The organism is Salinimicrobium profundisediminis, from assembly GCF_026241755.1.
Taxonomy (GTDB): domain Bacteria; phylum Bacteroidota; class Bacteroidia; order Flavobacteriales; family Flavobacteriaceae; genus Salinimicrobium; species Salinimicrobium profundisediminis.
Genome location: NZ_JAPJDA010000009.1, coordinates 1 through 57671 on the forward strand (window position 1 = coordinate 1; position 57671 = coordinate 57671).

Here is a 57671-nt window from a genome sequence, read left to right on the forward strand (position 1 = left end):
TCAAAGCGGCTGCAAATATACAACTGAATTCTAATCCCACAAGCCTCCAACAAAAATATTTTAAGGTTTTTTTGACAATTTTATAAACCCCAAAACTAAGATGCTGAAAATGACATTTTTGAAGAGAGATTTTTTCTACACTTTTTTATCCTGAAATTAAAAGTAGAGGATGTATGGTTACAAGGATGGGCATTTTTCGATGGTGCGACCCCGCCGGGGTCGTGTGGGGACGACGGCGGGGGGGGGGGGGGGTATAAACATTGGACCCCTTAGGGGTCATGGACGTTACACTACCAAGGTTACTAATATGAGACCCCGGTTGGGGTCATGGCATTCCTCCACTCCTGTTATAATTATGCAATCCCTTCGGGATTGTGTGTACATGATATGTCTTATATATATATAGTATGTAGAGCAATTACCAGCAGGAGGTGCAATTTTATGAAAGTCGGGTAGTAATGTGGCTCCTTCGGAGCCTAAAGACATACATTATAAGATAAGAGGTGCCGAAAATGGCATTTTTGAGAGGTACCGTTCTGGAAGGTGCGACCCCTTCGGGGCCGGTATCATCACGGTATCCAGGTTAAAAACATATGACCCCGTCGGGGTCGCGTGGTTAACGACATTGTGATACTAACATGAGCCCCATCGGATCGTTGGTTCTGATGTGTCTTATATATAATATGTGGTGCGAATCACAACAGCAAGAGGTACAATTTTGTGAAAGCCCTATAATTATATGGTTCCTTCGGAGCCTGAGATATACCTATGAGAAAAGAGGTGCCGAAAATGGCATTTTTGAGAAGTGACATTCCGGAAGGTGCGACCCCATCGGGGTCGAAGGTGTGACTACCTCTTAGTTACAAACATATGACCACTTCGGGGTCGTGGGGTTGAGAGCTTCAGGTGTTATAAACATGTGACCCTTCAGGGTCATGGTTTGGGACGTGTTCCTGTTATTAAAGAATGAGAACCATTGGGCTCTTCGGTTCGTGACCTGTTACGTTACAAATAGACCCGTTAGGGTCTACCCATCAGGATCCAAAGGATCCGGTATTTGTATTATTCTTCAGCAGGGGTGACCCCGAAGGGGTCAAATGTTTATAGCTGATAAACGAAATATCCATCCGAATTACATTAATAGGAATCAAAACAATCCAATCCAATCCGATTTCATATAACATGAATCGAAAACAAACATCCCAATCCATAACATTATTATTAATCGAAGACGTGTACCCGCGTTAGGGATAGCAGCGGAAATCCTTTTTGCAAGGCACGAGCAAAAAGATTGGAGCGGATAGCCCGACCCGCATGAGCGGTAGCGAAGGTGGGGAACGCCCAAATGATTAAAATTATCAGGATTTGCGGTCTCCTTTTGCAGCAGGGGAAGACCATTTATCTGTAAGTTCGAGGAAATTATAGTCGAGCGCAGAGGGTTGTCTTTCCAGCTGTCTCCCCTGAAAAGCCCTTTGTAAAATATCTTCAATATAATAGTCTTCCTGATTTTTTGCTGGATCGAATTCTTCTTTCAGCGAAATATCAAAGAAACTGGCCGTGGTGTTATACCAAAAAGCCCTCCAGCCACTCTTGAGATCTTTTACAAGATCAAAAGCCGTAATCCCGGTTTGCCTGTGAATCAATTTTACAAGGATCTGCCCCTCGGTGCGGGTCAATTTCTTTAATTCGGCCGAGAATTGATTTTCAATATAATTCTGGACTATTTTTGTGTAGCGTTTTTGATCCCTCCTGGATTTTATTTGATCAAGCCTGCTATTGAGCTCTACCAACCGTTCTGAAGCCAGTTTGGCATAAGGGTAAACTTTTATCGTCTTGCGGCGAAGAATAAGATATTTACGCCTTTCAAGATCATTATCAAACTTAAGCCGGCTCAAAATAAGTACCTCGCCCAGGTCTATATGTGAGCGTGCAATGGTATCTCCCTCAATGATGTAATATTCATATTCCACACTGTCCTGCACGGGCTCTTTAACCTGAGCAAATGCAGCGGCCGGGATCAAACACAGAAAAATGAATAAAATCTGCTTCAAAATATTCGTTTTCAACATGGGAGCTAAAATCATTCCAAAATTACATTATCTATAAATTGTCAGCTCTTCAAATCTTCCTAAATTCGTGCAAAAGAATAAAATAATGAGTCAGGAAAAAATTCTTACTGAAAAGTCGATAGATTTCTTAGAAAAATATTTGAATAACGCAGCGCCTACAGGCTACGAATGGGAAGGCCAAAAGCTGTGGATGAATTACATAGAACCTTATGTTGATGAGTTCATTACAGATACTTACGGTACCGCTGTAGGAGTGATAAACCCAAAAGCAAAATATAAGGTAGTAATAGAAGGTCACGCCGATGAGATCTCGTGGTATGTTAATTACATTACCGATGATGGTTTGATCTACGTAATTCGCAATGGCGGTAGTGATCATCAAATCGCCGCTTCCAAAAGGGTAAACATTCACACCAAAAATGGTGTTGTAAAAGGGGTTTTTGGATGGCCTGCAATTCACACCCGCGATAAGGAGAAGGAACAGGCTCCAAAACTTGACAATATTTCTATAGACGTTGGCTGCTCTTCTAAAGAGGAAGTTGAAGCCCTGGGCGTACACGTGGGCTGTGTGATCACCTATCCCGATGAGTTCTTTATTCTGAACAAAGACAAATTCGTGAGCAGGGCTTTAGATAATCGCATTGGAGGTTTTATGATTGCTGAAGTTGCGCGCCTGCTGAAGGAGAATAAGAAGAAATTACCTTTCGGACTTTACATTACAAACTCGGTACAGGAAGAAATTGGCCTAAGAGGTGCCGAAATGATCACCCAGCGCATTAAACCAAATGTTGCCATAGTGACCGATGTTACTCACGACACCACTACTCCAATGATCGAGAAAAAAACCAACGGCCTTACCAAAATTGGAGATGGCCCGGTAATCTCGTATGCACCGGCCGTTCAAAACAAACTTCGCAATCTTCTTATCCAAACTGCTGAAGACAAACAGATCCCTTTCCAACGTATGGCTTCTTCAAGAATGACAGGGACAGATACTGATGCATTTGCCTACAGCAACGGCGGTGTGGCATCGGCTTTGATCTCCCTTCCCCTACGCTACATGCACACCACGGTTGAAATGGTGCACCGCGATGATGTTGAAAACGTGATTAAATTGATCTATGAAAGTTTATTGCAACTAAAGGATGGGGATACCTTTAGCTACTTTGAATAAATAGCATCCAAAAATGCCATTTTTGAGCCTCCTTTTTTTAGGAGGCTTTATTTTTTCTGAAGTTTTCACATTTCTTTACATAGAAGAGATATCGATGAAAACTATATTTAGGAAAAAAAATTCATGGTGCTTTCTTCAGATGAAGTAAATTCACTCATCTCCAACCCCGATCTTGCTGCCGAAAAAGCCAACCTTCAGTATATTTCTGAAGAAGAGCTGTGCATAGAACGCCGAAAAAGGGGTAAAGGATATCAATACCTGCACGAGGGAGAGCCGGTGAAAGATGAAAAGGCCCTGGCAAGGATCAAAAAACTGGTAATCCCACCCGCGTGGGAAAAAGTGCGAATCTGCCCCCACTCCAACGGGCACTTACAGGTTGTGGGGCTGGATGCCAAGCAACGAAAGCAGTACATGTACCACCCCGACTGGACGAAACTCAGAAATCTTACGAAGTTTTACAAAATGATCTCCTTCGGAAAAGTTTTACCTAAAATTCGGGCGCAGGTAGACCAGGATCTGGATAAAAAGGGAATGCCGCAGGAGAAAGTGCTGGCCCTGATTATAAGGCTCATGGAGGAAACGCATATTCGCATTGGAAATGAGACTTACGCCAAACAAAATAAATCTTACGGACTTTCCACACTTAGAAGTCGGCATGTAAAGATCTCAAAAGGGGAAATGAAATTCAATTTTTTTGGGAAACGCGGAATTGAAAATACCGTTTCTATCCGCGATAAGAAGCTCATTAAGCTGGTGAACCAATGTGAGGAAATTCCCGGGTGGGAGGTCTTCAAATACATTGGGGAAGACGGAAAAAAGCACAGCATTGATAGCGGGATGGTCAACGAGTACATACAGGATTTGAGCGGCGCACTTTTTTCGGCTAAAGATTTCAGGACCTGGAGCGCAACCAAGATATTTTTTGAGAAACTTCGGGAAATAGGTTTTACTGAAGAAGAAAAGCAGAATAAAAAGAACATTCTTGAAGCTTATGATGCCGCCGCCGAAGCTTTGAACAACACGCGTAGTGTATGCCGCAGTTATTACGTACACCCACACGTGGTCAAGCTTTATGAAACCGGGGATATTGTTACTTATTTCAAAAAGGTGGAAAGAAAACGCACTTACAAACCTAATCTTTCACAGACTGAAGAAGTACTTCTTGAATTACTCAAGGATTTTGAAATAGAACTGGAAGAAAAAGAAGCTATATCTTAATTTGCCTTTCATTTTCTGCTAAAAAAAATCCTTCTGAAATTTCTTAAAAAAGGCTTCAGCATAGAATATTCCAACTATTTCTTTTGCCTAAATTAGCTGTATGAAAAACACCATAGCAGCCAGGATAGCCGATTTTCTGAAGAATTTTCCGCCGTTTGACCTGCTTCAGCAAGAACAACTTTACACCCTTGCCAGCGAAGTGAAAGTGGTTTATGTTGAAAAAGGAAGAAGCATTTTTAAAGCCGGAGAAGAACAGCATCAGTACTTTTACGTGGTCAATAAGGGAGCGGTTTCAGTATTAAAGCCCCAAAATGACATTTTTGAGACCATAGATAAATGTGATGAAGGCGACATTTTTGGGTTGCGGCCATTGTTTGCGAAAGAAAATTACCTGCTGGAAACCCTGGCCGTCGAAGAGTCTATATTGTATGGAATTCCTATTGATATCTTTAAACCCATTGCAGAAAATCATCCGAGGGTAAGAGAATTTTTATTGCAGAGTTTTGCTTCAAATACCCGAAACCCTTATGCTTCGGGAGACAAAGGAAAACTTCTCACCTCAACTCCCCCCGTAGTTGCAGCGCAAAATCTTTTTGAACTACAACCGGCACCCATTACCCGTAAAGTAATTACCATTTCTCCTGCCACCACTGTTCAAAAAGCAGCACAGAAAATGAAATCCAGAATGGTAGGTTCTCTTGTTGTTGTAGAAGACAATATTCCTGTGGGTATAGTTACTGATGAAAATTTTAGAGACCTTGTTGCTAATGGAATGGCTCTTGAAGCAGTTCCTGTTTCAGAAATCATGAGTTCTCCTGTGATTTGTTATTCAAAAGGCATTACTATTTCGCAGGCGCAACTCACTATGATGAAACACGGGATTGACCATATTTGTATTACTGAAGACGGCACTCCCAATTCAGAGGTCATCGGGATACTTTCTGCTCATAACATCATGCTGTCTGAAGGGAATAACCCTTCGATACTTATGAAGGCTATTCAGCGGTCCAACAGTACCAATGAACTGAAGAAGATCCGGAATAAAATCACTTTATTACTGAGAGGTTATCTTGAAAGTAATATTCCTCTAAACCTCATCTCAAAGATCATTTTTGAGCTTAATGATGCCTCTATAAAAAGGATCGTAGAAAGATGTATTAAAAAAATGCCTGCTCCTCCCCCAGCCGAATTTGCCTGGTTGTCTTTAGGGAGCCAGGGCCGGAAAGAGCAACTGTTGCAAACCGACCAGGACAATGCCATTATTTTTGATGATGTTGCCCCCGAACATCATGCTGCCACCAAAGCTTATTTTCTTGAACTGGCAAAAAAGGTAAATAAACGCCTGAGTATAATTGGTTATGAATATTGCCCGGTAAATACTATGGCTAAAAATGAGCAATGGTGTAAAAGTCTTTCGGAATGGAAAGAACAGGTGGCACTATGGATCACTAACGCAGGTAATGATGAATTGCTGCTAAGTTCAATTTTCTTTGATTTTGATATCTCTTACGGAAATGTAAAATTATCTAACGCACTATCTGACCACATTTTTGAATTAACCCGCAACAACAAAAGGTTCACTTCTGCCCTGGCTGCAGTTACATTGAGAAATCCGCCGCCTCTTGGATTTTTCCGGCAATTCGTAGTAGAACACGATGGGGAAAACAAAGACACTTTTGATATTAAAAAGAGAGCCATAACTCCCCTCACAGATGCAGGAAGGCTTTTGATCCTCTCCCACGAGGTTAAAAATTTGAGCAATACTTCCGAAAGATTTGATAAACTGACACAACTGGAGCCATCAAACAGGGAACTTTACCTCGCCTGTTCATTTGCATCTAAAGCTCTTCTGAAATTTCGAACAAAACAAGGTATTAAAGAACGTAATAACGGCAGGTTCATCAAACTCGAAGAACTAAGTAAGGAGGAAAAAATGAAGTTAAAACGGTGCTTTAGAAGCTTAAAAGAAGTGCAGGATCTTGTAAAGATTAGATTCGAAATTTCGGGATATCATGTTTAATTTTTTTAGAAAAGAAAGTCCAGATTACCCAGAATTCTGGAACGCTTACGAAGCGAAATTTCAGGAGGAGCTACCTGCATTTGTTTCGCAAACAACTTTTGTTGTTTTAGACACAGAGACCACAGGATTTGATTATAAAAACGACCGAATCCTGAGTATTGGCGCTGTGAAAGTAAGGTCTAATGAATTAGATGTTTCTCAAACTTTCGAACATTATTTACAGCAGGAAAGATTTAATCCCGAATCGGTGAAAATTCACGGTATACTTAAAGAGGAAAAAACTGAAAGCCTTACAGAAGAAGAAGCTATCCGCAAATTTTTAAAGTACATAGGGAATGCTGTCCTGGTTGCCCATCACGCGGTTTTTGATATTAAAATGATCAATTCAGCTTTGAAAAGAAGGGGATTGCCAAAATTGAAGAACCCGGTTTTGGATACAGGATATCTTTACAGAAAGACGCTGTTAAACTCCAACCTCATAGACAGGGAGAAAAATTACTCTTTGGATGAAATTGCCGAGGCTTTTATTATTGATGTTAAAGACCGGCACACAGCCATTGGCGATGCATTCATTACTGCAATAGCTTTCCTAAAGATCCTCGGAAAAATCGACAAGAAAAAGGAGATGAAATTAAAGGAACTATTAAAGCTTTAATCCTAAAAATTCATCTCCCTGTAAATTAATTATTTTTTCTACGCCAATTTAATCATGCTTAGCCTCGGCCAAGATTTCATCCACAATTTCGGGGTTGAGCAGCGTTGAAGTGTCTCCAAGATTATCGGTATCATTAGAGGCGATCTTCCTTAGAATCCTCCTCATAATTTTACCGCTTCTCGTTTTTGGAAGTCCGCTTACAAACTGGATTTTTTCAGGTTTTGCAATTGGGCCCAGGGTTTGAGAAACAATATCTTTGATTTCTTTTTCCAATTCTTCCGAAGGTTCCACTTTATCGTAGAGAATAACGTAAGCATAAAGTGCATTCCCTTTAACTTCGTGTGGAAAACCTACTACCGCACTCTCTACTACGTTTTCATGTTCATCAATAGCATTTTCTGTGGCAGCAGTTCCCAGGTTGTGACCAGATACAATAACTATATCATCAACCCTTCCTGTAATTCGATAGTTACCTGTGGCATCGCGATATGCCCCGTCACCTGTAAAATATTTGTTTTCAAAAGTAGAAAAATAGACTTCTTTATAACGTTGATGGTCACCGTAAATAGTACGCGCAATAGATGGCCAGGGGAACTTAATGGCCAGCCTACCTTCAACAGGTTCGGTGGTATTGGGGATCTCCTCTCCTTCATTATCCATTAGCACAGGCTGTACACCCGGCAGTGGCAGGGTGGCAAAAGTTGGCCTGGTAGGGGTGATCCCGGCAAGCGGTGAAATCATGATAGCGCCGGTTTCGGTTTGCCACCACGTATCAACCACAGGGCAATTTCCTTTCCCAACATTATCATTATACCAGTGCCAGGCTTCCTCATTAATTGGTTCTCCCACACTTCCGAGGGCTTTGAGAGAAGACAGGTCATGATTCTCTACAAAACTCAGGGGTTGTTTAGCAAGTGATCTTATTGCTGTAGGAGCAGTATAAAAATGGGTGACCTTTAATTTATCTACAATATCCCAGAACCTTCCGTAGTCGGGATAACTGGGAATTCCTTCAAACATCACGGTAGTGGCACCCGAGGCCAGCGGACCGTAAATAATATAGGAGTGACCGGTAATCCAGCCTATATCGGCAGTACACCAGTACACATCATCTTTTTCGAGCTGAAACACGTTTTGAAAGGAGTAAGTAGTACCCACAAGATAACCTCCCACTGTATGCACCATGCCCTTAGGTTTTCCTGTTGAGCCTGAAGTATAAAGTATAAACAACATATCTTCGGCATCCATAACTTCTGGAGGGCATTCTTTTTCGGCTTTTTGAAGTTCATCAAACCAGAACTTATCCCGCCCCTCTTTCATAGGTGTTGGTTCTACTGTACGGCGATAAACAATTACTGTTTCCACCCCGGGAGTTTGCTCCAGGGCCTTATCACACATCTCCTTTAAATTCACCTTTTTGGAACCTCTGTAAACTTCATTTGCCGTGATGAGCATCTTACAATCTGAATCATTAATCCGCTTTGCAATGGCAGAGCTGGAAAATCCGGCAAACACAATAGAGTGAACAGCGCCAATACGGGCGCAGGCAAGCATTGCAATGGCCAGTTCGGGGATCATGGGCATATAAAGACAAACCCTGTCCCCCTTTTTGATACCATTATTCTTAAGCACATTCGCAAAATGGGAAACTTTTACAAAAAGCTGCCTATAAGTAATGTAGCGGGATTCCTCATCAGGGTCGTTAGGTTCCCAAATTATGGCAGTTTTATTTCCCAGGGTGTCCAGGTGACGGTCAAGGCAGTTTTCTGTGATATTCAACTTTCCGCCCTGAAACCATTTTACTTCTGGTTTTTTAAAATCCCACTCCAGGGTTTTATCCCACTTTTTCTGCCAGGTAAAAGTAGATGCTACTTCATCCCAAAAAGCTTCAGGATCTTTTATGCTTTTTTTGTAAGCCTTCTTATAGTCGGCAAAGGTGCGTAATTGTAGATTTTCCATTTTTTAAAATTAGGAAAAGCTTCTTCAAAAACAAATAAATTTTCAGGGGGTACTCAAAAATGACATTTTTGAGAGGTATTTTTCCGAAGGAATAAATATTACCCACGTTCGTTATTTTTTCTGAAATATGTATCTTTAAAGAAGTACAGGATTTTTTAAACTTCAGAAAAACCTATGGAATTTATCGACTATTACAAGGTTTTAGAGCTGGATAAGAATGCTACTAAAAGTGATATAAAGAAGGCTTACCGAAAGCTGGCCCGAAAATACCACCCCGACCTCAACCCCAATGACACCGCTGCCCAAAAAAAATTTCAGCAGATCAATGAGGCTCATGAAGTGCTCATAGATCCCGAAAAGCGGAAAAAATACGACCAGTACGGCAAAGACTGGCAACATGCCGAAGAATTTGAAAAAGCAAAAGCCCAGCAACAGTATCAGCGGCAGTCTGGTAGCGGTTTTGGGGGAAGAACCGGAGGATTTGGCGGTGCAGAAAGTTTTAGCAGCGGCGGATTTGAAGGGGGGGATTTTTCTGACTTTTTTGAATCTATGTTTGGAGGAGCTGCTGGCGGAAGGCATAGAACCACCCGTTTTAGAGGGCAGGATTACAACGCCGAACTGCAACTTAACCTCACCGATGTTTACAGAACCCACAAACAAACCCTTACCGTAAACGGAAAGAATATAAGGCTCACCATTCCTGCAGGAGTGGAAAACGGGCAAACCATAAGGATTAAAGGCTATGGCGGCGAAGGAATGAACGGCGGGCCCAACGGAGATTTGCTCCTAACTTTCGCCATTAACAACAACAGCAGGTTTAAACGCGAAGGGCAGCATCTTTATAAAGACGTGGAGCTGGATATTTTTACGGCTATATTGGGCGGCGAACTCATGGTGGATACTTTTGACGGAAAGGTAAAACTTACCGTAAAGCCCGAAACTCAAAATGGCACTACCGTAAAGCTGAAAGGAAAAGGCTTTCCGGTATATAAAAAAGATGGCAAATTTGGTGATCTCTTTATAACTTATACCCTAAAGATCCCAACCCACCTGAATGCTCGTGAGAAGGAACTTTTACAGGAACTGAAAAAACTGCGGAAAAATGGATGATCAATATATCTCAATCGTAGAATTTTGTCACTGCTACAAACTGGAGTATTCGTTTATACAGTCGCTCACAGAACACGGCCTGATACAGACTGTGATCATTGAAGAAAACGAATACATAGAACAGGAGCAAATAAGGGAGCTGGAACGCTTGATGCGCCTGCATTATGACCTGGATATAAACCTGGAAGGCATAGAGGCTATAAATCATTTACTTGACCGGGTTTCCCACTTACAGAATGAAGTGAGGCAGCTGCAAAATCGGCTTAAACTATATGAAGACTAACCATTAAAACTACTTATGAAATTAGCACTTATTATTTTTACAGGAGTTACTTTACTATTATCTCTACAAACCTGCAATAACAGCCAGGCTCAGCAAGATCATCCCGCTTCGGCTGAAGCAAACGAGAAAACCATCGAGCTGGCCGGTAACATTCGGGAACAGGGAATAACCTCTTACCAATATGGTACCCATACCATTACCACTTCAGACGACAAGTTCTATGCTCTCAAAAGTGATGCAGTAGACCTGGATAATTATGTAGAGGAAAAGGTAACTTTGGTTGCTCAAAAAATTGAAGGCTACCCTCTTTCAGGAGGCCCTGATTATTTGCTGGTGCTGGAAGTGAAATGAAGTACGAAGGTAGAAGTACGAAGGTAGAAATATGTATTTCAGTTGGCAGTGCGCAGGCTTAAGTAGGCAGTGGTAAGAAAAGTAAGACTATGATTTTTTTAGATAATTGCTGGGTGTTGCCCTATCAATTTGAAAATATCTCAGTTGACATAATAGGCGCTTATCTGGAACACAGGTTGGGCTAAAGCCCTGTTTAACTGGATTTCATTAGTCCCCGACTTAAAAGTCGGGGCAATTTGTCTTTTGGGAGACATTGTTCAAATAGTGGCTTCGACTATTTTTCACACCCTACCGATGATGAAAAAAGCTCAGCCTGGCAATCTGTTACACACTAAACTTCTAACTTCGTATTTTAAAATCTAACTCTTCAATCCTAACTACTAAGAAACTCCAGCACATTTTTCTCAATCCGCTCTTCAATCCTTGAGATGTCGGCTTTTATGAATTGTTCGCCGGTAATTTGTTCGTAAAGCTCAATGTACCTATCTGACACCGAATTGATGTACTCCTCGCTCATCTCCGGAATTTGCTGACCTTCTTTTCCCTGGAAGCCATTCTGAATAAGCCATTGCCTTACAAATTCTTTGGAGAGTTGCTTTTGTGGTTCTCCCGAAGCTAACCTGTCAGGATAACCTTCAGCATAAAAATAACGGGAAGAATCTGGGGTATGAATCTCATCTATGAGTACAATCTCGCCATTTTTGGTCTTGCCAAATTCATATTTTGTATCTACCAGGATGAGCCCGTTTTTCTTAGCGAGTTCAGTTCCACGAAGAAAAAGTTGTCGGGTATAGATTTCGAGTGTATTGTAATCTGCTTCAGAAACAATTCCTTTTTTGAGGATCTCTTCGCGCGAAATATCCATATCATGCTCGCCTGAATCTGCCTTGGTGGTGGGCGTAATGATAGGTGCTGCAAAAGCTTCATTTTCCTTCATACCTTCAGGCAAATGTACCCCGCACAAACTTCGTTTTCCGCTGGCATATTCTCTGGCAGCATGGCCGGTGAGATATCCTCTTATCACCATCTCGACCTTAAAGGGCTCGCAGCTTTCCCCTACTGCCACATTAGGATCGGGCGTGGCCTGCAGCCAGTTGGGCACGATATCTTCTGTAGCTTTCATCATTTTTGTAGCCAGTTGGTTGAGGATTTGTCCTTTATAAGGAATTCCTTTTGGCATTACAACATCAAAGGCCGATAGCCTGTCGGTCACGATCATGACCAGCCGGTTATCTTCAAGGGTGTAAACATCCCGAACTTTTCCTTTATAAACTTCTTTCTGTCCGGGAAAATTAAAATTGGTAGCGGTAATAGTGTTCATCAAAACATGAGGTTATATGAAAAGATCCCACGGGTGCGGGATCTCAAAAATGACATTTTTATTCGGCGTTTTCTATTCTTTTATAAGCAGCAATAATTTTCTTGACCAGTTTATGGCGAATCACATCTTTATCATCAAGATGAATAATTCCCACCCCATCAACATCCTGCAAGACAAGAATTGCTTCTTTAAGCCCTGAAATTACCCTTTTTGGAAGGTCAATTTGGCCGGGATCACCCGTTACCATGAACTTTGCGCTCTTTCCCATCCGGGTTAAAAACATTTTCATTTGGGCATGGGTGGTATTTTGTGCTTCATCGAGAATTACAAAAGCATGGTCTAGTGTACGGCCACGCATAAAAGCAAGGGGAGCTATTTGTATCACCCCTTTTTCGATGTAGCTTTCCAGCTTTTCGTGTGGGATCATATCGCGCAGCGCATCATAGAGCGGCTGCATGTATGGATCGAGCTTTTCTTTAAGGTCACCGGGTAGGAAACCGAGGTTTTCACCTGCTTCTACGGCAGGCCGGGTAAGAATGATCCTTTTTACCTGCTTTTCCTTTAGCGCTTTCACTGCCAAAGCCACTCCCGTATATGTTTTTCCAGTACCGGCAGGACCAATGGCAAAAACCATATCATTCTTCTTCATCAACTCTACCAGGCGACGCTGATTGGCCGTTTGGGCACGAATCATCCTGCCACTCACGCCGTGAACCAGCACTTCCCCGCTTTCATTAGAAGTTTCATAATCTTCTTTACTCTCACTGGTAAGTACCCGTTCTATGGAATTTTCATCGAGACGATTGAATTTTCCGTAGTGGTCTATAAGCATATTGAACCTTCTGTCAAATTCTTCGAGCATTTCTTCGTTACCGTAAATGCGAAGTTTATTGCCTCTTGCCACAATTTTGAGCTTTGGAAAATATTTCTTCAAAAGCTCAATATGTGAATTTTGTTCCCCAAAAAAATCTCTGGGACTTATTTCAGAAAGTTCAATGATAAGTTCGTTCAAAAGCGACCGGATTAAATTTAAAAAATGACTTAATTATCTTTAGATTTGCATTACAAACTTAGCTAAATAAAGGTTTAAGTTAGGAAAAATATTATTAGAAATTGCCCATGGCCATAATTACCTTAACGACAGATTTTGGGGAAAAAGATCATTTTGCAGGGGCAGTTAAAGGAGCGATTTACACCGAGGTACCTTCGGCAAAGATTGTAGACATCTCCCACTCCATCGCCCCGTTTCACATTACTGAAGCCTCTTACATCATTAAAAACGCCTACAGAAGCTTTCCTGAAGGCAGTATTCATATTATTGGGGTAGACTCTGAACTTACGCCTGAAAATAAACATATTGCATTAAAACTTGATGGGCATTACTTTATTTGTGCCAATAATGGTATACTCTCTTTAATTGCTTCGGAATATGTTCCCGAAAAGATTGTAGAGATCAATATACACGATAAGGTACAGAGTAATTTTCCGGTTCTGGATGTATTTGTGAAAGTAGCCGGTCACCTGTCAAGAGGTGGCACCCTGGAAGTTATTGGAAAATCCATTCCCGGAATAAAGCAGCTAAAGGAAATGGAACCCCTTATCAATCCTGAAATGAACCAGATCAAAGGAAATGTAATTTACATTGACAATTACGGCAATGTGGTGACAAATATTCCGAAGAAGCTGTTTGAGAAAATTGGCAAAGGCCGAAAGTTTAGTATGCGTGCCAGGACCGCTACTTTTACCGATATCTATAACACTTACAGCGAAGCCATCAATTTTGACACCGACATGATCAACCGGGAAGATGGTAAAAAACTGGCAATCTTTAATTCGGGAGGATATATTGAACTGGCAATCTACAAGAGTAACCCCAGTACGGTTGGCAGTGCCTCTACCCTCTTCGGACTCGAGTACAGGGATACGGTAACGGTGGATTTTGTTTAGCGCAAAGGCGGTTTTCAGTTTTCGGTTCTCAATTGTCCGTTTTTGTTATTGGTTAATTAGGTATAGTGAATAGTTGATTAGAATAATCTACTCTCGTTTTACTATCCTCTTTTTATTTGATGAAAATTTTTAAATATAAGTTGAAAATAATATGTTGATCCGGATCGTAAAAATGACTTTTGAAACTTCAGAAACTGAAGATTTTCAGGAGCTATTTCAGCAGAATAAAGAAAAGATCAGAGGCTTTGAAGGCTGTGAATTTTTAGAACTCTATCGAGATAAGAACAATAAAAATATCTTTTTTACGTACAGTTACTGGCAAAATGAAGAGGCCCTGGAAAATTATCGCGGTTCTTTCCTTTTTAAAGAAGTTTGGAGCGAGACCAGGAAAATGTTTGCCGCTAAACCTGAAGCGTGGAGCGTGGATAAAATATGGACCTCAGGTTCAGTAGGCAGTGCCAGTTTTAAGTAGGCAGTAGGTTTCGCGTTCAGGGTTTAAAATAGATTGGAATTTGGAATTTGGGATTTGGATTTTTTTTACCTTAAACAATATTCAATATACATTATACATTAAAAAGTGTTAGCAGTTTTAAAGAAAGAAATTAACGCATTTTTCGCCTCTCCCACAGGCTATCTGGTCATAGGGCTATTTCTCGTGGTGAACGGACTTTTTCTTTGGGTCTTTAAAGGCGAGTATAATATCCTGGACAGCGGGTTTGCCAATCTGGAGCCCTTTTTTACGCTTGCACCCTGGGTGTTTTTATTTCTCATACCGGCAATTTCCATGAAGAGTTTTTCCGAAGAAATAAAACAGGGAACATTAGAATTACTACTTACCAAACCTTTAACAACTGTAGAACTGGTACTGGGTAAATACCTGGGGGCACTTGTTTTAATACTTCTTGCCATTTTACCAACGCTGCTGTACATTGTGGCTATCTGGTATTTAATGAGTCCGGGCGGAGACCTGGACAGCGGCGTCATTCTTGGTTCCTATTTAGGGCTCATCTTTCTTGGCGCCTGCTATGCCGCCGTCGGGATTTTTGCCTCCATACTTTCCCCAAACCAAATTGTATCTTTTATACTTGCCATTTTTCTTTGCTTTATCGCTTATTTTGCTTTTGAAGCCCTGGCAACTCTGAATATATTTGGCAGCGGAGCATTTGGAGTGGAAGAACTGGGTCTCAATGCACATTATGAGAGCATTAGCCGGGGGATTATTGACACCCGGGATGTCATCTATTTTTTAAGTTTCATCTTTCTTTTCCTGGCGCTCACCAGCTTTATTCTTAACAAAAAAAAACAATCCTGAAATGAAGTCTCAAAAATCGCATTTTTGGAAGGTATTTTTGTTGTTGCTCGCAATCATCGGGATTAACGTGCTTTCCTATAATTTCTTCGGAAGGTTTGACCTCACTGCCGATAAACGCTATACTTTATCTGAAGCTTCAGAAGAAATCATTTCCAAAGCCGAAGCGCCTGTAATTATCGATATTTTTCTGGAAGGAGAATTTCCACCCGAATTTAGGAGGTTACAGGTAGAGACCAGGCAGCTGCTCGAAGAATTTGCCGCTGTAAACCCTCAAATCAAATACCGGTTTACCAACCCCCTTGAAGAAGGTGGCAATGCTAATGATATTGCCACACAATTCTATGAAATGGGGATGACCCCCGCACGTATCAATGTGGTGGAAAACGGCCGAACAAGCGAAGCCATAGTGTTTCCCTGGGCCATGGCCAACTTCGGAAATAAATCGGTTGCCATTCCTTTACTGAAAAATCAGTTGGGAGCAACCACCGAAGATCGCGTGGCAGCATCGGTACAACAACTGGAATATGCTTTTGCTGATGCTTTCTCAAAACTACTGGAGCCAAAGCGTAAAAAAGTGGCGGTAATGCGAGGTAACGGTGAGCTTGAAGACAGGTATATAGCCGACTTTATCAGGAAAATTCAGGAATATTATTACATAGCACCCTTTACTTTAGATTCTGTAACTGTAGATCCTCAGGGAACCCTGGCACAGCTTAAGGAGTATGATTTGGTGATAGAAGCTAAACCCACTGAACCTTACACAGAAGCCGAAAAATTGGTTTTAGACCAATATCTCATGAACGGCGGAAAACAATTATGGTTGATAGAACATGCTGCGATGGAAACCGACAGCCTTTTCACGCCTGCAGCAACTGCCTTTGCCCTACCCCGCGACCTGAACTTAGGAGATTATTTCTTTAAGTACGGCTTAAGAATTAATCCGGCACTTGTCAAAGACCTTTACTCGGCTCCTATAGTTTTGGCTACTGGCTCGGGCAACAACGCCCAGTTCAATCCTTATCCCTGGTTTTATTTTCCGATTTCTTCCTCCCCTTCAACTCATCCTGTGGTGAACAACCTGGAGGCAGTAAAGTTTGAATACGCCAGCCCCATCGACACCCTCAAAAATAACATTGATAAAACGGTACTCTTAGCTACTTCTCCCCGATCTGCAGTTGTGGGTCTTCCAAGAGAAATAAGTTTGGAAGAGATCACCGCAAAGCCCGACCCATCCGAATTTACTTCAGGTGAACTGCCTTTAGCCGTTCTTTTTGAAGGAAATTTCAGTTCAGTTTATGACAACCGAATTTTGCCATTTGTACTTAATAACTTCCGAAGTAAAAGTGAAGAAACAAAAATGCTGGTGATAAGCGATGGTGATGTCATTAAAAATCAGTTACAACGAGGGGAGCCGCTTGAGTTGGGCTATGATCGTTATACGGGCACAACATATGGCAACAGGGAATTTTTACTCAATGCAGTCAATTATCTCCTGGATGACACCGGACTCATCAACATTCGGAGTAAAGAGGTGAAAATAGCATTTCTCGACCCCGAAAAAGTGGAAGAGGAAAGAACCTTTTGGCAAATGATGAATATTGCACTCCCAATTGGCCTGCTGGCACTGTTTGCAGCATTGTTTAGGGCAATAAGGAGAAATAAATACGTAAAGTAGAAGCACTTCTTCAGGAAAGCCTTTGTTTATTAACAATTTCAGAATATAAAAAACATAAGATGCTGAAAATGACATTTTTGAAAGGTATTTTAGAGGATTTACTGTTAATAAAAAATGACTCCTGCTTTCATGCCTTTTGAAGGATTAGGATATATTTGTATCAAGATTAACTTATTACGAAGCCAATGAAATTTATTGTATCGAGCACATATTTGCTAAAACAGCTACAAATACTGGGGGGTGTGATTAACAATAACAACACTCTGCCTATTCTGGATAACTTCCTTTTTGAATTAAATCAAGACGAACTTACCGTTTCTGCATCAGATTTGGAGACTACAATGTCTGCCAAACTTTCTGTAGAATCTGATTCTGAAGGAAAAATTGCAGTGCCTGCCCGCCTGTTACTGGAAACTTTAAAGACTTTTCCGGAACAGCCGCTGACTTTTGTAGTGGAAGATAACAATACCATTGAGCTAAGTTCTAACCACGGGAAGTATGCCCTGGCTTATGCCGGCGGTGAAGAATTCCCAAAGGCTGTGAGCCTTGAAGAGCCAAGCAGTACTGCTATTGTGGGAGATATTTTGGCAACGGCCATTAGCAAAACCATTTTTGCTTCGGGAAATGACGACCTGAGACCTGTAATGAGTGGGGTATTTTTCCAGTTCACCCAGGACAGCCTTACTTTTGTAGCTACAGATGCTCATAAACTGGTAAAATATTCTCGAAACGATATTGCGGCTTCTCAAACGGCAGAATTTATTATGCCGAAAAAACCCCTGAACCTGTTAAAAGGAATTCTTTCGGGTTCAGATTCTGAAGTTATTATTGAATACAACGAGTCAAACGCACGTTTTACTTTTGAAGACACCACTTTGGTTTGCCGACTTATTGACGGGAAATATCCGAATTATGAAGCGGTAATCCCTAAGGAAAATCCGAATAAACTGGTCATTGACCGCGGGCAATTCCTTAGCTCAGTAAAAAGGGTCTCTATTTTCTCTAATAAAACAACACACCAGGTTCGCCTGAAGATTGCAGGTGCTGAACTAAATATTTCTGCGGAAGATGTAGATTACAGCAACAAGGCCGAGGAACGGCTTACCTGTTCTTACCAGGGAGACGATATGCAAATTGGATTTAATTCCCGTTTTCTTACCGAAATGCTTTCGAACCTTAATGCTAATGAAGTGCAGCTTGAAATGAGCCTTCCAAACCGCGCCGGAATACTTACTCCTGTAGACGGATTAGATGATGGAGAGCAGGTAACAATGCTTGTGATGCCGGTAATGTTGAACAATTAAATCGCTGCGCTGTTAGATTTTAGATTTTAGATTTTAGATTTTAGATTTTAGATTTTAGATTTTAGATTTTAGATTGCCTCCTTCGGAGGCTGTTAGATAAAAAAATACCCTCTGAAAAATGACATTTTTCAGAGGGTATTTTACTTTATATCTTTCTCTTCTTTGGAAGAAGATTTATTTTGACCAGAATGGGAAACTCACTACGCTTGACAATACTTCAGAAAAAAACCTACAGAGTGAAAAATCACCTTGCAGGTTCGTTTTATTTAATTGTGCTTCTAATTTTATTAGTGTTACCTCAAGCGGAAACTTCTCTTTAAACGCCCAAAGCCTATTATTTTAAAATATTTATGCTCATTGGATAAGACGGAATTTCTCCATTGTTGACTTTTATTGCATTAAGTATCGGAAAAACTATAGCAATAATACCGATACCAATGAGGATAAGAATTCCCAGTCCGAACAAAAAGATGAGCGGTATAGCAATAATAGAATAGATAAAAAGGGAGATCTGGAAATTCAGGATCATTTTCCCATGGGCGTCCATCCCCAGAACCTTTTCTTTTTGCGTAAGCCAAATAACCAGCGGAACTAGAAATCCGCCAATCCCCGTTACCAGGTCCAGTAACTGACTCAGGTGGGTAAGCATTAATAACTGTCTGTCTTCTCTCATGATTGTTGCATTTGAATATTCCATTTTTGATTTGATTGATGATTATACTTCAAATATACGATTTAATATAGTACTATGTTATAAAAGATAGTGTTTTTTTATTCTAACTTGCAGCCTCCATTCTTCGCAATACCCAATATTAAGAGAATAGGAAAAATAAGTTTGGAAGTAAGTTCTCTTATTCCGTGGGGCTTTCCTCTTCATAAATGTCAAAATCAGAATTGCCTGGTTAAACGACCAGATACATTCCTTATTTACAACATTTAAGTACTTCTAACTTTTAACTTCATTTCGCTACTTTTGCATCATGAAATTAAACGACAACATCGTAGCACTTGCCACTCCTTCGGGTGCCGGAGCTATAGCAGTGATAAGAGTTTCAGGGCCCGATGCAGTGAAGCTGGTAGCTCCCATTTTTAGAGCAAAAAGCAAAAAGGACCTTTTAGATCAACCTTCGCACACGCTACACCTTGGAAATATTATTGATGGAGAAAGAATTATCGACGAGGTACTGATTTCAGTTTTTCATGGGCCAAAATCTTATACCGGAGAAAATACTATCGAGGTTTCCTGTCACGGTAGCCCCTATATACAGCAGGAGATCATTCAGTTGTTGATTAGAAGAGGCTGTCGTTCTGCCGAAGCCGGCGAATTTACCTTACGTGCCTTCCTCAATGGAAAAATGGACCTAAGCCAGGCAGAAGCTGTGGCCGATCTTATTTCTTCGGAAAATGCTGCCAGCCATCAAATGGCGATGCAGCAAATGCGCGGGGGATTTTCAAACGAAATTCAGAAACTACGACAGGAACTTCTTGATTTTGCTTCCTTAATAGAATTAGAACTCGATTTTGCTGAAGAAGATGTGGAATTTGCCAATCGCGATGAATTCAAACAACTGGTAAGCCGCATTCAAAATGTACTTAAAAAGCTTATCGATTCCTTCGCTGTAGGGAATGTTTTAAAGAATGGAATACCCGTAGCAATTGTAGGCGAACCTAACGTTGGGAAATCGACACTTCTAAATGCCCTTTTAAACGAGGAAAGAGCAATAGTTTCTGAAATTGCCGGTACCACGCGTGATACCATTGAAGATGAGATCTCCATTGGGGGAATTGGCTTCAGGTTTATTGACACTGCCGGAATTCGTGAAACCGAAGATGTAGTGGAAAGCATTGGGATCAAAAGAACCTTTGAAAAGATAAGTCAGGCGCAGGTAGTAATTTTTCTGCTTGACGCCGAAAAGTTCAAGGTACAAGGTTCAAGGTTCAGGGTGGAGATTGAAAAAATAAAGAATCAATTTCCGCAGAAGCCTTTAATCATTGTTGCCAATAAGATAGATCAATCATCTGAATCTGAAATTGCAGAACTTAATGTCACCCTGAACTCCGTAGAAGGCTCTCACTATTTGCCAATTTCCGCTAAAAGTGGAACAGGCGTGGAAGAACTCCAACAAAAACTTCTGCAGTTTGTGAACACCGGCGAGCTGCGTAACAATAATACCATTGTAACCAACAGTCGACATTACAATGCCCTGCTTTCAGCCCTGGAAGAGATTAACAAGGTTCAGGATGGGCTAAACCACAATCTTTCTGGCGACCTGCTGGCGATCGATATTCGGGAAGCCCTGCACTATTTTGGAGAGATCACCGGCGAGATCACCAATGATGACCTGCTTGGGAATATTTTTTCGAATTTTTGTATTGGCAAATAAACAGGAAATTTAATTTGGTATTATTTGATCACAAATCCCAATAAAACCTAATAAAACCCCGTAATACTGGACATTTTCGTCACTTCTATCTTTTCCCATTTTCACCCATGTTTAGAATATATTTACACCTAGTTTACACCTCGTCCATAATTGTGATAAACGAGGTGTAAAAATTTACACCTCATGGCATCCATTGTAATAATTTCGCCAATTAATCCATACTTTTCATCTCTGAGTAAAGAATTTTACTCAGAGACTAATATATACATAAACCCCTGTTATTAAATAGGTTATTGTAAATAAACTCCTATTTAACAACACAAGATTTGGAAAATTATTCGGCGAGATTATGTCCCTTATTTCCCCTTAATTACCCTTATTTATCCTTATTTCTTCTTATTTACCCTTATATACCCTTAAATCTCCTTATCTTTGTTTATGTAAGTTAAAAATTCAGATCATGAGCACTAATATTAGGGTAGAATCAACCTGTGATTTCTGTGGTAAAAATTTTATAGCTAAGACATTAAAAACAAGATATTGTTCACACACATGTAATAGCAGAGACTATAAAATGAAATTGAAGAATAAGAAGCTAAGAGGAGAAGTAAAAAGTCGGAAAGACAACAAGATCAGTAAGGACCTGGAAGCACTAAAACACAAGGAGTATTTGTCGGCCCAGGATGCAGCAATCATAGTAGGCTGCTCTACAAAAACTATATATAGACTATTGAATGATGGAACGATAAAAGGTGTGAATCTTTCAAAGCGGTTAACTAGAATTAATAAAAAATCTTTGGACAAAATTATCTCCTAACATAGGCCATGTATTGGTTTGTTAAACCGCAAAAAATTGTACTTCAGATTACAACCCTAAACTTTTTAATCAAGCCGGATCTACTGAACTCTTAAAAATAGCTATTTGCCGAGGTGGAAAGTGAGGAACTATCCACTATGCGATTTATCCGGTCGGTTATAGGTGCACTGGTGGTAATACTATTGGATATTAGGTCAACTCCTCCAATAACTTCAGATTTTTATGCCAGAATCTTACATCCTGCAAAACCATATCCAACATTACTAGAAGAGTTTTACGTAGATCTTTTACCGCCGGACTCGAGGTGTTCAACGCATGAAAAGCACCAACAATAAAACGAGTTACCAAGGCATGGTTCCCGTACATTATATTGTTAGTGTTGATTTTTTGAGTCTGCTTTAACAAAGATTCAAAGAGAGAAATTGCCTTTTCAGGGGAGTGATGACACTGATGCAATAAGTAAGAAACAAAGTTATCCGAAGGACTAAATTCAGGAGACTCCACATACTCCTTTAAAAAAGGGTAAATATTTTCTAAAGGAATACCCTCCATTTTATTAAAGAAAAATCTGCGCCTCTGGGAAAACTCATTTGGCTGAATATTTTTTAAAGCGTACAACAACACCTTGTTCGATAGTTCGCTAGGTATAAAAGGTTCTTGATAATGTTTTATTATTTGATTAAAAGACGTGTTTCTTGCATCCGGGCTATGTTTTAGAAGTTTATAGAGCAAGTCTTCCGCCCCACTTTTCTCATGTATAGTTCCCCTATATAAAATACTAAACAACAGTCGTGTATCCTCACTTCCCAATCTGTCAGAACGAACCATTTTGGATAGGATGGGTATAGTAGCCTCAAAATTATGGTTTGTTAAATAATTCAAGGCTTCTAAAGAAGATGCCAACACGAAAACATCTTCCTCCATTGTCATATATTCTATAAACAGCCTGAATGCCTTCTCTTTATTGAGACTCATCAAATAGGCATATCTGAACAACAATACCGCCTTTGTGGACGCACTATGAGAAGTAAATAAGTGGCCAATAAAATCAAAAACCTCCACCTCCATCTCTGTACTGGAACAAAAAGCGAGAGCTTGTGCAATGGAACCATGAACAGAATTAATACCTTGAGTAACCAAACCATTAATAGAGGTTTTTGCTGAAGGATCCCTTAACTGTTGGTGTTTATCTATAGGAGTCTTTTTACTCGTATCTAACAAAAAATTAAAAATTGTTCGATCTGCTTGTTCGTTTTTAATAAGAAATTCTGCTATCCTAATGCAAGCCATAAGCTGACTCTCAAAATTAACATCCGCCAGAATCTTTTTGAATAAGGCTTCCACTTTTTTAGGATCTCCTTTTGCTTCACATAAGCCACTAAGTCCAAGAATAGGGTAAGAACTATCGATTTGGTGATGCCCAATACTCTCTTTTATAATACTTATTTTTTCAGGACTTGGATCCTTCTTTACTGCCTCTTGAAACGCCCAAGAGTGCTCATGTAAACCGCCTTTCAAAAATTCCTTCTGAAACTGTGTCCGGTCTTTGTTATATTTTATGAATGAACGCAACCATTGTCGTTTTGACATTAGTTCATAAGCCGTATCTTGCAAAGGGCGCTGAACTATTCCCGCCATAGCGCGATTAGAAGAAATGTCATCAAAATCCGGAAATTTACGTTGAAGCTCAAGATATTGCTTTAGTAAATCTGCATTTCCGCAAATAATGGCCATTGGGATACAGCGTAATAATCCCAGTTTACTCAACCCCCAAGATTTTATATAATAAGATTTATTTCGCCGTTTAATAACAAACGCTTCACTAGGAACTCTAAGTTCCCTTATAATATTTAAACTCTCTTCCTTTTGAAAATCAGTAAAATAATGAAAAGCCTCACCTAACAGATTCCGGAACTCTCGGCCAGGTTTATCATAAAACCCCAAAAGACCTAGTTTGTTAAATAATTGTAATAAATGAAATACCGAATCGAAATACTGCCTTTCATTCCCTTGCAGACTAAAGACGATGAGCCTTAATACTGGAAAGTACTCTGAACAATTATATTGCTTTAAAAACTTTAAATACACTGGTGAACCAGCCTCTGCTGCCGACCTAAGTCCTTTAGCAAGTATTTGATAAACAACATCCTTTCCTCCTGGATCTTCCTCAGTTTCCAAGTCCACTCCCTCATATGGGTTAGAAGAAGAAAAATCCATTTGCTCGCTTTCCTTCTCAGGATTATCAAGATCATAAATAACCTTTTCCATTAAATCAGGAATAAGAACTTCCGGAATTTTCTTAACTAAGACCTGTAAAGTGTTGATTAAAGTGTAATCATGTGGATAAGCCTTCTGAAGGTAAGAATTAGAAAGAAAGTAGTCTTTCAGCTCTTCCCATACAAAAGCTGGTTTAAACTTCACCAGATTCGCCATTATAGTTTGATAATGGAAAGAGGTAAATTCCAAAGGAGGACAGTCCTTATAAAGCGCATAGGTCTTTGGGTGCGACCAATCTTCCCTCCTTAACAATATTTCCTTCTTGACTTCCGGCACAGTTTCATTTTCTACAAAACTCCAAGCATCAATATTATTTTTATTCACATAATAACTCAGAAAATTAATCCCAGTATTCCACAGGTATCTGGTATTACGTTCTTCCTTTCCTTCATTCTCAGGTACGGAATCTTGAGGCGGATCATTTAAAAATTTAAATTTATCTTCCTCTACTATTACCTTGAACCAGCTATCTGACCGAGCTAATTCGAAAAACAAAATTTTTAAAGCTATTGAGTGCTTTAAGCAATCTAGAAGTAAAGCTGATTCTTCTTTTGTCGGTTCTTCCTGGAAAGCCAAAAGGGATATCAACATATGCTTGATATGAAATAAAACTCTGCTATCCTTTAATAAAATTTTGTTAGTTGCGTAATACTTATGGGGATCAAACTCTCTTAAATAACTGACAATCATTTTTACGGCAGAACGAATCAGTAATGATTGCTCCTGTTCAAGTATGTAACTTAAAAGGTCCTTCTGGTCCTCGACAAATTTCTTAGCAAAAATGAAATCATAAAATGTCTGATGAAAAAGCTGAAGTTGATCCTTTTCTCGCTTAATAAGATGTTCACTTTCCAGATAAGATAACTCCCTTGAGAATTTTTCAAATCTGTTTAAGTGCACCTCTGTTCGTTGATTCTCAAAAAAATACTGGACAATTTTATATAGCAATTTCCTGATTCTTTTTGATTTTAACCCCAGATTTTCCGGTTTCAAAATTACTTGTTGCTTCCATAATTCACTATAAAGGTCATGAATGGATAGTAAGCCCGTAAAGTTGCTTTTACCCTTAGCAATACGAGAAAATATGTTTAGGTGATGAGGAACCCTTAGTAGATAAATTAGCTTGGCAGGAAGCCGTTCATGGGTTATATCCAGTTTTTTTAGTTGACTGAGAACCTGGTCTTCGCTCAAAAGGCCGACTTTAATATGTTCGATAGCCCGATAAGACTTTAGAGTTGGATCATAAAATAGATCTTTTAACCGAATGGACAGAACAAGACGAATTTTAGGACGATGTGTGAAGTAATCGATAAGTGACTTAAATACCATTAGGTAATTTCGCTCACTCGACATAGATTGAGATAAAGCATCTAATTGATCCAGAATTAAAACAGTTTTCGTAAACTTCTCCTCACATTTATTTAGGAAGTCAATTATGGGAATACTCAACCCCACCATATGTTGGAATTCATTGATTGAGGAGACATATATCTTATCTGTCTTTAAACCAAGTACCGGAATAGAATCTTGGGATAAAGCCTCATAAAGATCCTTTAATATCACTGTTTTACCCATTCCAGCATCACCAGCTAAAATACAGATGTTTAATGGTTTATTTTCGCTATTGACTTCTAAGGGTTCATGAATCCATTTTAAAAGCCTTTGGGTTTCTTCTCGGGGAATATGTGAGTTCGGTATTTCATCAAACTCGTTCTTTTCCAGCTTTAAGCTATTAGATCCTAATGATAATTGGTGCCTTATCTGTTCCTCATTAAGCTGGCTCCCTACCATTTCTTCTAATTGCACAGCCAAATTTTTTACTTCTTCGTTATCAACCACACTTCTTACCTGAAAAAATAACGGAATGAGTTCTTTGCATTCTCTTTGACTTAAATAGCGATCAAGGTCCTGAGGGTTAATCTTTTTAACATTTATATTCTCAAGTACCAAAATGACATAAGAAAGAGCATTATCAATTTTAATCTCTGAAAATAATTCATTTTTCAGATGCTTTTGAATCCATTGAATTACAGCCTGGTCATTCCTGATCTCAACTTTAATCTTATCTATAAAGTCACTACAGGAATCAGCGAAACCACTGGAAGCTGCTATGTAGTACGTAAACCGATTTATATCAAACTTCACCTCCTCATAAACCAAAGTATATAGCAAGAACTTTATCAGCTCTTCACCAAATCGGTTTTTACCAAGAGGAGATGCATATTTTTTACACTGAATAAGCCCTGTAAAACTGGATCTCGTGTATAATGTGCAGTCTCTTCCCTTATCTCTAACTCCGCTCATCAAACTTATCTCATCAAAAGCTAGAAAATCTTTACTTCTTATTTTTTCCTGAAAAATAGAATAAACCAGCTCTTCATATCTTCTATGATCTGCTAGTTCATTATAAGGAAAGCCTTTATTTTCAAGAGCTACCGGAGCCGAATGTTTTCCGGTAATTTTAGGTTTAATAAACAGGATTTCAGACACATTCAAAACTTTAGGTCTAAAGATAGGTTTACGAATTTGGTTTTAAAAATTTGTTTAATCTGTTTTGCAGAAATGACATTTAATCCACCTGCTTACGAACAAAAAATCTCCACGCTTGTTATGACTACCCGAGCAAGGATCCATAAATAAAACAATAATTGATGACTTTTTACCCATAAGAATATTTCAACAAGCGAATCCGCAAGATGTTTAAATTATAATATCATTTAAAACCAAATGATATTCTTTTAACTATTCTGATTTTCAGCAAGTTTACTTATCTTTCCTTTCTCTTTTTATACCATAAATTTCTTGTTTCTGTAAAAAATAATAAAGCCATGAAAATTACACTGAGAAAAAAGAAGCTTACGACCGGAAAGTACAGTCTGTACATCGAATATTACAAGGGTTCAAGTCAAAACGACCAGGGAAAAACAGAACATGCACGTCAATTTGAATACCTGAAAGAATACCTCATAATGGATCCTCAGACACCTCAGGATAGAAAAGCTAATGAGGAAGTGCAGACTAAAGCAGAACAAATACTGGCCATCCGTCGCGCTGAATATGCTCAAGGTAAATATGGTATTAAAGACAGGTCCAAAAATAAACTGCAATTTCTTACCTACTATGATAAATTGAAGGAAGAACGATATGAGACTAAAGGAAACTATGATAACTGGGATGCCGCTCAAAAGCATATAGAAAACTACTGCAAAAAAAGAAAAATCACTTTTGAAGATATTGATGAAGAATTTGTGCTAGGGTTTAAAAAGTATCTTGCAGTTAATGCTAGAACCAAATCAAGCACTCCCTTATCCCAAAACACCAGATTCACCTACTATAATAAATTTAAGGCATGCTTGAGAAAGGCCTTTGAAGAGGGATATACCAGTAAAAATTATGCAACTACGGTTAAAGGTTTTGCCCAGGGAGAGACTTCAAGAGAATATTTAACCCACGAGGAACTCCAGGCAATGGCAAAAGCTGAATGTAAACATCCTATACTCAAATCTGCTTTTTTATTTAGTTGCCTTACAGGACTAAGATGGAGCGACATCAACAAACTTACCTGGTCCGAAGTTCGAGAAGCTGGTGATGAGACACAACTGGTATTTAAGCAAAAGAAAACTGCAGGACAAGAGTACCAATTTATTTCTCCTCAGGCACGGAACTTAATGGGAAAAAGAAAGCAGGAAAAGGACCGTGTATTTCAAGGACTTAAATATGGAGCTCACTTTAATGCCGAAATTCTAAGATGGTGTATGAGGGCGGGTATCACGAAGCACATAACTTTTCACAGCGCCAGACATACGCACGCGGTTCTTTTGTTAGAAAATGGTGCTGATATATATACAGTGTCTAAAGTTTTAGGACACAGAGAAATTAGAACTACGCAGGTTTATGCCAAAATAGTAGATAAGAAAAAGAAGGAAGCTGCCTATTTGATCCCGGAGCTTGGAATAAATCATGAATTTTGACCTGTTTATATACCTCGCTAGTATAGCCCTTATTTATGTGTATGGGCGATTTGTGATTCACATGGCCACACCAATCTTTCACTATTTTCTAGTTGAACCCTTTGACTGGCAAAAGCAGGTAGAAAAACCCAGAATATTTCTGCACCTGACGGGACTAGGCTTTATGCATCTTATGGTCTACTCCAATTCATCACTAGAAACTAAAGGAATTCTAATTCAGGTAATAATATGGCTTACATTTATTCTTGGATTCCTTTTTTGTCAATTTACCTGGACTGAGAAATTTAAAAATACTTTTGTACCAAAGGTTACGAGGTCTACTGCCGAATCTTCTCAAAATTTTAATATTTCTATATCTGATCTTCAGCTGATTCAACTTTATAATGAACTGGTAAGATTTGATCTATTAAACCAGGATTTGACTGCCTTAGAGGATTTCAGAAATGTTTTGCTAAAGGATTGGAAGGAACACAATTCTAAACTTCACTTAAAAATGGACGGACCAAGTTGCCGGGAATTTTTTGAACAACTGGCTCAGACCTTCCCCAATAATTCTCTTTCTCTTATAGACTTTTTTGACCGCTCGAAATTAATTGTAAGGCCAGACGGCAAGAGATATAAATATAATACTATAAAAAATGCTCCTACCAGAAGTAGCCAATCCAAAAAACATTTCGAATTGAAACAAATTTTTAGTAAAATCAATTAGGGTCAATGAGAAATCTTTTTTATCCCATTGAGTTTTCATCTTACAATTCGCGATTCGCGAATCGCGAATTGAGAATTGTGAATTAAATTTAAATTATGCCCTTTCTATTCCCTGAGGCTGGTTTTGTTAATTTGTACACCAAAAAATCTGTTCTAAAAATTTAAAATCCGTTTTAAAGGCTGGTGCCATTAAGAGTTGTTGACCATTGCTCAGGCCAATTTGTTTTGCAACAGCTTTCCATTGCCCAACAACGGACAAAACTTCTTTTATTATACCATCAAGCAGTTCTAATTAGGGGAAGCTTACAAAATTTTCCTTCTGCCATTTCCTAAAGTAGATTTAGATCTTGAAGCTTGCGCCCCAGTTGATCATCTTCAGCAATATGATAAAAGTCCTTTTCCAAATTTAAAACCTTAAGTACATTGAAATAAATTCCCATAGCAACAGCAACGTCTCCCTTTTCGACCCGGTGCAAAGTGGCGCGATGGATACCGGCACGTTCTGCAACCTGGGCGGCAGTGAGTTTCCTGCGCTTTCGGGCGAGCTTAATATTTTCTCCTATTTTATCAAATATTTTTTGGTACTTGGGTAGGATTATCGCCTTTTTGGATTTCATAATGTCGCTTATTTACATCAAATATACCCTTATTGACATTAATAAACGACACTTTTATAGAAGTGCTTTCTCTAAGCCCATGGGATATGGTCCACTTCTACTAAGAGAAACTTGAAAAATGGCTCCTTCTAATTCTCCTAAATCAAAAAATTCCAGACTTAACCACTTGACTATGCCTCACGAAATTTCAAATTGAGCAGCCCGTAATGACATGTATATTCAGTATTACCAACCTCTAATTTTAATTGATTTTGGTGTAACGCTCCTCTAAAAGGTGTAAATATTTTTTTTGATATTCTTCAGAAAGAAAGGATTTACGGATCCAGTCTAAAGCAACTTTCTTGTTACGGTTAAACCTTTTAAAAACTCCACTTATCTGTTTCGTGTTCAAATTTAAACTGAGACCTAAGCTTTCAAAATGCTCTCTGCTAAGTTTTCTCTTCTTACCCTCCAGGGTCAGTGCAAGTTCTTCCTCATCATCCGGATTAACAATAGAAACGTTCAGCAAATCATAGGCAGGTGACAATCCCCACATATTTCCTCTTTTGATAAGCGAGAAATTCTTGAGATGCATATCATTATTTCCTGTTAGGAAACTGAAAACAGCTAACTCAAAAAAGTAGAGCTTATCCAATAATGTGTTGTTGGAATATTGCCCAATAGCCTTTCCTACCTTTTCCATTGAACCTTTATACTTGTCTGTAGCTTCAAGGATCTGGAACATATCGAGCATATGAATTTTCTCATCTTCATCAGTGCGATCTACTCTTCTTGTGATGTAAGACAACTCGCCACTCTGAAGCCGAATTAGGTTTGAGAGCACAGTTTTAATTCCAAATGCTTCTGCAATCCTCATGGTCAAATGTTCGTTCTCCGGCATCTGAGGAAAAGCTTCGGAAGGTGGTTTTAAAATGTATTTTCCTCCCAGGGCTCCAACCACTGTCAGCCTCTGCCCTTCTTCATTTAAAGAACCTTCCACAAGAGAAAGTGATAACTTCGGTTGGACTCCCGGCACTGCAATACGTCTTTCAACTACATTCCTGGCAAGATTGACCATCTGGTTTAACGAATATTCCAGTTCTGGAGGTTCTTCTGTACCAAAAAAAGTTTTTACACAATTCCTGTGGAAATCCTCAAAATCACTTTTTTGTAGCTCCTGGTAACAGTAAAGACATCTATTCTTCATTTCCCTCAGCTATTGGATGAACACTAACTGCACCTATACAGTTTTTACAACAGGCTAAAAGCAGTCCCATACGGTCACTCCTGTTTATTTTCCAGTTTTTGGAGGCAATATCAAGTAACCAGCCTTCAGGAATAAGACCTTCGAAAAAAGGAAAAAGATGCTTTTCTACATAGGGTTCTTCTCTTACCGGCATTGTGAATGTTAAAAACTGGTTAGGGCTTTCTTTCATATAAGTTTTATCATATACAAATTTGTATTCTCCCTCGTCGGTTTCTGTTAAGATCCCGGCTAAAGTATTGCCATAAAAAATTTCTGCCTGTCTCATAATTTAGAAAATTTCTTTTTGCTCCACCGGTGCCAATACGTGGCCAAACATTTTTAGGACATGATTTACTTTTTCCAAATTCAGATTCTCTTTCCCTTGCTCAATCTTCCGTATAACGGTTAAGGCCACTCCTGCTCTCTCAGCGAACTCTTCCTGGGTAAGATTATTCTCTTTTCTCTTTTCTTTTAAAAACTGCGAAAGACTCTTCATTATATGTGATCTGATATAAATTTAATCAAATATACACTATTATATGTTATCACATATAAAAAATAAGAACAAACAGGTATTATATGCTAAAACATATACTTTACTTGCTTCAGAACATTTTTCCAGTATATGCCATTAATCTTACTACTCGACACTCATGATTATTTTCCTAAAACACATACATGATCGACAATTTTCCATACCGGGCATTCAATGTATCCATTTTCAACTGTTTCCCTTTTTAGCTTAGCTCCAGAATTCTACCAACAAAAGCGCTTTTGTTCATTTATCAACCTTAAAACCTATAAAAATGAACGAACTAAAAATTATGGAACAACTTGACCGGATCGAAAATCTTCTACGGGCAAGTAAAACTGTGATGTCTCTGGAAGAGGCAAGTGAATACTCGAGCATCTCCCGCAGCTATCTCTACAAGCTGACAGCCAAGGGTGAAATTCCCTTTTCCAAACCAAGAGGAAAAATGATCTACTTCTCCAAAGAGAAACTGGATGAATGGTTGCTTTCTAATTCTCGGAAATCAGGAAGAGAAATAAAGACTGAAGCTATTGACTACGCCTTCAGGAATAAGAAAAAATTTTTGTAAAACCTCCTAAAGTTTTGTGCTATGGATGGCAAACATGAAAAGCTTTATGGGGTGAAGGAACAGAAGAAAAAAACCGTTTATGACTTCATCTTTGAATACACCAGTGAAAAGTATGATATCAGATATGATGAACTGGGACATGACTTTCAAATCTCTTTAAAAGATCAGAATGAATGGGAAATTCTGGATGTGAACTCTTTCATGATTGAACTTGCACAATCTAACATAGAAGTTACTCCTGCAAAACTTGAAATTTTCCTCAGATCCAAATTCGTCCCGAAGTTTAATCCCATAGAAGAATACTTCCGATTGCTGCCGAAGTCATACAACGGAGATCCCATTAAAGAAATCGCATCATATCTTCCGCTTAAGGAACCAGATCTATTTCTCTATCATTTCAGGAAGTGGCTTGTTCGCACCGTAAGGTGTGGAATTGAAAAAGAGTACTTCAACAAACAGTGCCTGGTTCTGGTTCACTCTCAACAGAACTCCGGGAAATCAACATGGTGTAGGTTCCTAAACCCTCCTGCCCTCTCCAGGTATTTTGCCGAAGACATGACCACTGATAAGGATGCAAGGATCCAACTGACAAGAAATTTCCTCATCAACCTTGATGAATTATCTATCCTGGCAAAAAAAGAAATAAATGCTCTAAAAGCCTATTTCTCCAAGACAATGATAAATGAAAGGTTGCCTTATGATCGGAAGAATTCTACACTCCCCCGAACCTGTAGTTTTATTGGATCAACAAACCGGGCAACCTTTCTTAATGATGAAACGGGATCTGTCAGATGGCTCTGCTTTGAACTCAAAGGAACAATTGATTTCTCTTATTCCCGGGAGGTTGATATAAACAAGGTCTGGGCCCAGGCATACTACCTGGCTTATATAGATGAGCAATTCTGTTCTGAACTTACACTGGATGACATTCAGCAAAATGAAACCAGAAATAGAACGTACCGGGAATCCAATATGGAAGAGGAAATGATCTCCAAATTTTACACTCACAGTTCAGATCCTGCAGATTTTAAAACAGCATCAGAACTTGTGATTGAGCTGTCGCCTATTAACCCGCGTCTCAACATGTATAATATGGGAAGGGCTTTAAAATCTTTGGAATATGAAAGGGTGAAATCCGGCAGTACAAGAAGCTACGGCTATCTAATCAAACCGAAGTTTAAAGCTTCACCCATAGAACTTTTATAAAAACTATTTACCCAATTACCCCAACTCCTTAAAGCCCCTGAAACCATTGGGCTTCTAATGTGGTAATTAGATTTTTTAGAATCTACCCATGGGTAATTGGGTAGATAGAAATTACAACAAAAAAAGAAATAAACCCTTGTATTTACTGGGCTGGGTAGATGGGTAATTAAAAATAGAAAAACATGAATAAAAATTCTATCAACTTATCGTGGAGTAGTGCCCGTCAAATTTGCATCGTAAAAACTCTTGCAAATTCAGGCCACTACCCCACCAGGAAATCGGAGAAAGAAGCTTGGTTTCTGAGTCCCCTGCGGTCAGAAACCCAAGCATCTTTCAGCGTCTCTTTGATTAAGAACCTGTGGTATGACTACGGAATAGGGAAAGGTGGAAACATCATAGACCTGGTCATGGCCATAAACAACTGCTCTGCTCATGAAGCAGTACGCCGCCTGCAGGAAAAGATTCAGTTTTCTTTTTGCCCGGAAAAAATCATTCAGAAAAAAAATTCCGTTCAAATTAGGAATGTGAAGGTGATAAAGCATATTGCCCTCGTCGAATATCTCAAGTCAAGAAAAATTCCACTGGAGGTAGCTCAACGCTTTTGCCAGGAGGTATGGTTTAGTCTTAACAAGAAAATCTATTTTTCTATTGGACTTCGAAATGATGCCGGAGGATACGAACTCAGGAACAAATTCTTTAAATGCTCTACCTCCCCTAAGACTATTTCCTCTTTCATAAGAGGCTTTAAAAGACTGGTAATTACTGAAGGTATGTTTGATTTCCTTTCCCTAAAAGTGCTGAAAAATGAAATCTTTTCTTCCTCGGATATCGTCGTGCTAAATTCCCTTGGAAACATTGGACTTATTCCGGAAGTATGGAACTCCTATTCTGAAATATATCTTCTCCTGGATAATGATCCTGCAGGAAGAACTGCTACCCAACAACTTCTGAAGAAGTTTTCTAATGCCATTGATGAAAGTCAATTCTACTTCGATTACAAGGACCTTAATAATATGCTGACTCATGAAAGAATGGAAAAATGAAAGGAAGAAACCTATAGTAATAGATGTTTCTAAACTGGATCCTGCTTCTGAAGGATTATCTATAGAAGAAATAGAGGCTTCTCTGGAAGAGCATCCTACTATTGAACCGAATTCTAATTCAAGATGTGTGCCTGTGGGCACAAAAATAATTGCTCCCGGTGGTCGCAATAAAAAAGAGATGTTTAAGGCGAAAAGGGAATTCGTGAAATTTAGATGTTCCGTCTATGAAAAGAAGCTGCTGTACATCAAAGCCAAAAGAAGCAGGCTTAGCGTTAGCGAGTTTTGTCGCAGGTCCATTTTTAATCTGGAGATCAAAGAACGTCTTTCCGATGATCATATCGAGATCCTTAAGACCCTTAGCAAATATCATAACAACTTTAAGTCCATAGGAAACATGTTCCGGAAAAAGGACCCACGACTTACTGCGGCAGTTTATGCCCTGGCAGATGAGATAAAACAACAATTTGAAAAGGTTCAGAAATGATTGGCAAAGGAAAATCCATTTCCCATACCCGCGCATCAATGGCTTACGGATGGAACCAGGAAAAGAATGCTGAAGTGGTATACCGGCAACATCTCGTAGGAGACAATCCAAAAGAGATCAGCCGGGAATTTCAGCTGATCCAGGAACAGAATGTCAATTGCAAAAAGAATACGCTGTCTTTTGTACTCAGTCCTGCAATTGAAGATGGAAAGAAACTTCACAAGGCTGAGCTTCAAAAAATATGTGCAGCTTTTATGGAAAAAATGAAGCTGGGAGAAAGACAGGCAATTGCTTTTGTACACCGGGACAAACAACACCTGCATATACATCTATACGTGAACAGGATCGACTTCAATGGAACTGCATATAACGACAGCTTTATTGGAAAGCGTTGTCAACAGGCTGCGGAAAAAGTGGCACACCAATATCAGTTAACAACAGTAAAGCACCTACAAATTGAGAAGGAATTTAACCTGAAAGACATACGGGCAGAAATTAAGCGACGGCATGACATCACCATGAAAAACTTCAAACCAAAAAGCTTTGATCAGTACATCAAGGCCATGGAAGCCAATAAGGTGAAAGTAATTCCCTGTATCAATAAAGCTAACAAGTTGCAGGGTTTCCGGTTTGAGTTTGATGGTTACAACCTCAAAGGAAGCGAAATCCACAGGTCAATGAGTGGCGGAAATATCGGAAAAGCCATGGCCAGCCAGGTCGGTGTAAAACCATTTCTAAAAGAAAATGAACAGTTGAAGATGGCAGGAAAAGCAGTACAGCTCTCAAATCGAATGATCGTGAGCATCACAAAACATGTTCTAAAACAAATTATTAGCCGGGGAATTGAATACTAAAACATGGGACTATGACTAAATTGGAGGAATTATCAGAAATGCTCGTTTCAGAAATTGAACAGTTTGAAAAGACTGTAGAAAAGTTGCAGAAAATTCAGGAGCAAAAAATTTTAATCGATAGCAGAGCCTTAGAAAAAACGATCTGGCTGCAGCAGGAAAGACTGGAAAAGGCTTTATCCTCGCACAATCAAGAAATGAAGAACCTTGGCCACTCCCTTGAAAAGGCAAAGGCATATCCAGTCTGGGCTTTGACCTTATTTGTTGCATCTTTAATTCTTAATGGGATATTGGCCTATATAATCATCGCTAAAGTGGTATAATTGTCCAATTAAAGCGGTACTTTCTTTTTAATTTCAAGAAGATAGACCCTAGTGCTATTGTTGAAAGATAATATTTTGACCAATTTTAGTAGCCATTATAAACGAAACCAAAAAATATTTAGAGCTACTTCATAGAACCATTCTAAAAATCAATTAATCTATTAATATCGTTTTATCATGTCCGCTGGAAATTTTATTCTTCACCTGGTCTTTTGGTTTTAATCTTCTACCGGTTCGAAATACATATAAGTCAATCAACAAATATTTCCAACAACTCAACCCGCTCCGAAGTTATTTCCACTTCCATATTTTTGGCGGGAATAAGGAAGGACTGACCCATGGCAATAGTTTCAGTATTACCCTCAATAGAAATTACAGCCTCCCCTCCGACACACATGTAAATCACAAAAGAGTCCAACCGAGAATAATCCTTTACCATGTGACCCTTTATCAAAATGAAATTAGTAGTAAAGTATTTACAGCTAACTATATTTGAAGTTTCGTTAAGACGTCTATCGACTAGCATTCTGAAATCTTCTTTTCTTTCAAGATCAATTACATTTAATGCAAGATCAGTATGCAATTCCCTGGAATTCCCTTCGGCATCCGTTCGATCCCAGTCATAGATGCGATATGTAATATCAGATGTTTGCTGGATTTCTGCGAGAAGGACACCGGATCCAATGGCATGTACCTTTCCGGTTTTTATAAAAAATGAATCTCCCTTTTTTACTTCCTCAAAATTTAGGAGTGAGACAATTTTCCCCGCCTCAAGACATTGTAAATATTCAGATTTAGAAATATTTTTTGAAAACCCTATGTTGATTTTTGATCCTTCGTCAGCCTGAACAACATACCACATTTCATTTTTTCCGAAGGAATCATGGCGCTCCCTGGCCACTTCATCGTGAGGATGCACCTGAACAGATAAATCTTTATTGGCATCTATAAATTTTATAAGTAGGGGAAAACTTGTTCCAAATACCTCAAAATTTTTCTTGCCAACAAGATCATGTTGATATTCCTCAATTAGATCCGATAATGCTTTTCCTTTCAAAGGGCCATTTTCAACAATGGAAGTATTATCCTTTACACTCGATATTTCCCAGCTTTCTCCAATATTTTTTTGGGTTGTTTTTTTATTTAAAATTTCTTTTAACTTATTACCTCCCCATATTTTTTCTTTAAGTATAGGATGAAATTTTAATGGGTAATTTATCATGTTGTGGTAATCTATTTTAATTCGTTAGATAATTTAGAAAACTTAGAGCTATACCTTGATATTAGTTTCAGAGTTGTGGCATCGTGATCGTATATTGAATACCAACCCTGTAATTCATGTGGCGGATCTCCGATGAAATCATCTCCTGGTCGCCAAATGGCACCCGCCTTTCGCGGCCGACCTTCACCCCCCCAGGCCCAGAAATTCACTCCGGAAACCTGTGGAATACTTTTGGCGTAAGTAAAAAAGGTACTGAAAATAAAATCAAAATACCTGTTTCGATAGCTCACCGACGCATCAAAATGATGGCTGTTGGCATCCCTGGAGATACCAAATTCCTCCAGAACAATAGGTATATTTAGTTCATTGGCCACCTGAAAATGGTCCTGAATATAAGCACTAGCTTTCAAAATAGCATCGTCGAAAGTTTCCTCTGCTCTCTCCGGATCATACCAGCCCCAGTTCTGGATCCACACGTGAAATGTAGCATAATCGATATATGGTGAGTCATGATCCTTTCGGAAATTTGTCCCGTTTTGGGGAGAAGGTGTGTTCCCTTCGCTCCCAATGCTTACCAGATGCTGCCCATCGAGTTCCTTAATAAATTTCGCAGTATTGTGAAGCCAATTCCTATAAGCTTCTTCATAGGCTCCCCCCTGAGGTTCATTGGTAAGCTGCCAGGCCATAATCGTAGTGTCTTCTTTGTAGGCAACACCTGTAAGGCTGTTCTCTCTTTCTATAATTGTCCTAATAAAATTTCGAAACCATTCTTTAGCTGTTTCGTTGGTGTAGAACTGGGAAGCATAAGCCTGATAAGTACCCCAGTCTCCTCCTTCTGCAGGAGGGGGATATGGAATGGCTTCATTATCGTTGGCCCAGGAGACATATTGTGAAAAACCTCCAGACCAGGGCCAAAAGTTATTGAGGCAAACAACTGCCAGCATATTCCTCTTCTTCATTTCCGCCAACAAAAAATCCAGCCCTTGTAGAAGATCTTCATTATAATTCCCGGGGAATTCCTGTACGGTGGGCTGCATACGCCAGGGGGTACCCTCTGCTCCTTCAGAGCCTGCCATTATTCTCAGGTTCTTCACCCCAAGATCCTCTAACCTGTCTAATTCGCGGACGAGCCTTTCTTTATCTTCATGGCCCAGGTTCATCCCGTACCAGAAATTGGTACCCAAAAAATGGTAAGGTTTCCCCTGATGAACAAAACCACCATGCTCTACCTGCACAAATTTCTGACCTACTGCCTCTGTGGTTAACACACACAAAAACAATAAGTAATAAACAATCTCTCTTTTCATCTTTACGTTATTTAACCTGAAAGTTTACTTTTTCTGTTGTGTCACTGCTACCTCCCAGCCACAGCTCATATTCCCCCGGCTCCACTACTTCCTCCATATCGCGATTCCAGAATGCCAGGCTCCTTATATTAATTTCAAAATGCACTACTGTTTGCTCCCCCGGTGCCAAGGTGATTCTTTTAAAATCCTTAAGTTCCTTCACCGGGCGGATCACACTGGCATACAGATCACGAGTGTACAACTGCACCACCTCTGTTGCCATTGCTTTACCCGTATTTTTTAGAGTCACTTCAACTTTTAGTATACCGTCCTTTTGCAGTACATCCTCAAGGAGCTCAATACGCCCATATTCAAAAGTGGTATAAGTGAGGCCGTAACCAAATGGAAAGAGGGGCTCATGTCCGCTATCAAGATAGAAGGACCTGTTCCCCAGGGAGGTCTGGGAAGCTTCTACAGGAATTTCATCTATTAGCATCTCATTGTCAGTGGCCGGCCTTCCTGTATTTTCATGGCTGTAATAAATGGGAATCTGCCCTACATTTTTGGGAAAAGTCATGGGTAATTTTCCAGAAGGGCTCGATTTTCCGAACAGCACATCGGCTATAGCAGGCCCTCCCATGGTACCTGGATGCCAGGCATATATTACCGCATCGGAAAGTTCCACCTCCTTTTCAATCTCAAGTGGCCTACCGGCCAGAAAAACCGAAACCAATGGCTTATTGAGTGCCGCAAGCTCTTTTAACATTTTAGATTGTGCTCCCTGGAGCCGAAGGTTGGATAAACTGTGTGCTTCCCCCGAAAGAATTGATTCCTCTCCCAAAAATACAACTATTGCATCAGCCGCTGCAGCAAGCTTCCTCATTTTCACAAAGCTGGTGGTATCTTTATCCCTCGAGAATTTCAGTCCTGGGTGATGAAGAATCTCCACCTGTTCGCCGTACATTTTTTTTAAGGCATCTAAAGGCGTTATGGTGTGGTCTTTCTCCCCATCGAATACCCATGTGCCAAGTTGTTCATGCGGGGCATCGGAAAGAGGTCCAAAAACAGCCAGAGTCTTTATGTTTTTCAAAGGGAGTGTCTCCTCCTGGTTTTTTAGAAGTACGAAGGATTCTTCTGCTGCCTTCTTAGCCAGGGCCAAGTGCTCTGTGTGGTAAAATTTACTATCCCTGTCCTCCTCTACGTAAGGGTTCTCAAACAAACCTAGTCGGAATTTAACCCTTAAAATATTGCTAACCGCATTATTAAGATCCTCCATGGAAAGGCTGCCCTGACGCACAAGCTTTTCCCCATGTTCTACAAAGGTGCCACTGACCATTTCCATGTCAATACCAGCCTCTATGGCCTGATTTGCAGCCTGTGAACGATTTTGACTATAACCGTGTACCACCATTTCATCTACCGAAGCCCAGTCGGAAACCACAAAACCGTCAAAGCCCCACTCGTCCCTGAGAATACTCTTCAAAAGATGCTTGTCACCCGTAGCCGGAATTCCGTCATTGGCATGAAAGGCCGACATTATGGTGGCCAGACCAGCCTCCTTTACAGCAGCTTCGAAGGGCTTTAAGTAAAGGTTCCTCATTTGCCTTTCGGGGATATATGTAGAATTATAATCTCTTCCTCCTTCCGCAGCACCATATCCCGCAAAATGCTTGGCAGAGGCGGCAAGGGAGGTAGGATTGGAAAGATCTTTCCCTTGGAAACCTTTTACCATAGCCACAGCCATTCGGGAGGCCAGAAACGGGTCCTCCCCGGGACTTTCAGCTACTCGACCCCAACGTGGGTCACGGGTGATATCTACCATGGGTGCAAAGGTCCAGCGTATTCCTACTTCCGATGCCTCCACTGCCGCCGTTCTTGCCGCTTCTTCCACGATATCAGGATCAAAACTTGCAGCCTGACCTAAAGGAATAGGAAATATAGTTTTGAAACCATGGATCACATCCCGGCCAATGATGATGGGAATTCCCATCCTAGACTCCTCCATGGCTATCTGCTGAGCCTTGTTGGCCACGGCAGGATCTGTTATGCTTAGAACAGAACCGGCCATTCCCCTCCGAATCAAGTCATAATTAACCTCCATATTATCGGCGGAAAGCTGGTTCATCTGCCCTAGTTTTTCCTGTATTGTCATCTCTTTAAGGAGCCAGTCAATCTGCTGCTCAATCTCCTCAGAGAAATGCTGTGCTGTCATAGGGGTGTAAATTTGTATAAGCAGAAAACAAAACAATATTTTTTTCATGCCAAATTTTTAAAAAAAGATGTAATACATTCCAAAGCAAGCTAGTACCAGTAAGAGGGCTTGAAACCTAAAATTCTTATACCAAACAGTTCCTTCCAATTCCTTGGTTTCGTCTTTCCAGATCTGTATCGTCCATGTGTTCTTTTCCACCTTTTCCAGTTCCGGAGGAGCCGTCATAAGACTTACCAGTACATTGACAATTAAACTAAGAAGCATTACTATAGGCGCCAGTAAAAGGAAGTGTAAACCTATTTCAATCTCCAGTACATACTTTGTAAACATAATTGCAGCTGCCATTACAAGTCCGGACATGAGTCCGCTAAAGGCTCCTACTGCATTGGAACGTTTCCAGAAGAGTCCAAGGAAAAAGGTCGCTACTACCGGGGGAGCGAGATAACTTACGATCTCCTGGTAATAAGCTATTAAAGAATCAAACTCCTCGATGAAGGGGGCCCAAACCACTGAAACTATTAATGCTACCACCGCTGTAATTTTACCCACCCTGACTTTTTCCTTACTAGAAGCATTTTTATTCCATTTGCTGTAAAAATCCATTGTAAAGAGAGTGGAGACTGAGCTTAAAGTCGCACTTAAAGTTGATGTTAGTGCTGAAATCATAGCTGAAAGAATAATTCCGATTAGCCCGATTGGAAGCAGTTCAACTATCAGTCGGGGATAAACTTCATCAGTATTCACACCGTAATCTGTCTTTAATGTGCTCCCACTAATAATACTATCGGGCAAGTTTTCTACTCCGAATAGATTTATACCTCTGGCTATCAGACCAGGCATTATAAAAATGAAAATTGTAAACAGATAGAGGAAACCTACCAACAGTACCCCTTTTCTACCATGATCAACAGACCGTGCAGAAAGCACCCTTTGAACCATCACCTGGTTGTTAGCCCAGAAATAAAAGCCAAGGATTGGAATCCCAACCCACATACCCAGCCAGGGCACAGTAGGATCATCCATGGGGCGAGTCAATTTGAGCCAAAAACCCTCGTTAAATCGGTCTATGAAGGTTTCCCATCCACCTATTTCATTCATAGCAAAAAAGGCCAATATGGTGGAACCAACAATTAGAACGCTTGCCTGTATTACATCGGCATTAATTGCAGAGGAGAGTCCCCCTATAATAGTATAACTTCCAGCTACAGCAGCCATTCCTATAATAATCCACATTACCTCTGCTTCTGGAAAGATCATCTTAATAATTAATGCCCCGGTATAAAGTGTTGCAGAAGCATCCAAAAAAACATTTCCTATAATCGTTATAAATGAAAAATAAGTTCTGGATTTTCCGTCGAATCGCTTCTCCAGAAATTCAGGCATTGTAAAAATTCCGGAACGGATGTAAAATGGCAGGAAAAAAAGAGCAAAGAAGACCATCACCAGGACCGAAATCCAGTTGTAATTAAAAACGGCGATGCCACTTATAAATCCTTCTCCCGAATGTCCCATTAACGTGGAACTAGAGACACTGGCAGCAAATAAAGAGAGGCCCACTACAGGCCATGTTAGATCGCGTCCTGCAAGGAAATAGGAATCCGAGTCTTTAGCTTTTCCGTGCTTTAACGCCCACCAGATAATAAAAACAATATATAAGACAAGAACGATTAAATCTATAGTGGATAATTGAGCCATTAAATTGATCTTTAATATTTATAGGTGGTATATAAAACCACACTTTTAGAAGGAATATTTATTGTGCTGGTTTTGTCTTTAAAGGTCAAATTTTCTTCGTGCGGAACCGGAAAATTATTGCTATCGACCGGCCTTAAATCTTCACTATATATGAATTTCCTGAAGACCTGATCCTGATATATTTCAGTATCAAGCTGAAACGTGGCATCACTGACACTATTATTTACAACAGCAAAAGTGATTTGCTCTTCCTCTGTACGACCCACGACCATCCTAACCCCTTGCATGTTTAAACCAGAATTCTTAACTATAATCATTTCTCCGGGAAAATAGCGCGTCATTATGGACCAGGTATAGAACCATGGTCGAATGTCTTCCTCTGCAGAATCTCCAGTAAGCTCTTTCCCTAGTATATTCCACATCCCCCATTTCTTTAGTTGAGTCTTATCACCAGTATCTCCATTGGTATGCATTGCATCATCCAAGCCCCAAGCTATCACTGCATCAAAGCCACTATTCATTGATTGCACCAACACATCGGCCATGTCTACACCATAATCAAAATCATATATTGACATCTGACTATCAGGGCTTGCAAATTCATCAGCTTCGTATCGCTCAATATTTTCTTCAACATATTTTTCAAAACCTATTTCTCCCAATATGAAAGGCTTTCTAGCCACACTGTCAGCAAAGGAAACCAAGGACCCATAGTGGGCTCCGAATTCACCTGACCTCACAAAATCCTTTGTAGGATAGTCGTGTACATCATAAGCTCCCAGTACGTCACTTAGCTGCAATACGGCTTCTCTTGCCCACTCCTCCCCTGTGTAAGCAGAGGCTTCATTATTGTAAGGCGTGGCATCGGGTCCGATAATTTCAATCTCCTCTTTCAGGCCTCTGGCGACAAAGGCACTGTCGAGCATCAAAATACCTTCCTTCCATTCTTCCCAGTTACCATCAACAGTAGACCAATATCCGTTAGGCTCGTTGACCAGGTTGTAGTAATCGATAGTGGTATAGCCTTTTTCTTTGATGAGAAACTCCACATGATCGGCAATTATAGAAATCCACCGGGGGTCATTTGTCCCGGTGAAAGCATCCTGCATGTTTAGATTTGTATCATGAATTTTATAGGGTTGTCCCCATTCTCCGAGAATTACTTTCACATTATTCTCCTGACAGTAATCAAGTAATTTGAAAAGGGCTTCCATTTCGGGATTGTCAAATTCGACTATGGGATTCCCGTCGTCATCCATCCCTTTTAAATATCTCCAGTTTGCCTGATCTAACACCCTTACAATTTGGGGCTTCATATAATCCAATCGATCAAATACTTGTTGCCACTTGTCTTCGGTCATCAAAAGCCCCCATTCAGCATCTGGTGAATCGGCATGTGGATAGGCAGACCACTCCACCCCGTTTCCAATGAACTCAGATGAAATGACATTGTCCATTTCAATTCTTACCAGTTCATTTTCCTTCTCCTGTGTATTCTGACAGGAGGTGAAAAACCCCGCCGCCAGTGAAAGAAATATGAAGAAGCTGATATTTTTATTTTTCATTTTTTAACAAATTTAAAAGTTCATCCAGGTCACAGGTAGCAAGCCCCACAAATCGATCTGCTGCTCCGTAATATACGTACAAGGTACCGTCGATTATCATATTCCCTGTAGGGAACACACAGCCTTTATAGAAACCGTCAATCTCATAATCGTGCTCCGGTTCCATCACCCAGTCATCAAGTCTGCATTTTACGATAGAGGGATCCTCCAGGTCAAGCAAAGCCACACCTACACGATAATATCCCTGCCCTCCATTTTCCACTCCGTGATAAATAATGAGCCATCCGTCTTTAGTTTTCAAAGGAGGGGTGCTACCTCCAATTTTCTCTTCCCAAGAATTTTTCTTCCCGGCCAAAAGCAGTGTACTAGGCTCATCCCAAACCATCAAATCATCTGAATACCGCAGCCAAATTGATGGATGCTCACATCCATATTCTTTTCCCACCCACTCCTTTGGCCGATGCAACATAGCATACCTTCCGTTAATTTTCTCTGGAAATAGGATAACATCTCTATCATCTAAATTGCTCTGGGTAATCCTGCCCAGCCTCCGGTAATTCTTAAAATCAGTGGTAAGAGCAAGACCGGAATTGGCTATATTATTTTTCAGTACCTCGGGCGCATCTGGACCACACTCTGGCAGATTGATTTCGTCATGACCAAATTTCCAGTACTGACCTGGAGGATAAGGCCTATAAGCATAAGTGATATAGTATTCATCTTCGAACTTTACGATTCTCGGGTCTTCTACAGCACCCATGTCAGGTCCGTCTACACTAGGAGAAAAAACGGGCTCTCGGTAAGCTCTCTGAAAATCCACTCCATTTTTACTAGTGGCCAGACCAAAGCGGATTACATGATCCTCATCATCCCCAGCGGCTCGATAAAGCATATAAAAGGTTCCATTTTCATACCATACTCCTGGATTACAAACTACCAGACTCTCCCAATAATTCTCCGGATTTGGTTTTAAAATTGGATTAGCCTCACTTTTTTTAAATTTAAATTTCACTGCCTTATTGCTTGCTGCTTGTTGCTGCATCTTATTCACGATTCTATGTTTATATTTAATTAAAATCTATCCCGTTGACCATTTCATACATCTCAGGAAGGTCACTGCTGAAAAGTATGTGGTCCATTGCAAAAAATTTCTGAAAATCAGGAGCTGAACTATGTCCTTCAAATGGAGCGAAAAAATGAAACCCTGTATTGGACGGATCATATTTGTTTCTCCACATCACAACCATAGATATTTTCTTTCCAGCTAAAGGAGTTCCAATTTCCCGGGTCCAATATTCTTCATAAGTTTCCCCGTCCGAACCTAAAATACCTTCAATTCCAGTTTCAGTAACTCCTGAAGGTTTGTTTTTCTCCTGTGAAAGAATAGCCAGATTCCTTAAGTTACTGCTAAAAGCAGCTGTATTAGTACCATGGTAACTGTCCATTCCTAAAAAATCTACATAATTATCACCCGGCCACCTGAATAGCAAGTTTTCCTTGCTACCAAGTTGATCAAGCTGGGGGGAAATAGCATAAATGAAGTTGTGTACTTCCTTTTCATTTTTTAGATAATCGATAGTAAACCTCCATAAATCAATGAATTCCTGTTGGGTTGTAGCACTTCTACCCCACCAGGACCAGGTTTGGTTATGTTCATGATAAGGGCGAAAAATAACAGGAATAGGCTTTCCATTATCATCTACCAAACTATGGGCCACTGCTGCCAATCTATCTAACCAATCAAGATATTTTTGATTAGTTGGACTTCCCTCAATCAATATTTCCTTAACCACATCATTTCTGGAGTTATCCCAGGAATCACCACCCGTTAAAGGATTGTTTAAATGTGCATTAGCCAAAATTACCTCTCCTCTTCTTCTGGATTCTTTTATGGTTCTCACCCGATGCTCATTTAATTCCGCAGTGGCATAGCGATCGTCCATCAATTCAGCGAAGTCCACACTAAATACTGCAGGGTAATCACCTACTACGTCCTTAATGTCAGATCGTCCGTGTTCGACATACCAGTTTCTTCCATAAAGTAAAGCGTCGTGATGCCCAAACATGACCCCCTGCTCCTGTATGCTCCATAAATTGGAATACAGAGCCTTGGTTTCCTCCGTTGCCTGTTTATCCACAAGTGAAAGGGCTGTATTTTCCCCTGGCTGAGGTTTTTCACCTCCGCCATCATGGTTATCATCTGTAGAACAACCCATGTTTAAAAAAAATATTAAGGATAAATATGCAGTAATCTTTTTCATATATAATTAATAAGTAAAATTTGTCAGTACGATCAGAGTTTCAGGGGTAATTTCCATCTCCAGGCTCTCAGCGGAATTAATCTTAAGACCTGTCTCATTGGGTAAGATCTTGTGATCCCCTTCAGTTATGATTAAGTCCTCCGAATAAATGAATTTTTTCATTCCTTCAAGGTTCGGCAAATTTTCAAAACTAACTTTGATATGCTTTTTTTCTTTGCCTACATTTACTATAGCGAGCATATGGCTTCCATCTTTTTCCAGGGAAATGGCTTTAACAGATTCATCTCCTTCCCGAACAGTCTCTATTATGCGAGACCCGGAAGGCATATATTTTGTCAGTAATGACCATGCGTAGAACCATGGTCGAACCGCTTCCTCTTCCGCACCAAAAAATTCCTCTCCGAGAATATTCCAGAAACCCCATACTTTTAGCTTATGTCTTTCTTCTTTTGAATGCATGGCATCGTCGAGCATCCAAACTACACACCCCGAGTAACCTTCATTCACCGTCTGGAAAAGCGCATCGGCCATATCCGTACCGTAGACATGATCATAAACAAACATTTGGGAATCCTCTACAGAAGCGTAGGGCTTAGCCTCTGCCCTGACAATATTTTCCTCATTCAGATGTTTATCTTCTTCCGCCACAAACTTGAATCCGATCTCACCCATAATTATAGGCACATCATCTGGAGCTTCTTCTTTATAAGCCCTGATTATCTCAGAATATTCGCCAGAATTTACGGTGGATTTGGAAGGATAAGTATGGATATCGTAAAGTCCCACCGCTTCCCCCAAATCTCTTTCGGTCCTACTAATCCAGTCCGTTTCATCAGTGTCCCAAATAGCGATATCCGGACCCATGATACTCACTTTATTTGTAAGGCCACGAGATTCCAGTTGTTCCTGAAAGTAGGCCGTAGCATCTCTCCATAGGGTGTAGCTCTCATCTGTCACTGACCAGAAGCCATTGGGCTCATTGATCATGTTGTAGTACTTAATACAAGAGAAACCCTTGTCGTTAACCAAAAAATCCAAATATTTCGCTGCATATTCCAGATGCCTTTCTGAAATAGTATCCGCTTTAGAATCCACCATTCTTCCTCCCCAATCTCCAAAGGTGACAGTAACATCTCTGGACTGGCAATACTCCAAAATGGGCAGCAGTTGCTCAAGACCCTTTTGAACGTTAAGAGTGTCCCCCTCCATGGCTGAGACCGTATTAATCATCACACGCATTACCTGGGGTCTCATAAAATCCAGACGGTCATAAATTTTCTTCCAGTCAGCCTCCGATATGGATAGATTCACTTTCCCATAGTCCAGTTGATAAGGGTCCCATTGGGCTCCATTTCCTAAGTAGGATTGGGTAATTATGCGGGCTCCATCAATAATAATATTGGCATCTACTACCGGTCTTGGAGAATCTTCGGGATCTGAAGTATCACCTGGTTTTATAACACAGGAGGAAAAAATAAAAAACATAATGATACCCAAGATCATCCTTGAACCTGTAACTTTTTGCAACATGATTTTCTGTTTTAGAGGTTACTCCTTCACTACATCTATCCAGTACCTACGCGGTTTTTTAACGAACTTGTCATAGTCAGAATAAATATTGTCCCAGTCATCAGTCCCATTTAAATTAAAGGCAAATGCATAATTCTCGATGGTTTTGGATAACCCGTTGCCCAGATCCTCTGTTCCCGGACCTTCAAAAGTACCAGTTGTGGTTCGACCATCTTCGAAGGTGAAGGTTATGGTTCCATTTGTGTAATTGCGGGACCATTCCGCCTGACCTTTAGGTATTTTTCTGTAAAAATGATTTACATCGGTTGTAGGTTCGGCCACAAAGGTAAAATCGGCATAGGTTTCGTCCTCCCCGGCATAATTAGTCACTGTTCCGTAGGTATTTCCTTCCTCAGTAATTCCCGAAAGCTCAAAAACAAGATAATTGTCAAGCTCCTTTTCGGGACCATTCTCCGGCCATACCCATGGTTTAGAGGTCAAAGACAACACGCCTCCACCTCCATATTCTGGACCCGTCCCCCCGTAGAGTACTAGATCCTGAATTTGATAAGTACCTAGAATAGTTTCCTGAAACGGATTTACCTTAATAGTATACTCCCTGGTTTTACCTGTTGGAGAAGTAACGACAAGGCTTGATGTATTGTTTTCATTTTCAAAATTAAGACTCTCACCTTCAACAACAGTGCTTTTCGCATTATAAGAAAGAACCAGTTGTTCAAGTGTAATACTACTTAAATCAGGGACAGCATCTGCATTGATAGAAACCTCTATTTCACCTGTGTTCTCATCAGTTCTGGTTATAACTGGTTGTCCTATCTGGTTTTCAAATTTTAATGAAAGAATACTTCTTTCATTATTCCAGTTTCCTTCCTCAATATCTTCCCATGGATCAGTTTGACAACCTGTCAACGCTAAACTGACAAAGGCTGTTATTACTATGGCTATTTTCTTCATCATCTTATTATTTAATATTATAAATTCGGATTAAGATCTATTTCGGTTTGGGGAATTGGATAGAAATTTGCCTCGGTTTCTGATAGACCTGAAGCTTCAGGAACTACTTCTGTGACTCTGTTGAATCTCCTCAAATCAAACAACCTGTTTCCTTCCCAGGAAAGTTCCCACTTCCTTTCATTCAGAATGGCTTCACGGAATTCGTTTAGCCCCATTCCAGATGGCAAATCTTCCAGTCCAGCTCTATTGCGAATAAAATTAACATATGAATAAGCTTCGGCAGTTGGTCCGGCAGCTTCGGCATATACCAGGGCGATATCTGAAAAACGAAGTAGGAAAGGCTTAGTACTGGTTTTATCCCCAATAAAATCGGGATCAATATATTTCCGGGTAAAAGGATAAACAATAGCTCCCGGGTACGTTGCAACGACTTCCCCTGCTGCATTATAAACAGTATCTACAATTAATTCTGTTTTTCTTCTGTCATTATCAGCAAAACTATTGTAGAACTCTGTAGTAGTCTGAAAGACACTCCAACCATCATGTGTAGGCACCAGACTGCCATCGGGGTTTTCTAAGTAAACTGTAGCCCCATCTATATAAGGGATAAACAACTTTGAGATTTTTGAATAATCCCCCTCAATTTCTCCAGATCGATCCATTGACAAAAGAAAAATATTCTCTCTACCTAATGGTTGGTCGACGTCATAGATTTCAATCAGATCTTCCTCAAATCCGTACACAGACTGACCTTCCAATACTTCCTTGGCACGTTGTGCAGCAAGATTATACATTTCGTCCACATCCTTATTCATTTCCGTGTAAAGAGAAACCCCATGTTCTTTTGAGGAGGCAATTTGTAGGTACACTTTGGAAAGTAGTGCCTGTGCAGCGACTTTATCTACTCTTCCCAACCTCTGCTCAAGCCCCATTAGACCTATCGCCTGTTGTAAATCTGATATGACAAGGTCATACACTTCATCGAGATTGGCAGAAAGAGGGCTGGTAGTGCGGTCGATACTCTCCACAAGCTCAGTTTGCATAGGTACGTTTCCATACGCCTTCACTAAGTTAAAATAACTCCAGGCTCGTAAAAAGTACGCTTCACCCATTAATCGATCTTTGATCCCCTGGTCGAAATCCCCGTTAGGAATATTCTTTATTACTGCGTTAGAACGATTGATTATGATATAGCTATACTTAAAATAGTTTGATAGAATCCCATTTGTGCCAAAATTAGAGACTGTCCAATTGTGCAGATCCTGAACATCTGCACCTTCATCCGATTTTGGAAAGGCTTCATCTGTTGGAAGATCTCCAAGATAAAAATAAGCCCTGGAGTATTCTAAGTATGTTAAAGCATCATAGGCATAATTTACTGCAGCATCGGCATCTTCTGCCGTTTGATAGAAATTGTCCTCAGAATAGAATCCATAAGGCTCTTCCTCCAATTCGCACGAGACAAGGCCGAGAGTAAAAAGAAAAAATAAATACTTATAAGTTGATTTCATCGTAATTTTTTTTAAAAAGTTAAATCCAGTCCTAAAGTCAATTGCCTCAGTCGAGGATATCCACCCCAATAAATCCCATCACCTCCTACTTCAGGATCATAACCACTGAAGTCAGTAAAAGTATATAAGTTGTTACCGTTAATATACACACGTGCCGAACTAGTGTTTTGTGTAGAAAGATTGAATGTATAACCAACAGTTACATTCTGGACCCGCACAAAAGAACCATCTTCCAGCCACCAGTCAGATAGGTTAGTCAGACGTCCATCCCTGAGACGCGGATAAGCATTAGTTGGGTTATCAGGTGTCCATCGTAAAGGCTGATTGCTCGGCTGATTAAAGGCCTGTGTATTAAGAACATCCTGCCCAAAAGCACCGTTAAGAAACAGGTTAAAATCAAAATTGGCATAATTCAAATCAAATCCAAGACTGGCATGAAAATCAGGATTCGGATCTCCAATTATTGTACGGTCTTCAGTATTTATGATACCATCACCATTAATATCAACATATTTAAATTCTCCAGGCTGTGCCAGACTTCCATCCAAACCTGCTTCAATTCCTTCCTGCAAGTTTTGAATAATACCGTCTGTTTTGTAACCGTAAAAGATATTAATTGGCTGACCGACAGCAAGAAGATTTGGATATTGACGGAATTGCTCTATACTATTTCCCCAATATTCGAATTGCATTCCAGTGTTTGGATCAATGGTTAAACCGGATTCAGCAGTATTTCCGAGACTTACCACTTCATTCTGATTCCTTGAAAAAATTAAGGTTGTATTTAGAGTCAAATTATCAGATTGGATTAACCCTGCGTCCAGACTTAATTCAAAACCACGATTTTTAATTTCACCGTCGTTTACCCAAAGTCTGTCATACCCAGATGAAAGAGGCAAAATGCGCTCCCTTAGTAGATCACTAGTATGCTTCTGGTAGTAATCGAACGTAAGGTTCAATCGCTCTTCAAAGAAGGAAAGATCTGCTCCTAAATTCCATTGAGATGTAGTTTCCCATTTTAGATCAGGATTGGGAATTCCTCCCCATAACGCTTCAATTCCTCCCTGACCCGCTCTTCCAACAATATACCCCGGACCAACAGCAGTAACCCAACTTCCATTGTTATAATAATTACTGACTCCATACCGGCTAAGGGTCTGATAAGGACTTATCCCCTGATTTCCTGAAATTCCGTAGCTGGCCCGAAGCTTAAATTGATCAAGTTCATCAAAGTCAGCCATAAATTCTTCTTCGTGCACCTTCCAACTTAGTGCTCCCGAAGGAAAATAAGCCCACTTGTTATTTTCTCCAAATTTAGAAGATCCGTCTGCTCTGGCAGTAAAGGTTGCCAGATACCTGTCGTCATATCCATAGTTGATCCTAAAAATACCTGAAACCAGCTCGGTTTCTACACGACCATTCTGAACCTGATTTAATTCTGGATTACCGGCCTCCATGTTCTCATTCCCCAGGGTTTCATTCACGAAATCAAAAGCTCCAAGATTTGAGCTCCTTGAAGAATAATTCTCATATGTAAAACCGGCTGTTATCCCTAAATTGTGCTTTCCGAACCAGTCATTATAATTAGCAAAGGTTTCCGAAACGTAATTATGATCTTCCCAATTACGGATCCATCCCGCTCCATCATTAAAATCTCCGGTTTCCGTATATACATCTGGAAAATATTGATCATTAATAGATTTGCCATGCTTATAATTAAGCCTGCTAGTAAGCTTTAAAGGGGCTATAATCCTCCATTCTAAAGCAGCTGAAGTAATTAAGTCTAACATTTCGGTCTCATCCAATCTGTTTTCTGAGATAGCCAAAGGATGTGAGTAATCATTAGTTCCTATAAGATTGTATTCACCTTGGGAGTTGTAGACTGGAAAAATAGGATTCCTCCAATACGCTAAACCTCCATTGTACTCCCTCATTCCTTTCGAGAGTATATTAGATACCCTGATAGATAAATTGTCTAGAAGATCATGCTTCACCCTTAAGTTATATCCATATTTGCTATAGTCATCATCGATGTAGACCCCCATATCGGTATAGTAATTTGCACTTAGATTGAAACTAGTCTTTTCAGTTCCACTATTAACACTAATAGTAGTATTGTTGGACATGGGGTTATCACGAAATACAATATCATCCCACTCTGTAAAATGAGGCCATTCCCCTGACTGCAGTTCCCAAATAGAGGGATAGTAAACTCCTGTAGAATTCTCAGCTCCTATATAGAGTGGTTCGAAACCACCATTCCTTCTTGATTCATTATTCAACTGAGCCATCAATAATGGATCTCGCCATAAATCAACCTTTGAAGTAAAAGCAGATACGGTAGATTGTTGCTGAATTCTCACCTGCGTTTTCCCTTCTTTGGCCATTTTAGTAGTTATAATAATTACTCCATTAGCACCTCTGGAACCATAAATTGCCGAAGCAGAAGCATCTTTCAAAACATCTACACTTTGGATGTCCGACGGGTTAATTTGTTTTAAATTCCCAGCATCCCCAAGTGGAAATCCATCCACCACAATTAAAGGTGCATTGGAACCACGCAAGGAGCTTCCCCCTCTAATACGAATCGTAGCCCCAGCTCCTGGATCCTGAGATGGAGTAGCGACCTGCAGACCTGCCACTCGCCCCTGAAGGACACGCTCTATCGAATTAGCAGGAATATCTTCAATTTCGCCCACATCAATTGTACTAACAGAGCCCGTTAGATCCTTTCTCCTGACTTCACCATAACCAACAACAACTACCTCAGACAACTCTTGCATGTTATTCATAAGAGTAACAGTCATTTGCCCATCTCGAGGAATCGAAATCGTTTTAGTAATAAAACCTATACTAGAAAACACAAGTTCTCCATCAGGGTTTTCCACCTCTAATGTGAAGTTTCCATCAAAATCGGTCACTGCACCGTTATCTGGAGTATTCTTTTCAAAAATATTTACACCCGGCAATGGCATTCCATCCTCAGAGACCACGGTACCACTCACAGACATTTGCGCAAGTACCGGTAGGCTGAAGACAAAGAAGCCAAGTAAGAGTGCATATTTACTTAACACGTATTTCATTTGGTATTAATTTTAGAAGGTTTGTAATATCATATTTCACAAAGTAATAACATTTACTTCTACCCACTTTTGTAAATTATGCCTCATAATGATACTTTAATGAAAAAAATGAAGTCATTAAAGCCTATTTTACCTTGTGTTCTCTTCATTTTTATTTATTTACTTTATATTTGTGACCATAATCATTTAGTATATAGAGGGAAAACGCTAATCCTAATAAAACTATAAAATTTGTATTATTATGAATGAACACAAACGGATAATGCGGGAATTAGTGCCTATTTCTGAAGATGATTTTTTCATCGTCCTTAACCATCGTAATGCTAAATTTGACTTCCCTTTGCACTTTCACCCAGAACTGGAGTTGAACCTGGTGCTAAATTCCTCCGGTAAACGAATTATTGGAGATTCAATTTTGGAATATCAAGGTTCTGATCTGGTACTAGTTGGAGCCAATACTCCCCACACCTGGATAGGAACAGAAGGCGAAGCTCATGTGGTAACAATCCAGTTCCACCAGCATTTCTTAGCACCGGAATCTCTAAACCGAAAGCTAATGCTATCTATTAAAGAATTGCTGGAACGTTCAAAGCGAGGAATATTATTTTCTGAAGAAACCATTGAAAAATTGAAGCCAAGAATTCTTGAGTTATCAGAAACACAAGATTTTGATTCCCTTCTGAAGTTTTTATCCATTCTTTACGATTTGTCTATCGCAAGAAATACTAAGATGCTTGCCTCTCATTCTTATGTGGATTATTATCGTATTTCAAAAAGCAGAAGAATTGAAAAGGTGAATAATTTCGTCCAAGAAAATCTTAATCAAAAAATCAATCTTAAGGATGTAGCTAACCTGATAAATATGTCAGAAACCGCCTTTAGCCATTTTTTTAGAAAATCTACAAATACCTCCTTTACTGACTACGTGAATGACTTGCGCCTGGGTCACGCAGCAAGACTCCTCACCGAAACAGAACTGACTATAAATGAAATATGTTTCGATAGCGGATTTAATAATGTATCTAATTTTAACAGGACATTTAAAAGAAAAATTGGCTTTACTCCAACAGGATTTAGAGCACAACAAAAGCTTATTACCAAACATTAATAGTCTCAGTGAGATTTAAAGACTTTTTTATTTCCTGATTTAGGCATCTATACCCAGCCCAACTGTTCAAGGTTGAATAAATCCACTCAAAAAAATCTACCTATATCATTCTTAAGCTATTCATTCCAAAATAGTATAAGTGTAGGTAGCAAACAATCACTGGGAAAAGTCTCGGGCTCTTTCAACAGAGCTTTCCTCATCTCTCGCTTGATCACCAAAAGATAGAAACTATAAAACTTTCTCGTGTTACTGCTTAGAAAGCGCACAGGAATTTAGGGAAAACCTTAAATTTTCATCCTCATAAACATGTAGTGATGATAGAGCAAATTACCTTCTCCCGTCAGGAACTTTATTCTCTAGTTTGGGAACATCCTCTCTCCTATTTTACAAACAGGTATATGGTTTCATACCCGAGCTTTAAGAATATCTGCAAAGAAAATGATATTCCTTTACCTCCAGGAGGGTACTGGTCAAAAAAGAAATTTGGAAAAGAAGGTTTACAGCCTGAATATTCTAAATTAAAAAACGAGAAAGAAATCGTTCTTTACCTCCGCCTTGAGGGAGACAATCGCGATTTCGGCTACCTAACCAAAATGGATAAAAAAATCCTGGAGATTGATGCAGATCCAAAGGTGAATTTGACTATTCCGGAAAAACTACCACCAAAAGTAGATCCGATTATAAAAGCAACAAAAAAATGGTTTAAGAAGGAAATTAAGGTTCCCGAGAAACTGGACTACTATGATCGATATTCTCCAGGTCCAATTCGCTGTTATGTGTCGGAAAAACAGTTGAAACGTTCTCTCATCATTCTTTCTGTTCTAGTAAAGAACATTAAGGCCCGGGGACATGATTTTACTTTTGGAAGATACCATTCCTTTGTCAAGTTGTACGGAATTGAATTTGAATTAAGTATTTCAGAAAAAAAGAAAAGAATTAAGATTCAAGGAAAGTATGGAAGTGACTATAAATCTGAACCTACCGGTATGCTTTCCATTCAGGCTGGAGAAAATTTTTACAGTAAAGCCTGGAATGACGCTAAGACAATTAAACTTGATGGTAAACTTTCGACAATAATAGCATGGTTGGAAATTGAAGCTGAAGACGAGAGGCAACGTGAAATTAAAAGAAAAATTCGAGAGGAAGAGCGAAAGGAGCAAGAAAGGATCGAAAGGGAAAAGCAGGAACTTATTCAACAGGAATTGAAAGCTTTCAATGACCTCTACAAGAAGTCACAGCTATGGCACGAAGCTCAAAAATTGAGAAAATATCTAAGAAAATTGGAAGAGCAGTTGGAAAAGGATGATCAATTGACCCAAGAAAATATCGAAATGCTTCACTTTGGATTTCAAAAGGCTGATTGGCTGGATCCCTTTACCACAAATGAAGATGATCTTTTTTCTAATTTAGACCCTTATAACCTCCTGAAAAAATTAATATAGAACTATCCCTAAACAACGAATACGTTGTTTTATTTAATTTATTAGGACTCCATAAAATGGCCGCCTTAAAAATAAAATCTGACTCAATTGCGATCGCCGGATGGTGTAAATAATCCATTACACTGGCCCGGGAACAAACCAAAGACTATCGTTGGGTAAATATTTGTCTTCTTGTTTATGAACGGCCAGGCTTAATCAAAATAAGTGAGCCCACGCGTTGTATATGCTATATGCATTTAGTGAGTGTAATCCTATACCTCACCCTGTGGGTGTACAAGCACCCTCATGACTAATTCAACTAATCTGTTATAACTTCAATACCTGCTTTTTCAGCCTTATATTTAATCTTGGTTATAAGGTCGTAATAACTCCAGTTTCGTAGTACGAATTCTTCTTCCTTAGCTATGCCAGCTTTGTCCTCCTGATTCATTAAAATTAAAGTTCCCGCCTGGTGCTTAATACAGAAATCGATTAACCTCCTGCTATAAACATGGATGCGATTGGATACATAATTACTTTCAGTATTGTGGAATCTATTCACCGCCTTAAGTTTTCTCTTTATTCCCTTTCCTGATTTAGAAAATGTTGCTCCTTTTTGTGCTCTTTTTCGGGACGCTTGAATAGCTAATCTTCTGTACAAAAATTCTTCTCTGCTACCAATGGTAAGTCTTTCGGTTCCGGTTTTAACTACTATGGGATATTCAAGAGACATAGAAGCTTCTGCAACCACTTGCGGCTTAAGAGCATGTTGCTCTTTTTTTATCTCAAATACAGGAAGCCAAAAAATCTTTCCATCCTTTAATTTTATGTGTGATGTACAAAGCCTTATTTCTCCTTTTACAGCTTGCTCTAAAAGGTGGCGTTTGTCTGTGTAATCCTTCCCGAGATAAGTTTTTAGAGGAAGGCTAAATAGCCGAAAACAAAAAGCTCTTCTTTCTTCGTCGTATGAAAAACCACTGATTCCTTCCATATCGAATGGAAAGGCCATATCTCTTCTAAAGTTCCTTAAAGAGCTTTCTCCACTCCAGTATTTCATTTTGTCTTTATTGAAAGAGCTGTACAAAGACTGCTTCAGATTAGATAAAATGTTAGTGGGAATTTCACCTTTGAACCGGCTGGACACTGCTCGATAGGTCGTATGGATCCGTGAGCATTGCAAAATCCCTAATTCATCTTTTTTTTCGTCTACCAGTTTATATTGAACTCTTTCGGTTAAATAGAGAAAATCTTTGATCATTTCCTGAACGTACAAATGGGAAACCATCATGTTGGCTGCTCTAAAAGCCCTGTTCTGCCATTGGTATAGTTTATCCAGTGCCTCCTTCCTTTCTGCCTGAGTTGGAAGGTCCACCAGTAGCTGTATTTTCCGGGTAAGTTTAAGAGTGGAGTTTTTCATGTTAAGCAGATTGTAACTGTTCTTGATGCTTTTCCTCCAGAAATTTGTACGCAGCTATAAAAATTTTATGGACTTCCTTCTGGGAGAGGCTCAACTCAGTAGCAATAGCAGCAAATGAATAATTCTTCTCACTACGCAACTGCAACACTTTTTCCTGTTCTTCGGTCATGGAACCCTCAACCTTTATTGTTGTAGCAGGTTGATTTTTAGCTTCAAGATCAGTTCCCTGATAAATAAAATTTTTAATCTCCTGGATGGCTTTCTTTACTTCTATACTAACTTCCTTAATGCTGATTCCCATAGCATCGGCAATAGCTTTATATTGAAACCCGTATTTAAGGCAGAGTTCTATCAGGTGTTTTCTCTTATCACTCAATAGTGGCAATACGCTATTGATTCTGTTAAGGGCCTTTTGATCTGCTTGCTGGTCTGATAGGTGCTCATCTTCTTTCTGTGGGTCATAACCATGCATATATTTCTGATAGTCTTCATAATTTTCCAACCTGTTGATGTTCCTGTAAAAGTCATTTTTGGGCCGACAATAGTAGTAGGTACATTCCCGTTTCATCACATAACGAAGAAAAAAGTAAATATGTTCCGGCCGTTCAATATCTTCCCTTTTCTCCCACAGTTTCAAGAAAGTATCTTGAAGGATGGTTTCAATGACAAATTCATCGCTAATCAGTTGCTTTCCCACCCAGAAGATCCTGCGGTGGTATTTGGAATAGATAAACTCTAAAGCATCAGGATGTCCTTGTTTTAATAGTTCAAAATTATCATGTGACATAGGAGATATATTTGAACCTGAGCTCTCAGGTCGGGTTATATTATTAATTTATAGGTCAGACTTTAAAGCCTTTTCTACCTGCTCCAGTTTCTTTTTATATTCTGCAATTAATTCATCTGCATATAGGGGAGTTCTATCTCCACTGAGACAATATCTTATGTAACGAGGAGTCACCTTATATTTACAGGCAAGGGCTTTTACTACCTCCGTGTTAT

Annotated in this window: 47 protein-coding genes (1 of these 47 running past the window's edge); 23 read left to right on the forward strand and 24 right to left on the reverse strand. The window is 39.7% G+C overall.

Annotated features, from left to right (window positions below):
- Positions 1-1358: 1358 nt before the first annotated feature.
- Positions 1359-2051: a DUF4294 domain-containing protein gene (locus OQ279_RS06620; protein ID WP_370866507.1), complete on the reverse strand. Its 693-nt coding sequence runs from the start codon at positions 2049-2051 to the stop codon at positions 1359-1361.
- Positions 2052-2154: 103 nt separating this feature from the next.
- Here OQ279_RS06620 and OQ279_RS06625 point away from each other — a divergent pair, with 103 nt between their 5' ends.
- The 4 genes from OQ279_RS06625 (at position 2155) to OQ279_RS06640 (ending at position 7136) form a co-directional block, all read left to right on the forward strand.
- Entirely contained in the window at positions 2155-3243 is a 1089-nt protein-coding gene (locus tag OQ279_RS06625) for a M42 family metallopeptidase (protein ID WP_266069075.1), read from the forward strand.
- Between the two features lie 123 nt (positions 3244-3366).
- Positions 3367-4461: a DNA topoisomerase IB gene (locus OQ279_RS06630; RefSeq protein WP_266069076.1), complete on the forward strand. Its 1095-nt coding sequence runs from the start codon at positions 3367-3369 to the stop codon at positions 4459-4461.
- A gap of 100 nt (positions 4462-4561) precedes the next feature.
- Positions 4562-6481, forward strand: coding sequence for a DUF294 nucleotidyltransferase-like domain-containing protein (locus OQ279_RS06635; RefSeq protein WP_266069077.1), 1920 nt, complete (start codon positions 4562-4564; stop codon positions 6479-6481).
- Complete coding sequence (locus OQ279_RS06640) at positions 6474-7136, forward strand: 3'-5' exonuclease (RefSeq protein WP_266069078.1); 663 nt, start codon at positions 6474-6476, stop codon at positions 7134-7136. The genes OQ279_RS06635 and OQ279_RS06640 overlap by 8 nt, the downstream gene beginning before the upstream one ends.
- Before the next feature lie 48 nt (positions 7137-7184).
- On the opposite strand, the gene acs is transcribed toward OQ279_RS06640, so the two are convergent.
- The gene (gene acs / locus OQ279_RS06645; RefSeq protein ID WP_266069079.1) at positions 7185-9095 is read right to left on the reverse strand and encodes an acetate--CoA ligase; all 1911 of its coding nucleotides are present in this window, start codon (positions 9093-9095) and stop codon (positions 7185-7187) included.
- A gap of 174 nt (positions 9096-9269) precedes the next feature.
- On the opposite strand from acs, the gene OQ279_RS06650 reads away from it, so the two are divergent.
- The 3 genes from OQ279_RS06650 to OQ279_RS06660 are packed head-to-tail and all read left to right on the forward strand — an operon-like array spanning position 9270 to position 10839.
- Positions 9270-10205 (forward strand): DnaJ C-terminal domain-containing protein, encoded by a 936-nt coding sequence (locus tag OQ279_RS06650; RefSeq protein ID WP_266069080.1) that lies wholly within the window; start codon positions 9270-9272, stop codon positions 10203-10205.
- On the forward strand, positions 10198-10488 hold the full coding sequence (locus OQ279_RS06655) for a chaperone modulator CbpM (protein WP_266069081.1): 291 nt from the start codon (positions 10198-10200) through the stop codon (positions 10486-10488). Before OQ279_RS06650 ends, OQ279_RS06655 begins: the two co-directional genes overlap by 8 nt.
- A 15-nt stretch (positions 10489-10503) precedes the next feature.
- Positions 10504-10839, forward strand: coding sequence for a hypothetical protein (locus OQ279_RS06660; RefSeq protein WP_266069082.1), 336 nt, complete (start codon positions 10504-10506; stop codon positions 10837-10839).
- A 373-nt stretch (positions 10840-11212) separates the two neighbouring features.
- Here the strand turns inward: OQ279_RS06660 and OQ279_RS06665 are convergent, their stop codons facing one another.
- Both OQ279_RS06665 and OQ279_RS06670 read right to left on the reverse strand, forming a co-directional pair.
- Entirely contained in the window at positions 11213-12160 is a 948-nt protein-coding gene (locus tag OQ279_RS06665) for a phosphoribosylaminoimidazolesuccinocarboxamide synthase (RefSeq protein WP_266069083.1), read from the reverse strand.
- Between the two features lie 58 nt (positions 12161-12218).
- The gene (locus OQ279_RS06670; RefSeq protein WP_266069084.1) at positions 12219-13172 is read right to left on the reverse strand and encodes a PhoH family protein; all 954 of its coding nucleotides are present in this window, start codon (positions 13170-13172) and stop codon (positions 12219-12221) included.
- A gap of 107 nt (positions 13173-13279) precedes the next feature.
- Here OQ279_RS06670 and OQ279_RS06675 point away from each other — a divergent pair, with 107 nt between their 5' ends.
- The 5 genes from OQ279_RS06675 (at position 13280) to dnaN (ending at position 18398) form a co-directional block, all read left to right on the forward strand.
- A complete protein-coding gene (locus tag OQ279_RS06675) occupies positions 13280-14107 on the forward strand; it encodes an SAM hydrolase/SAM-dependent halogenase family protein (protein ID WP_266069085.1) in 828 nt (275 codons plus the stop codon).
- Positions 14108-14258: 151 nt separating this feature from the next.
- Positions 14259-14579: a putative quinol monooxygenase gene (locus tag OQ279_RS06680; protein WP_266069086.1), complete on the forward strand. Its 321-nt coding sequence runs from the start codon at positions 14259-14261 to the stop codon at positions 14577-14579.
- 105 nt (positions 14580-14684) lie between these two features.
- A complete protein-coding gene (gene gldF, locus OQ279_RS06685; protein WP_266069087.1) occupies positions 14685-15419 on the forward strand; it encodes a gliding motility-associated ABC transporter permease subunit GldF in 735 nt (244 codons plus the stop codon).
- Between the two features lies 1 nt (position 15420).
- Positions 15421-17094, forward strand: a complete 1674-nt coding sequence (gene gldG, locus OQ279_RS06690) for a gliding motility-associated ABC transporter substrate-binding protein GldG (RefSeq protein WP_266069088.1) — start codon at positions 15421-15423, stop codon at positions 17092-17094.
- A 185-nt stretch (positions 17095-17279) separates the two neighbouring features.
- Positions 17280-18398: a DNA polymerase III subunit beta gene (gene dnaN / locus OQ279_RS06695; RefSeq protein ID WP_266069089.1), complete on the forward strand. Its 1119-nt coding sequence runs from the start codon at positions 17280-17282 to the stop codon at positions 18396-18398.
- Between the two features lie 334 nt (positions 18399-18732).
- On the opposite strand, the gene OQ279_RS06700 is transcribed toward dnaN, so the two are convergent.
- Positions 18733-19071: a DUF4870 domain-containing protein gene (locus OQ279_RS06700; RefSeq protein ID WP_266069090.1), complete on the reverse strand. Its 339-nt coding sequence runs from the start codon at positions 19069-19071 to the stop codon at positions 18733-18735.
- A 307-nt stretch (positions 19072-19378) separates the two neighbouring features.
- Between OQ279_RS06700 and mnmE the strand changes: the two genes are divergently transcribed.
- Both mnmE and OQ279_RS06710 read left to right on the forward strand, forming a co-directional pair.
- Positions 19379-20782, forward strand: coding sequence for a tRNA uridine-5-carboxymethylaminomethyl(34) synthesis GTPase MnmE (gene mnmE, locus OQ279_RS06705; protein ID WP_266069091.1), 1404 nt, complete (start codon positions 19379-19381; stop codon positions 20780-20782).
- A 460-nt stretch (positions 20783-21242) separates the two neighbouring features.
- On the forward strand, positions 21243-21599 hold the full coding sequence (locus OQ279_RS06710; RefSeq protein ID WP_266069092.1) for a helix-turn-helix transcriptional regulator: 357 nt from the start codon (positions 21243-21245) through the stop codon (positions 21597-21599).
- 189 nt (positions 21600-21788) lie between these two features.
- On the opposite strand, the gene OQ279_RS06715 is transcribed toward OQ279_RS06710, so the two are convergent.
- On the reverse strand, positions 21789-26366 hold the full coding sequence (locus OQ279_RS06715) for an AAA family ATPase (RefSeq protein ID WP_266069093.1): 4578 nt from the start codon (positions 26364-26366) through the stop codon (positions 21789-21791).
- Between the two features lie 338 nt (positions 26367-26704).
- Between OQ279_RS06715 and OQ279_RS06720 the strand changes: the two genes are divergently transcribed.
- Positions 26705-27847 carry a site-specific integrase gene (locus OQ279_RS06720; protein WP_266069094.1) on the forward strand — a complete coding sequence of 381 codons (1143 nt, stop codon included), beginning with the start codon at positions 26705-26707 and terminating at the stop codon, positions 27845-27847.
- 1037 nt (positions 27848-28884) lie between these two features.
- Here OQ279_RS06720 and OQ279_RS06725 read toward each other — a convergent pair.
- The 4 genes from OQ279_RS06725 to OQ279_RS06740 all read right to left on the reverse strand — a co-directional run bounded on the left by OQ279_RS06725 (position 28885) and on the right by OQ279_RS06740 (position 30893).
- Positions 28885-29172, reverse strand: a complete 288-nt coding sequence (locus OQ279_RS06725) for a helix-turn-helix domain-containing protein (RefSeq protein WP_266069095.1) — start codon at positions 29170-29172, stop codon at positions 28885-28887.
- Between the two features lie 241 nt (positions 29173-29413).
- Positions 29414-30358 (reverse strand): HipA domain-containing protein, encoded by a 945-nt coding sequence (locus tag OQ279_RS06730; RefSeq protein ID WP_266069096.1) that lies wholly within the window; start codon positions 30356-30358, stop codon positions 29414-29416.
- Positions 30348-30683, reverse strand: coding sequence for a HipA N-terminal domain-containing protein (locus OQ279_RS06735; protein WP_266069097.1), 336 nt, complete (start codon positions 30681-30683; stop codon positions 30348-30350). The genes OQ279_RS06730 and OQ279_RS06735 overlap by 11 nt, the downstream gene beginning before the upstream one ends.
- Positions 30684-30686: 3 nt before the next feature.
- Positions 30687-30893 carry a helix-turn-helix domain-containing protein gene (locus OQ279_RS06740; protein WP_266069098.1) on the reverse strand — a complete coding sequence of 69 codons (207 nt, stop codon included), beginning with the start codon at positions 30891-30893 and terminating at the stop codon, positions 30687-30689.
- 310 nt (positions 30894-31203) lie between these two features.
- On the opposite strand from OQ279_RS06740, the gene OQ279_RS06745 reads away from it, so the two are divergent.
- The 6 genes from OQ279_RS06745 to OQ279_RS06770 all read left to right on the forward strand — a co-directional run bounded on the left by OQ279_RS06745 (position 31204) and on the right by OQ279_RS06770 (position 35404).
- Positions 31204-31497, forward strand: coding sequence for a helix-turn-helix domain-containing protein (locus OQ279_RS06745; protein ID WP_266069099.1), 294 nt, complete (start codon positions 31204-31206; stop codon positions 31495-31497).
- A gap of 21 nt (positions 31498-31518) precedes the next feature.
- Positions 31519-32703 (forward strand): VapE domain-containing protein, encoded by a 1185-nt coding sequence (locus OQ279_RS06750; protein WP_266069100.1) that lies wholly within the window; start codon positions 31519-31521, stop codon positions 32701-32703.
- A 182-nt stretch (positions 32704-32885) separates the two neighbouring features.
- On the forward strand, positions 32886-33746 hold the full coding sequence (locus OQ279_RS06755; protein ID WP_266069101.1) for a DUF8464 domain-containing protein: 861 nt from the start codon (positions 32886-32888) through the stop codon (positions 33744-33746).
- Positions 33727-34230, forward strand: a complete 504-nt coding sequence (mbpA, locus tag OQ279_RS06760; protein WP_266069102.1) for a mobilization protein MbpA — start codon at positions 33727-33729, stop codon at positions 34228-34230. Before OQ279_RS06755 ends, mbpA begins: the two co-directional genes overlap by 20 nt.
- The gene (locus OQ279_RS06765) at positions 34227-35084 is read left to right on the forward strand and encodes a relaxase/mobilization nuclease domain-containing protein (protein ID WP_266069103.1); all 858 of its coding nucleotides are present in this window, start codon (positions 34227-34229) and stop codon (positions 35082-35084) included. The genes mbpA and OQ279_RS06765 overlap by 4 nt, the downstream gene beginning before the upstream one ends.
- Before the next feature lie 11 nt (positions 35085-35095).
- A complete protein-coding gene (locus OQ279_RS06770) occupies positions 35096-35404 on the forward strand; it encodes a DUF6730 family protein (protein WP_266069104.1) in 309 nt (102 codons plus the stop codon).
- 250 nt (positions 35405-35654) lie between these two features.
- Here OQ279_RS06770 and OQ279_RS06775 read toward each other — a convergent pair whose 3' ends face one another.
- From OQ279_RS06775 to OQ279_RS06825, 11 genes are read right to left on the reverse strand one after another with little or no spacing between them, the layout of a single operon-like run.
- Positions 35655-36626 (reverse strand): type I phosphomannose isomerase catalytic subunit, encoded by a 972-nt coding sequence (locus OQ279_RS06775; protein WP_266069105.1) that lies wholly within the window; start codon positions 36624-36626, stop codon positions 35655-35657.
- Between the two features lie 11 nt (positions 36627-36637).
- Entirely contained in the window at positions 36638-37933 is a 1296-nt protein-coding gene (locus OQ279_RS06780; RefSeq protein ID WP_266069106.1) for a glycoside hydrolase 5 family protein, read from the reverse strand.
- Between the two features lie 7 nt (positions 37934-37940).
- Entirely contained in the window at positions 37941-40124 is a 2184-nt protein-coding gene (gene bglX / locus OQ279_RS06785; protein ID WP_266069107.1) for a beta-glucosidase BglX, read from the reverse strand.
- A gap of 57 nt (positions 40125-40181) precedes the next feature.
- A complete protein-coding gene (locus OQ279_RS06790; RefSeq protein ID WP_266069108.1) occupies positions 40182-41819 on the reverse strand; it encodes a sodium:solute symporter in 1638 nt (545 codons plus the stop codon).
- A gap of 11 nt (positions 41820-41830) precedes the next feature.
- Entirely contained in the window at positions 41831-43384 is a 1554-nt protein-coding gene (locus OQ279_RS06795) for a glycoside hydrolase family 5 protein (protein ID WP_266069109.1), read from the reverse strand.
- A complete protein-coding gene (locus tag OQ279_RS06800; protein WP_266069110.1) occupies positions 43374-44426 on the reverse strand; it encodes a glycoside hydrolase family 130 protein in 1053 nt (350 codons plus the stop codon). The genes OQ279_RS06795 and OQ279_RS06800 overlap by 11 nt, the downstream gene beginning before the upstream one ends.
- A 25-nt stretch (positions 44427-44451) precedes the next feature.
- The gene (locus OQ279_RS06805) at positions 44452-45600 is read right to left on the reverse strand and encodes a glycoside hydrolase family 26 protein (protein ID WP_266069111.1); all 1149 of its coding nucleotides are present in this window, start codon (positions 45598-45600) and stop codon (positions 44452-44454) included.
- Between the two features lie 51 nt (positions 45601-45651).
- Positions 45652-47175 carry a hypothetical protein gene (locus OQ279_RS06810; RefSeq protein WP_266069112.1) on the reverse strand — a complete coding sequence of 508 codons (1524 nt, stop codon included), beginning with the start codon at positions 47173-47175 and terminating at the stop codon, positions 45652-45654.
- A gap of 18 nt (positions 47176-47193) precedes the next feature.
- The gene (locus OQ279_RS06815) at positions 47194-48132 is read right to left on the reverse strand and encodes a hypothetical protein (RefSeq protein WP_266069113.1); all 939 of its coding nucleotides are present in this window, start codon (positions 48130-48132) and stop codon (positions 47194-47196) included.
- A 14-nt stretch (positions 48133-48146) separates the two neighbouring features.
- Positions 48147-49640 carry a RagB/SusD family nutrient uptake outer membrane protein gene (locus OQ279_RS06820; RefSeq protein WP_266069114.1) on the reverse strand — a complete coding sequence of 498 codons (1494 nt, stop codon included), beginning with the start codon at positions 49638-49640 and terminating at the stop codon, positions 48147-48149.
- A gap of 11 nt (positions 49641-49651) precedes the next feature.
- Positions 49652-52723, reverse strand: coding sequence for a SusC/RagA family TonB-linked outer membrane protein (locus OQ279_RS06825; RefSeq protein ID WP_266069115.1), 3072 nt, complete (start codon positions 52721-52723; stop codon positions 49652-49654).
- A 274-nt stretch (positions 52724-52997) separates the two neighbouring features.
- Here OQ279_RS06825 and OQ279_RS06830 point away from each other — a divergent pair, with 274 nt between their 5' ends.
- Positions 52998-53831: an AraC family transcriptional regulator gene (locus OQ279_RS06830; RefSeq protein WP_266069116.1), complete on the forward strand. Its 834-nt coding sequence runs from the start codon at positions 52998-53000 to the stop codon at positions 53829-53831.
- 314 nt (positions 53832-54145) lie between these two features.
- Positions 54146-55273, forward strand: a complete 1128-nt coding sequence (locus OQ279_RS06835) for a hypothetical protein (protein ID WP_266069117.1) — start codon at positions 54146-54148, stop codon at positions 55271-55273.
- Positions 55274-55571: 298 nt separating this feature from the next.
- Here OQ279_RS06835 and OQ279_RS06840 read toward each other — a convergent pair whose 3' ends face one another.
- The 3 genes in view from OQ279_RS06840 to OQ279_RS06850 are tightly spaced (at most 48 nt apart) and all read right to left on the reverse strand, a layout consistent with a single transcriptional unit that may run on beyond the window.
- On the reverse strand, positions 55572-56669 hold the full coding sequence (locus OQ279_RS06840) for a transposase (protein ID WP_266069118.1): 1098 nt from the start codon (positions 56667-56669) through the stop codon (positions 55572-55574).
- 1 nt (position 56670) lies between these two features.
- Positions 56671-57456 carry an RNA polymerase sigma factor gene (locus tag OQ279_RS06845; protein ID WP_266069119.1) on the reverse strand — a complete coding sequence of 262 codons (786 nt, stop codon included), beginning with the start codon at positions 57454-57456 and terminating at the stop codon, positions 56671-56673.
- Positions 57457-57504: 48 nt separating this feature from the next.
- Positions 57505-57671, reverse strand: the 3' portion of a protein-coding gene (locus OQ279_RS06850) for a hypothetical protein (protein WP_266069120.1). 13 nt of this gene lie beyond the right edge of the window; 167 of the gene's 180 nt are visible here — the last part of the coding sequence; its start codon lies off the right edge, out of view; it ends in the stop codon at positions 57505-57507.

Coding starts and splice junctions, on each gene's coding strand:
- OQ279_RS06625 (WP_266069075.1), top strand. CDS start 2,155: ATGAGTCAGGAAAAAATTCTTACTGAAAAGTCGATAGATTTCTTAGAA.
- OQ279_RS06630 (WP_266069076.1), top strand. CDS start 3,367: ATGGTGCTTTCTTCAGATGAAGTAAATTCACTCATCTCCAACCCCGAT.
- OQ279_RS06635 (WP_266069077.1), top strand. CDS start 4,562: ATGAAAAACACCATAGCAGCCAGGATAGCCGATTTTCTGAAGAATTTT.
- OQ279_RS06640 (WP_266069078.1), top strand. CDS start 6,474: ATGTTTAATTTTTTTAGAAAAGAAAGTCCAGATTACCCAGAATTCTGG.
- acs (WP_266069079.1), bottom strand. CDS start 9,095: ATGGAAAATCTACAATTACGCACCTTTGCCGACTATAAGAAGGCTTAC.
- OQ279_RS06650 (WP_266069080.1), top strand. CDS start 9,270: ATGGAATTTATCGACTATTACAAGGTTTTAGAGCTGGATAAGAATGCT.
- OQ279_RS06655 (WP_266069081.1), top strand. CDS start 10,198: ATGGATGATCAATATATCTCAATCGTAGAATTTTGTCACTGCTACAAA.
- OQ279_RS06660 (WP_266069082.1), top strand. CDS start 10,504: ATGAAATTAGCACTTATTATTTTTACAGGAGTTACTTTACTATTATCT.
- OQ279_RS06665 (WP_266069083.1), bottom strand. CDS start 12,160: ATGAACACTATTACCGCTACCAATTTTAATTTTCCCGGACAGAAAGAA.
- OQ279_RS06675 (WP_266069085.1), top strand. CDS start 13,280: ATGGCCATAATTACCTTAACGACAGATTTTGGGGAAAAAGATCATTTT.
- OQ279_RS06680 (WP_266069086.1), top strand. CDS start 14,259: ATGTTGATCCGGATCGTAAAAATGACTTTTGAAACTTCAGAAACTGAA.
- gldG (WP_266069088.1), top strand. CDS start 15,421: ATGAAGTCTCAAAAATCGCATTTTTGGAAGGTATTTTTGTTGTTGCTC.
- dnaN (WP_266069089.1), top strand. CDS start 17,280: ATGAAATTTATTGTATCGAGCACATATTTGCTAAAACAGCTACAAATA.
- OQ279_RS06700 (WP_266069090.1), bottom strand. CDS start 19,071: ATGAGAGAAGACAGACAGTTATTAATGCTTACCCACCTGAGTCAGTTA.
- mnmE (WP_266069091.1), top strand. CDS start 19,379: ATGAAATTAAACGACAACATCGTAGCACTTGCCACTCCTTCGGGTGCC.
- OQ279_RS06710 (WP_266069092.1), top strand. CDS start 21,243: ATGAGCACTAATATTAGGGTAGAATCAACCTGTGATTTCTGTGGTAAA.
- OQ279_RS06720 (WP_266069094.1), top strand. CDS start 26,705: ATGAAAATTACACTGAGAAAAAAGAAGCTTACGACCGGAAAGTACAGT.
- OQ279_RS06725 (WP_266069095.1), bottom strand. CDS start 29,172: ATGAAATCCAAAAAGGCGATAATCCTACCCAAGTACCAAAAAATATTT.
- OQ279_RS06730 (WP_266069096.1), bottom strand. CDS start 30,358: ATGAAGAATAGATGTCTTTACTGTTACCAGGAGCTACAAAAAAGTGAT.
- OQ279_RS06735 (WP_266069097.1), bottom strand. CDS start 30,683: ATGAGACAGGCAGAAATTTTTTATGGCAATACTTTAGCCGGGATCTTA.
- OQ279_RS06740 (WP_266069098.1), bottom strand. CDS start 30,893: ATGAAGAGTCTTTCGCAGTTTTTAAAAGAAAAGAGAAAAGAGAATAAT.
- OQ279_RS06745 (WP_266069099.1), top strand. CDS start 31,204: ATGAACGAACTAAAAATTATGGAACAACTTGACCGGATCGAAAATCTT.
- OQ279_RS06750 (WP_266069100.1), top strand. CDS start 31,519: ATGGATGGCAAACATGAAAAGCTTTATGGGGTGAAGGAACAGAAGAAA.
- OQ279_RS06755 (WP_266069101.1), top strand. CDS start 32,886: ATGAATAAAAATTCTATCAACTTATCGTGGAGTAGTGCCCGTCAAATT.
- mbpA (WP_266069102.1), top strand. CDS start 33,727: ATGAAAGAATGGAAAAATGAAAGGAAGAAACCTATAGTAATAGATGTT.
- OQ279_RS06765 (WP_266069103.1), top strand. CDS start 34,227: ATGATTGGCAAAGGAAAATCCATTTCCCATACCCGCGCATCAATGGCT.
- OQ279_RS06770 (WP_266069104.1), top strand. CDS start 35,096: ATGACTAAATTGGAGGAATTATCAGAAATGCTCGTTTCAGAAATTGAA.
- OQ279_RS06775 (WP_266069105.1), bottom strand. CDS start 36,626: ATGATAAATTACCCATTAAAATTTCATCCTATACTTAAAGAAAAAATA.
- OQ279_RS06780 (WP_266069106.1), bottom strand. CDS start 37,933: ATGAAAAGAGAGATTGTTTATTACTTATTGTTTTTGTGTGTGTTAACC.
- bglX (WP_266069107.1), bottom strand. CDS start 40,124: ATGACAGCACAGCATTTCTCTGAGGAGATTGAGCAGCAGATTGACTGG.
- OQ279_RS06790 (WP_266069108.1), bottom strand. CDS start 41,819: ATGGCTCAATTATCCACTATAGATTTAATCGTTCTTGTCTTATATATT.
- OQ279_RS06795 (WP_266069109.1), bottom strand. CDS start 43,384: ATGAAAAATAAAAATATCAGCTTCTTCATATTTCTTTCACTGGCGGCG.
- OQ279_RS06800 (WP_266069110.1), bottom strand. CDS start 44,426: ATGCAGCAACAAGCAGCAAGCAATAAGGCAGTGAAATTTAAATTTAAA.
- OQ279_RS06805 (WP_266069111.1), bottom strand. CDS start 45,600: ATGGGTTGTTCTACAGATGATAACCATGATGGCGGAGGTGAAAAACCT.
- OQ279_RS06810 (WP_266069112.1), bottom strand. CDS start 47,175: ATGTTGCAAAAAGTTACAGGTTCAAGGATGATCTTGGGTATCATTATG.
- OQ279_RS06815 (WP_266069113.1), bottom strand. CDS start 48,132: ATGATGAAGAAAATAGCCATAGTAATAACAGCCTTTGTCAGTTTAGCG.
- OQ279_RS06820 (WP_266069114.1), bottom strand. CDS start 49,640: ATGAAATCAACTTATAAGTATTTATTTTTTCTTTTTACTCTCGGCCTT.
- OQ279_RS06825 (WP_266069115.1), bottom strand. CDS start 52,723: ATGAAATACGTGTTAAGTAAATATGCACTCTTACTTGGCTTCTTTGTC.
- OQ279_RS06835 (WP_266069117.1), top strand. CDS start 54,146: ATGATAGAGCAAATTACCTTCTCCCGTCAGGAACTTTATTCTCTAGTT.
- OQ279_RS06840 (WP_266069118.1), bottom strand. CDS start 56,669: ATGAAAAACTCCACTCTTAAACTTACCCGGAAAATACAGCTACTGGTG.
- OQ279_RS06845 (WP_266069119.1), bottom strand. CDS start 57,456: ATGTCACATGATAATTTTGAACTATTAAAACAAGGACATCCTGATGCT.